Here is a 57,671-nt window from a genome sequence, read left to right as displayed (position 1 = left end):
TGAGCTGGCTAACTCCAAAACCATACTTCAGGTAGAACAGGAGCTGCACCTGTTGCAGCAGGAGCGGTGTAAAGTGGCGTTTTAAGCAAGCCCTCGCAGCGTCCGGAGGTCCTGCGAGTGTCTGGCTGCAGCACCGGGACCAACCACCGCTACCTTATCAAACCACCCCTGCCCCTCCTTGTCCAAGGAGGGGAATCTGTAGCTGCTAGTTCAGAAGTATAACTTCTATAGCTGCTATTGTCATCTGAAGGTGTAAACCCACCCCTTAGAGCTACGCTCGCTACCTTCGAACTCCCGTTCTCGGTAGTCCAGAGGAGGGGAATTTTCCGCAGGTGTAATCATCCCCCTGCCCCTTCCGGACTTCGAAGTTGGACGAAAGTATAGCTTACGCTATCAAAAACTGATCCCAGTATTTCCGTTGAGCGCCTTCTAGATTTCCGGTGCCGCCGTGGCGGCATTGCGACGCAGGAGCAAAGGAAATGTAGACAGCGCGATGCGGGAAGACGAGGCCTCCCGGCCTTGGAGGGAGCCGAGTATGAGATGAAATAATGGTCTATGTAAGACTGAGGATGAACGGCAGCTAGAAAGGATAGCTTGTGTCAAGCTAAAGAAACCGGAGGCTAAAGTATAAACAGGCGGACAAGGATGTCCGCAGCAGGAAAGTTTCGGAAAGGGATGTCCGAAACAGCGAGCGAGGATAGCTTGGCTCCAGTTGCAGGAAGCGGCGGCTAGTAAGTACAAAGGCACCCCGAAAGCCTTCGGGGCACCAGAAAAGGGGCTAAAGTATAACAGAAACTCCAATTCCCATTTCTCCCATATCCTTTGTAACTTGTAACACAGATCATTCACCTTAAACAAACACATGACGCATAAATCTACCCTTAAACCACTGCTGGCGCTTCTGCTGCTGGCAGGTGCCCCCTTCGTTAATCCTACCCAAAGTATAGCCCAGGAAACGGTACGTCAGGATGACGACATCAAGAAGATGATCAACCAGCTCTCGGCCCAGAACCTGGAGCAGCTGGTGCGTAAGATGGTGAGCTTCGGCACGCGCCATACCCTGAGCAGCACTACCAGCAAGAAAGAAGGCATCGGCGCAGCCCGCGAGTGGGTAAAATCCGAATTTGAGAAGTATGCCCAGGCCTCCGGCGGCCGCATGACCGTGGAGATGGACAAGTTTGTAGTGCCGGCCGACGGTCGCCGGGTGCCGCAGGACACAGAAATGGCCAACGTCATGGCCATCCTGAAAGGCACCGACCCGAACGATGATCGTGTGATTATCGTGGGCGGCCACCTCGACTCCCGCGCTACTGACGTGATGGATGCCAAAAGCAAGGCCCCCGGCGCTAACGACGATGCCTCCGGCGTGGCGATGGTGATGGAGATGGCCCGCGTGATGGCTTCGCAGAAATTCCCGGCTACGCTCATTTTTGTCGCGTTCCAGGGTGAGGAGCAAGGGCTGTACGGCTCTACCCACCTGGCCGAGCGGGCCAAGAAAGAAGGCTGGAACCTGATCGCCATGCAGAACAACGACATTGTGGGTAACTCCTACTCTGCCGAGACCGGCCTGCACGACAACACCAAAGTGCGCATCTTCAGCGAGGGCGTACCTGCCAACGAAACCGAGGAGCAGGCCCGCCTGCGCCGCACCTTAGGCGCCGAAAGCGACAGCCCGAGCCGCAACCTGGCCCGCTACATGGAGTTGGTCGGCGAAAAGTATGTAGACCAGCTGGACGTGGTGCTGGTGCACCGCGCGGACCGCTTCCTGCGTGGCGGCGACCACACGCCGTTTAACCTGCAGGGCTTTACAGCGGTGCGCATGAGCGAGATGAACGAGGACTTCAACCACCAGCACCAGGACGTGCGCAAGGAAGAAGGTACCCAGTACGGCGACCTACCTGAGTTCATGGATTTTGAGTACCTGCGCAAGAATACCGGCGTAAACCTGGCAAGTATGGCCAGCCTGGGTTGGGCCCCGGCCGCTCCGGAAAAGGTAGGCGTTATCACCTCTAATCTCACGAACAAAACCGACCTGAAGTGGGAGGCACCGAGCAAAGGAGCCAAACCGGCAGGTTATTACGTGCTGATGCGCGAAACCAAAAGCCCGAACTGGGAGAAGCGCTTCTATGTGACCGACACCAAGGCCACACTCCCCTACTCCAAGGATAACTACTTCTTTGCCGTGCAGTCGGTGGACAAGGAAGGGCACGCGAGTTTGCCGGTGCTGCCGGTGCCGGTGCGGTAATTTATACTTTAGTTGATAATGAGAAAGCTTCTGCTACCCCTGTTGCTGCTGTTCTTGCCGGCCTATACGTTGCTGGCACAGGAACAGCCGCTGCAGGTAACGAAAATCGCCCCCAAAGTATACGTTCATACTTCCTATAAGCAGCTCGGCAAGGTTACTTTTCCCTCGCATGGGTTGGTGGTTTCTACCAAAGAGGGCGCAGTGCTGGTTGATACCGGTTGGGGGAACGAGCCTACGGAGCAGCTGCTTGCCTGGGTAAAAACCAACCTGAAGCAGCCCGTGAAAGTATGCGTGCCCACGCATTGGCACGATGATAAAATGGGTGGCATTGATGCGGTTCAGGCGCAGGGGATTCCGGTGGTTACCTCTGAGCTTACGGCCATACTTGCCGCTGCAAATAAAGCGGGCACCCCGGACGTTACATTCGCCACGGACACAGCCTTTACGCTTGGCGGGCAGCGGTTTGAAGTATATTATCCCGGCGGCGGACACACGGCTGACAATGTGGTAGTATACCTGCCGCAGCAGAAGATCCTGTTTGGCGGATGCCTGGTAAAGGATGGGCAGTCAAATAACCTGGGTAACACCGCCGATGCAGATCTTCGCCATTGGCCAAACGCCATCCGAAACCTGCAGCAGCGCTACCCAAAGGCCAAGGTGGTGGTGCCAAGCCACGGCCCCTGGGGCAACCAGTCCCTGCTTAGCCATACTTTGGAGCTGTTGCAGGAGCAGAAGAAGTAATCTCATAATACTACTATCGACTGAATAATGCGTATGGATCAGTTCCACAGATTACCAACAGCCTAAAACCCACCCCTAGCCCCTCCGAGGAGGGGAATATGCCTTTAGAATTGTACAAGATACTGCGCAAGAAATAACTGAATAGTGGTATAACAGAGTATAAAAGAGAGGCCGGTGCAAAACAGCACCGGCCTCTCTTTTTATACTTATACTTTTTCAGCTCAGCTATACTTAGTCTCTGCTGACCAGCTTATTAAAGTTCCCGTTCGGGTCGTGCAACAGGGCCAGGTTGTTCTTGTCAAACTCTTTAAAGAACTCATCCCAACTGATTTCGTCAAAACTGCCGTTGTCGTCGCTTTTCTTCGGGAAGTGGATGCGCAGCACGCCTTCGCCGCTGCCGTCGTTCTCGGTTCCTTTTATCACGCTAGGCACACCACCGTGCTGCTCGGCCCATTTCTGTATTTCCTTATGGTCAGTCGTTTTCTTTGAGTCGCTCATAGTTTTATCGTTTTAAGTTCGTTTTCTGCAGTTAAGCTATACGGCTGACCATGGCTAAAGGATAAGCAGCAAAAAAAGCAGCCCTGCGTAAGGCTGCTTTTTGCTGTATAGGTAGTGTATTCTCGTTGTGCTTACAGGCGGCTGATGCGGGCCGCGGCAGACACGTCAGAGGTAATGCTGGGGCTGCCTTTGTAATACACCGCAGAGGCGCCGGAGGCGTTTATATCCAATGCCTCACTGGCAAACACCTTCACGTTGCTGGCCCCGCTGGCTTGTATGGCCACTTCGCGCGCCTCCAGCTCTGAGGCATCCACTTTAGAGGCACCCGACATCTCCATGTGCAGCACATCGGCCTTGCCTATCAGTTCTACTTTGCTGGCGCCGCTCATATCAGCCCGCAGCTCCTTGGTGCTTACGGTAAGTTTTACGTTAGAGCCACCGCTCATGTCCAGCTTCAGGTTATCAGATTTAAAGCTGGAGTTGCCGATTACTTTTACCCCGCCGCTAATGTCGATGCTCTCCAGGTCCTTCAGCGTAACATAGGCTTTCATGCCTTTGTTGGTGCTCACGCCGCGGTCGTTGTAAATGTGCAGGATGCCGTTGCGCACCTCTGTTTTAATGTTGTCGATCAGGTTCTCTTCGGCCTCCAGCTTCACGCCCTCATTGCTGCCCTGGGTTAGCTCCACTGTAAAGCCACCGCTTACGTCAATGCCTCTTATACCGGACACCTCGCGGTTTTGCGTGGCCATCTTCTTGTTTCCGCGCAGCGACTGCCCCATAGCGGCGGACACGTTGAGCAGCACCATGGCAAAGGCCAAAAGGCCAAAAGCAGCTGTTTGTAGTTTTATGATCCTCATAGTTTTAAGATTGGTTATTGATTTCCTTTTAATTCCTTCCCAAAAGAGATTATACATGAAAGATGCCATTTTTCCGGGAAGGTTGCTTGAGGGAGAAAAAATATTTTGCCGCTATGCTTTTGCAGCCGAATTGTTCATCCAGCGCTCAAACACCACGGCCCCGGCAGCATAGGCCAGCACATCCAGGGCATCGGCTGTGTATCGGTGGTGCAGCAGCGGCAGCAGCGCCTCAAACACCAGGCTAAACAACAGCAGCGCCAGCAAAGTATAGCGCCACGGCAGCACAAAGTATGGGTTCTGAAAGTATAGTCGTTCTGCGGTCAGCGCCAGCGCAAGTGTCAGGGGGAGCACCAGCAGATCGTCGAGGTGCGCGTGCAGCGGCCAGATAATGATGCCAAAGAGCTCCAGCAGCTGGTTGCCCAGGGCAAGCAGGGCCAATATGATAAAAAGCGGCTGCCGGAGATTTGCCATGCCTACAGCGCCACCAAACCAATGGCCAGCATGATGCTGCCCAGTATCAGCAGAAACACCTCCACAGGGCTTAGCCTTTTGATCCAGCTGGTTTGGGAGGGCGGCTGCCGCATCCCGCATGTGGGGCATGTATCGGCATAAGGAGGCAATGTGGCGCCGCAGCCAGGGCAGTTTTTAGAATTTGATGCAGCCATAAGCGCAAAGGTAAGCCCGCCAGCTCATAGCACCAAGGCTATTCCAGGGCAGGTTTCGCCAGTGCGCCCAAAGCAAGCCCTACTCCAAAGATCAGCGCCGGCAACAGCATCTGCTTCAGGCTAATGACAGAGGTGCCATGCCGCAGGCAATACATCATCATAGCCAGTGCAAACACTGCGCAAACCATCAGTATAGATTTGTATAGATTATTCATAGGCATGTATTATATAAAGCCTATACTCTATTATATATAAGTAAGTTACACAAGTTTTAAGCTCCAGCACAAGCGATGTTTGCACATTTTTAACGGCATATTTAAAAATACATACCTCCGCCTGGCCATATTTCTGCAATCCATCCTGCACACTGCTATAGTGCTATTCCTCACGTCACCTACTTCTGATTGGCAGTTATAACCTTCAGCTGCCGGAACGGGTAAAACAGTACACAACAACTAATACCATGACACAGACAAAAGTAGACACCGTGTACTATACCATTTCCCGTGGAGATAGCCCTTTGGTGGCCACTGCCATACATAACGGACACGAAGTGCGACATAATATATGCGCCCTCTATAATTTAACCGCTGAGGAGCGGCTGCGGGAGGAAGACCCCTTTACAGAAGAGTGGGTTAAGATTACCGATAACCAGATCGTGGGCCACTACTCCCGCTTTGAGCTGGACCTGAACCGCCCGCCCAAGAAGGCCATTTACCGTAAGCCCGAGGATGCCTGGGGCCTGCAGGTATGGAAGGAGGAACTGCCCGAGGAACTGGCGCAGGAATCGATGAAGCGCTACGATAAGTTTTACCAGGACGTGAAGCAGATGCTAACCCAGCTCCTGGACGAGCACGCTTGCCTCGTGATTTACGACCTCCATACTTACAACCACCGCCGTGAGGGCCCTGCCGGACCAGCCGCCAACCCTGAGGAGAACCCGGAGGTAAACATCGGCACAGGCAACATGAACCGCCAGAAATGGGCGCCGGTAGTAGAGGCTTTCATGCACAGCCTTGGCAACTATAACTACCAGGGCCGCAAGCTGGATGTGCGCGAGAACGTGAAGTTTGAGGGCGGCCACTTCATGCGCTGGATCCACGACACCTTCGGCGACAGGGTATGCGTGATGAGCATCGAGTTTAAAAAGTTCTTTATGGATGAGTGGACTGGCCAGCCCGACCAGGCGCAGGTGCAGGAAATACGACAGGCCCTGCAGCAGACTACCCGCCCGGTGCAGGAGGCGCTGGCGCAGGTATGCCAAGTATAAGTCTTTAGAACAAGAGATGCCGACCTTGTTTATGGATTTCATGTTCGGAAAATCGTGATGCGTGCTGCACAGCATCTACCGTGTAAATGCCGCCTCAGACAGCCTATTCACCTAAACAACAATGATTGAAAGTATAACCGACAGCTTTATCAGGAAAATCACCCGAAGCCTGAAGCGCGGCAAGCAGGCGCACCGCCGCCTGCCCAACGGCGGCCTGCTGTACATCGACAGGCCCCTGCCCTTTCTGGTGCTCTTCCGCCACCCTGCCGGCCACCCCGACCACGCCACCGCCGATTTTCTGAAAGCCAACGCCTCCTACATTATTTCGCACCAGGAGCGCAACGAGGAGCTGCGGCCGCTTGTGCAAAGTATAGCCAAGGCCATGGCCGATGAGTTTGGGGCTTTTATGATCATTGAGCTGATGGCTGCGCCCGCCGACACCTCCGAAGTGCCGCTGTTTAAGGTGCTAGGGCCGGAGGAACAGCTGCCTACCACCACCCAAACCATCGTGAAGGAGCTGCAAACTATAAAGTTGCCGGGCATTCATACTTCCGTAGAAACAGCCCCTAACGAGCCGCTGCTGCAGGAGCCGCTTTGCCTGATGCCGGAAGAGGAGCTGAAAAAGCACAGTATACTGATGCTGGGCCTGCAGCTGAAACCAGTGTATAAAAACAACGCCACTGGCAAAGTATACCCGCTGCTGCTGCGCACGCTCCGCGAGAAAGTGGCCAACGCCATCAAGAAAACCGTCTTTGACTTTGTGAGCGTGCAGACGACGCACCACCCGGTGCATTTTCAGGCGCTGGGGCGGCAGGTCGTGAACCGGGTAGCATGGCGCATCGACAAGCAGCTGACCAACATCAGCGACCAGTTCCGGTTTCTGTTGCTGGTAACGCCGGTAAACAACAACGAGGCCTGGGCGGAATTCCAAAAAGCAAAGTATAACAAGCCGCCCACGTTCCATTACCGCCTCATGCCCATCGATGCGGACCAGCTTAAGCGCAAGCTCTACAACATCTCCATCGAGAAGGTGGACGACCCCACGCTGGGCTACCTGTTCCGCGACAAGCGCCACGAGCTGGACAAGATGCTCACCATGCTCTCCGACCGCAACTCACCGGATTTCCTGTATAGCAGTATGCAGCTCTTCGGCATCGTGGACGACCAGCTGCTGAAAGTGGCCGAGGGTATACTGGCTGCCATTCCGGAACCCGACGCCGGGAAAGACACTGACATTATACCTGTGCCTGAGTTTGCGGCGCTGGCCGAGCAGGAGATTGCTTTTTTGCGGGAGCAGTACCCGGCCCTGGACTCCGGCGTGGATGTGCGGGAGGACGTGGTGGGGCTGATCGTATCGAAAGGCCGGCTGAATGTGGGCACCGACGCCCGCATACCACGCCACCGCGCTGCGGCCCTTATCCAGCACGAGGTGGGCACCCACATCCTGACGTACTACAACGGCAAAGCACAGCCGCTGCAGCAGCTCTACATCGGCAGCCCAGGCTACGAGGAGCTGCAGGAAGGACTGGCCGTGCTAAGCGAGTGGCTGGTGGGCGGCCTGGACCAGAACCGCATGCGCATCCTGGCGGCGCGCGTGGTAGCCGTGTACCACCTTACCAAAGGCTGCAGCTTTACCGATAACTTCTGGCGCCTGAAGGACGAGTACAAGTTTGATGACGAGACAGCCTGGGACGTGACCATGCGCGTGCACCGCGGCGGCGGCCTGACAAAGGACGCCGTGTACCTGCGCGGGCTGGTGCACCTGCTTAACTACCTGAAAGAGGGCAAAGAACTGGAGCCGCTGCTCATCGGCAAAATCAGGCAGGACTATATCCCAATTGTGCAGGAGCTTATTTACCGGAACGTGCTGCGCCCCATGCCCATCAGGCCGCGCTACCTCCTCGACGAGCGCATCAAACCAAAGCTGGAACAACTAAAAGCGGGCATTTCAGTATTTAACTTACTGTGATCTTCCACCACATCATCAACCTAAGTATAAACTCAAAACACCACATGACAATTGGATTTGTAGTAAACGATATAACTACTGAGAAACCCGGATACACCACTATTTTTCTGGCACAGCGCATGCACAACAAAGGGCACGTTGTGTACCTGATGGGTGTAGGCGACCTGGCTTACTACCCTGACGGCTACATGGGGGCCGACGCGATACAGGCCGACCCTAAGCATAAGTATAAGTCGCCGGCCACGTACCTGGAGGCCCTGCAGGGCGAGAAAGCCAACCGCGTGCGCGTTACCGCCCCGGACCTGGACGTGCTGATGCTTCGCAACGACCCTTCTGCCGAAGGCGAGGGACGGGCCTGGGCCCAGAACGCCGGCATTATCTTTGGCCAGCTGGCCCTGCGCCACGGCACTATCGTGCTCAACGACCCCACCAAGCTCTCTGACGCGGTAAACAAGATGTATTTCCAGCACTTTCCGGAGGCGGTGCGCCCGCGCACGCTCATCACCCGCGACAAGGAGGAGATAAAGCAGTTTTACAACGAGCAGAAGAACAACATCATCCTGAAGCCGCTGCAGGGCTCCGGCGGCTCCGGCGTGTTCATGGTAAAGAAGAACGATGCCACCAACCTGAACCAGATCGTGGAGGCCATCAGCCGCGACGGCTACGTGATAGCGCAGGAGTATCTGCCGCAGGCGAGCGAGGGCGACACGCGCTTGTTTGTGATGAACGGCGAGGCGCTGCAGCACAAGGGCAAGTACTGTGCCATCAGGCGCGTAAACAGCAAAGACGACATCCGGAGCAACATGCACGCTGGCGGCTCGGCGCAGGCAGCCAAAGTAGACCAGAAGATGCTGGACCTGGTGGAGCTCGTGAAGCCTAAGCTGATTCAGGACGGCATGTTCCTGGTTGGGCTGGACATCGTGGGCGATAAACTCATGGAGATAAACGTCTTCAGCCCGGGCGCACTGCCAGACGCCAGCGAGATGGAGGGGGTAGACTTTTCGGAGCCGGTTATAGAGGCCCTGGAGCGAAAAGTACACTACAAGAAAACCTACGGCGTGCAGATAAACAACAAAACCGTTGCCATGATCTAACCTAAAAATCAGATTGGGTATTTTTACAAAGCAGGGCGCTTGCCCTGCTTTTTCTTTTTTCGGGATTTTTTAACGGGTTTACACCCTTTAGCTGCCGCCTTTTCGGCCTTACCAACGCTTTTTTGCAAACTCGTAACCAGCCGAACAAATTGTATTTATCTGTTATAGAGGAACTTGCAAATGTATAAGTAGAGAAAGGGAGAAAAGTGAAAAATCTTTTCCGATTTTTCTTTTGGAATAGAAACCAAAGGAGTAATTTTGCACCCGAATTGAGAGAGGCACTATATCGCAATGCTAATATAGAAATTGGCTATGTATCGTGCAAGCATTGTTTGCATTTTTTTTTAATAAAAATTCAGTGGTGCAACCTTGGTTCAGGCATAAGAGGCTCCGGGTTTGGAGCCCGACAAAGACGAGAAGTTATTATTACTAAAGATAAGGTTAGATAAAGTTTAGATTAGTTTAGTTTGTTTTAAGGTGAGAGAAAGCCCCGTCATTCAATGGCGGGGCTTTTCTCATTTTAGCGCCTCATAGTTTGTTTTGCACCAGCAGCCAGCCCGCCAGCACCGCCATCGGCAGAAGCGTCAGCAGCACTTTCAGCACAGGCCCCGGGGCCGCTGTGCCCGAGCCCCAGGAACCACGGCTAAACACGTAGCGGCTGCTTACCACCAGCGTAAAAAACACCAGCGCAGCCATAACGGCATGTACCACCTGCAGCACCTGCGGCACGTCTGCAGCCGCATCCCATACCCGCAGCCCTGCCCGCACCAGCCACGGCACCATGGCCAGCGAGCAAAACAAAGCCAGCAGCGTGCCTATCTTTATCCGGAACAGCGTTACCCACGAGGCAGTACTGAACAGCACCATGCCGGCCAGCAGCGCCACATCCGAGTAAACATTGTGCGGCACCGATACATAGCCCCTGAAGAAAAGTATAACCGTTGCCGTGGCAACGCCCGTGAGAAAGTATAGCAGATAGCGTGTCATATACCGCTATCATACTCTCAAAAGGCGATTTCGGATGCCTGCAGCTCTAAAAGTAGTTAGTTCCTGACCTGCATTGCCTCTTCTTCCATATGCTTCTCTTGGTCAGGCGCTGGCGTGTATAGGCGCTCTACGAAAGTGCATTTCACGCGTGATGAGATCAGGAAGTACGGAATCCAAACACAGGCCGCCACCATGGACCTAAGCAGGCTTGTGCCCACGGTTCCGCCTGGGAGATTCACCGAAAAAGCATAAGCAATTAACAGCTCTAACAAGATGAAGGCTAAACTGCTTCCGTAGAAGATGATCATCAGCTTTGGTACGCTTGTACGGCGTTTGAAGTACAGGCGCAGTAAGAGCACGTTGTAAACCAGAAAGGCAACGTTCATGATACACTCCAGCAGCACCAGGCCAGCCAGCCCAGGCGAATAAGCCCCCGAGTTGGCATCCAGCAAGCCCTGCCACAGGTTGCTGTTAAACGCCCCACTCGAAAACAAGGATGCAAGTATGCCTAGCGGAGAGAGAAAGAGCCCGATCAGCGGAACGACAACCCAGCCTCCTATCCTTTCGGCGTCATACTCCGACACATCAGCCAATGGCTCCGGGTCCCAGAAGTATAGCCTATAGGCGGCAAAGCCAAACACGCCCAGCAACAGCAGCAAAGTAACTACCAAAGCCCAGCTAAGCTTAAAGTCGCTGACACTATCGATGAAAGCTTTGTTATAGGTCAGGCCATAGGTGATGTTGTCGAGCATGGCTTTTTGGTTGCGCAGGTAATCGGCGGTAGCCTCTGCCGCCACAAAGTCTTTCTTAGACTGGTAGGACACGTCGATGTTCAGTTCTGTACCGCTTGCGCTGTAGGTAACTTCCTTCGTGTACAGGAACGCATCGTCGTCTATCCGCTGCGTTGTGTTGTCCACCGGCCAGGCTCTTGGCAGCAGCACCTTTATACTTTGCTCTATGTTTACAGGATGGTTGAGCGCCATAGGCATGGAGCGCTTGCTGCTCTGCGGTTGGTCTATGTAGCTCGTAATGGCCAAGGACGAAAACCAACCCTCCAGCACCTGGTCGTTGTTATGCTGCGGCTGCCAAAAGCCGGGAATTTTATACTTCTCGATCACGATAAACTTATTGGCATACGCATAGTCCTCTACAACCGGGTCTGCTGCCACCTCAATCTCAGGATAAACGTTGGCATAAAAGTCCAGGTAGTTTTTCTTGATGTCCTGGATGCTGGTAGCGGCAAAATTGCTCCGTTGGCGGTCTGCGTCGCCCCCTGTATACTCTGTACGAACTTCCAGCACCACATCCTCCTCCACATCCTCGATGTAATAAATCTCCCGCACCTTTACGGTCGCTTCTTTGGCCACGGGCTGCTCTACCGGGGTCAGTTCTTTGGTGCCGGGCTCCAGAACAAGCGCTTGCCCGTAAGGCGGCAGGTAAGTGCTTCCAAAGTCGCCGCCCTGCTTGCTTATGGTGGCGTCGTACCAAAAGTGGGCTCCGCCTAAAAGCTCCACCCGCACAATGCAGTGGTCAAAGGCAAACGGAGAGGCCGGCAAATCCTGGATATGCCCCTGTAGCGTCGTGTTCACCAGCGCGGGGCTTGCCTTTATGTTCATCTGGCGCAGCATGTAAACCAGCAGCAGCGCTTTATCCTTGCAGTCGCCGAAGCGGTTCTGAAACACCTCGTTTGGGGAGTGGGGCTTGAAGCCTCCTATGCCTGCCTCAAAACCAAGGTAGCGCACCTCATCCTGCACAAACCGCAGCGCTGCTATCACCCGGCCCTCGTCGCTGCCCACCGCGGACGTTATACTGTCTATCTTTGCCTGCATTCTTTTGCTTGGCTTGTCCTCCACTTTATAAAGCGGCAGCGCCCATTTTGCTACCTCCTCCCAAGTCTCGTACTCAGACACATAAACGCCAGGGTAGGGATCGTACCAGGCGGGGGTGTTGGAATCTACATCGGTGGTAGGCAGGTGCTCCAGGTGCCAGGTATAACTTTTTACTTCTCCGGAGGTGGTTATTTTAGGTTTAGGAGCATTGAGGTGGTATTTAAAGTGTAGCTTTCGGCCCTGCGGAGCAATAATTTTTACCAGCATCTCATCTACCGGGTCGTACTGCTGCAGGTCAAAAGAAGTAAAGAACTTGCCTTTAAACACAGGGTTGCGGCCTTTTATAGTATAGGCGTAATTTACCACGTCCCCTACCCTGATATCGTCCAACACCAGGATCGCGGTCAGGCTCTCGTCATAGATGCCCGCATCCATGCCCGCCTCCCGCTGAATAACTTTCACTTTGCTCAGGTTCAGTTTATCGATCAGCTTCCCGTTGCGCCACACCTGTACCTTGTGCAGTTGCAGCTGCTCAAAATGCGGGTCAAAGCTCAGCCTTATTTCTGATGAGTTCTGTACGCCTTCCTCGGTCAGGAGCTTGTATGTATATTGGCGGTATACTTCTTCCCGCGCCACCTCATGCTGCAGGCTCAGGAGCAGGTAATGGAAGCCTCCGTTTACATCATTGGCGGTAATGGCGGTAGCGGTGCGCAGCGGTAGTTTTTGCACCCAGGCAGGCTCCGGCGTAACAGACACCCCGTTTGGGGCAGCTATAACAGTGCTTTGCCATAGGCTGCAAACAACCAGCAGCAACAGCTTTAGGGCTCTGTTAAGTTTGTTTTCTTTGTAGAAATGCATCATATAGTACTAAGCTTTAATAATTTAATGATTAAATATAGTGCAAATTATGTTATAGATGGAAACCCGTGTTGCAAAAAGATATCCTAAAGCTACGCCGCCCAAACAAAACCACCCTCTGCCTGTATAGCTATAAGGCCTGCGCCTAAAAGTATAATTTAAAGTATGAGCAAAGCGAGAAAAGGAACAAGAGACACAGCTGACCAAAAGGAAAAAAAGAGCCTGCGGGAGCAGGTGGGGGCACTGAAGAACCTGCCCAAGTTCTTCCGGCTGATCTGGGAGACAAGCCCGCGCCTGACGATTACCAACCTGCTGCTGCGCCTGGTAAAAGCCTCTCTGCCGCTGGCCATGCTCTATGTGGGCAAGCTGATCATAGACGAGGTGATCCGGCTGATAGACGTGACGGGCGAAAAAAGCCTAACCTACCTCTGGACCCTGGTGGCGCTGGAGCTGGGCCTGGCCATCCTTTCAGATTTGATAAACCGGGGCATCACGCTGGTAGACAGCCTGCTCGGGGACCTCTTCTCGAACCGTACCTCCGTGGCCCTAATAGAGCACGCCGCCAAGCTGGACCTGGCGCAGTTCGAGGATGCCACGTTTTACGACAAGCTGGAGCGGGCGCGGCGGCAAACGGTGACGCGGGTGGTGCTCATGTCGCAGGTGCTCTCGCAGCTGCAGGACATCGTGACGATTGCTTTCTTGGCCGTTGGTCTGGTCGCGTTTAACCCCTGGCTCATACTTATACTTTTGGTGGCCGTTATTCCTTCGTTCCTGGGCGAGACGCATTTTAACGAGCGCAGCTACTCCCTCTCCCGCTCCTGGACGCCCGAGCGCCGCGAGCTGGATTACCTCCGCTACATCGGGGCCTCCGACGAAACGGCCAAAGAAATCAAGACCTTCAACCTCTCCGGTTTCCTGGCAGGGCGCTTTAAGGAGCTATCAGATAGATATTACCTGCTTAACAAGAGCCTGACCGTACGGCGGGCTTTCTGGGGCAGTGCTCTCTCCGCCCTCGGCACGCTGGCCTACTACGGCGCCTACGTATTTATACTTTTCGCCACGGTGGCCGGCAATATTACGGTGGGTAGCCTTACTTTTTTGGCGGGATCGTTCAGCAACATGCGCAGCCTCTTGCAGGGCATCATGACGCGCTTTTCCCAGATCGCGGAGAGCGCTTTATACTTGCAGGACCTGTTCGACTTCCTGGAGCTGCAGCCGCAGATCACTCCTCCCGCTAACCCGCTGCCGCTGCCACGCCCTATCCGGCAGGGCTTTACCTTTGAGGATGTCGGCTTTAAATACCATAATTCGGATAAGTGGGCCGTGCGGCACCTGTCGTTCCATTTAAGGGCTGGTGAGAAACTGGCGTTGGTAGGTGAGAACGGCGCCGGCAAAACCACCCTGGTAAAGCTGCTGGCCCGGCTGTACGAGCCCACCGAAGGGCGTATCCTTTTAGATGGCGTGGACCTGCGCGAGTATGATCTGAACGACCTGCGCCACCAAGTCGGCATTATTTTCCAGGATTACGTGCGCTTCCAGATGACCGCCTCCGACAACATCGCCATCGGCCAGATCAGCAATATTACTGACAAAGAACGTATCCAAGGCTCGGCCCAAAAGAGTTTAGCTGATGTGGTCATCCAGCGGCTACCGGACAAGTATGAGCAGGTGCTGGGCAAGCGCTTTAACAAAGGCGTGGAGCTGTCGGGTGGCGAGTGGCAGAAAGTAGCCCTGGCGCGTGCCTACATGCGCGACGCGCAGCTGCTGATCCTGGATGAACCTACCTCCGCCCTGGATGCCCGTGCCGAGCATGAGGTGTTCCTGCGTTTCTCCGAACTGATCGAGGGCCGCACGGCCGTACTTATCTCCCACCGCTTCTCCACCGTGCGCATGGCCGACAGGATTCTGTTTCTGGAGCAGGGGCAGCTAAAAGAGCTCGGCTCGCATGAGGAGCTGCTGGCGCAGAACGGCAAGTATGCCGAGCTGTTTCAGCTGCAAGCAAGGGGGTATTTGTAGGTAGAAAGGTAGAGAAGTAGAAAACCTGCTGTTCCGGACTTCCTCGTCCGGAACTTTGCCTGCTGCGGACATCCTTGTCCGCGTGTCTGTAGCACCGGGTCCAACCACCCCTGCCCCTCCTTGTCTAAGGAGGGGAATTACGCAGGTGTAATCATCCCCCTGCCCCCTTCAAAGGGGGGCTTTGTTCCAGCTCCGTTAGCCATATGGCTATCGAACTTGATCCCAGTCCTTGGGTGGGGGTAGGGGCCTCCCGGCCTTGAGGGCACCAAAGTATGAGATGAAACGGTCGGCTTGTGGGAACTAGAGGATGAACGTGAACTAGTAAGTATAGCTTGTATCAGTTTACAGGAAGCGGCGCTTAAAGAAGTATAGCTAAAGAACATCAATCGCTATATCTACAGAGCATACATTTCACTCAATCACTCAATCAAAATTAAGGCTCTCCACGTGGAACATCCTGTGCTACAGCGGGAAGAAGTATGGAATGATGAGCGAGGCGAGCAGCCAGAGCAGCAGGTTGAGCGGGGTGCCCACTTTCAGAAAATCATAGAAGCGGTAGTTGCCCGGGCCGTAGATCATGGTGTTGGTTTGGTAGCCCATCGGGGTCATGAAGCTGAGGGAGGCAGCATAGGCCACTGCCATAATAAAAGGGCGCTCGTTTACGCCCATCTCCTGGGCCGTAACAATGGCAATGGGTGCCAGCAAAGCCGCCGTAGCATTGTTCGACATAAAGTTTGTCGTTATGAAGGTAGCGAAGAAGAACACGGAAAGGAGCGCGTGCGGGCCGTAAGCCCCTACCCCAAGTATAAGATAGTCAGCCAGCAGGCGGGCAGCGCCGGTTTTCTCCAGCGCCGCCCCCATCGACAGCACACCGCCCAGCATAAAAATCACTTTCCAGTCAATGGCCTCGTATGCTTCGTCCAGCCGGATGCAGCCGAACACCACCAACAGCACCACCCCTACCACCGCACTCAGCACAATAGGCACCAGGCCCGTAGCTGCTGACAACACGATGCCTACGCTTATCAGCAGCACCGGAATGATCTTGCCGTAGTTAAAGCTGCTGCGCGCGGTTTGGGAAATAAGGAGGATGTCGTCGTTCTGACGCAGCTTTTCGGCCTGCTCAGGGTTTGCGGAAATCAGCAGCACGTCGCCGGCCGAGAGCTTGACGTGGGCCAGCTTGTCGTGCACAATCTCGTCGCGGTGGCGAATGGCCAGCACCGAGGCGCCGTAGTTATAGGCCCGAAAGTTTAGCTCTTTCAGCGACTTGCCTTCCATGTAGGAGTTGGGCGTAACAATGGCTTCATACAGCATGCTGTTGTACAGGCTCATGTCCTCGTCCCGGAACTTGCGCTCCGACTTTAGCTTTACCCCCTGCTCCTCCTTTAGCTTTTTCAGCTTCTCTACGCCTATTAGTACCTTCAGCACATCGTTGGCCCTCAGCATGAGCGAGGGAAAGACCTGCAGTCTTTCTTTATCCCGTGTTACCTGCATCACTTCTATGTCCAGGTCGCGCACCAGGTTCGACTGCTGCAGGGGCACTCCCACCATCGGCGAGCCCGGCAGCAGCACGATCTCCGTGAGGTAATCACCAAGGCCAAACTCTTCAGAGAGGTTATCCGGCACTTTGCGGTCGGGCAGCATGTGGCGGCCCACCAAGAACATGTATGTTATGCCTGCCAACAGAAAAACAATCCCGGCAGGCAGAAACTCAAACATTTGCAAAGGCTCCACCCCTTGTGTCTGCGCAATGCCGCTTACCAGGATGTTGGTTGAGGTACCGATTAACGTGCAGACGCCGCCCAGCAAAGCCCCAAAGCTCAGCGGCATCAGCAGCTTGGAGGGGCTTACGCGTATATCCTTGCCTACCTGGATCACCACAGGCATCAGCAGGGCCACCACAGCCGTGTCGTTTATGAAAGCGGAAAGGCTACCGGAAATGAGCATCAGGGCCAACAGGCACAGAAGATAGCTCCTGCGGCCCACACGGGTAAGGCCTGTGCCGATGCTGTTTAAGGCCCCTGACTTAAATATAGCTGAGCTGATGATAAACATGGCCGCCACGGTAACGGTAGCCGGGTTGCTAAAACCAGCCAAGCCCTCGGCAGGGGTCAGCACGCCGGTAACCATAAACAGCACCATGGTAAGTATGGCAACCGTGTCAATAGAGAGCCGCTCGGTTACAAAGAGTATAACCGCCAAGAGGATAATTCCCAACGCAATGCCGATCTCCACGGTCATGGGCCAAAGTACTACAAGTGAGGCGCACCAGGCATGCCGCAAAGCACTCACATGCACAGGTTTGGGTACTATAAACTTATTTTAGGGGTGCGCGGTTACAGTAGCGTTAAGCTTCTTTTTGGCGGTGCGGGCCACACTACATGCTGAAGTAAGGGGGTTAGGCTTAAAGATTAAGCCAAGCTTCTGCTTCGGAGACTGAGGCAAAGCGCTCACACCGGAAGTGCCCGTGCCCCAGCATATCTTCTACCTGCAACGTGGCAATATGGTCAATCGGGAAGACGCAAGCGGCTTTTCCCAGGCTCGCCTCTTTCAGGAGTTTATGCGCCTCCGCCTGCATATCTGCCACCGCCGGAGGGTGCGTGATGAGTGTGCGCATGTCCAGAAGAAGTGTGAAACCAGGATTGACAAGTATAAGCGCCTTTTTCAGATCCGAAAGATAACCAGGCACATCGTTCCTGTTTTTCCAGAAACCGTAGATCCCGATGTATAGCCTGTTTTTACCGGAATCGAACCGTAGCTCGTAGTGCTGGTTTTTGGAGACCAAGGCTACGGCAGACTGTTTTTCGGTATCTTTATCTGGGTTGTGCATAGAGGCTTTCTTACTTACGCAGTATCAGCCTCTTCCGACTTATACTATAGGAGGTTAAAATTATGTTAAAAAGGAAGAATTGCAGCTTCGGAAAAGACTATGCTGCTTAACAGGGAGCGCTAGGGCGGCGAATTTACATTGCCAGCACTCCCCCCAACTCATGTATAACGCCATTTTTAGCCTCAATATCAGTCCGTTGGAGCGGGACGCCGTTTATCAGGGTTTGCCCGCCTTTACGGTAAACGGTAATTGGGCTGCCGCAAACGGCCTTTATGGTCTGGCCTTCTTTAAGGTCTTTTTTTAGGTACTCGCCACGCAAAACATGCACCGATAGTATGGAGCGCAGCTGTTCCGGCGACTCCTGTTTTAAAGCCTGAAGCGCACTCTCGGGGGGAGCTAGCAGTGTAACCGGCTGGTTTCCGGACAAAAGCGGAGCAAAACCAGCTTTCGTGACGAGCCCGGCCAGTGTGGGACGTTCCTTCACCAGATACTCCATAATGGTAGAGTTTTCCTGTGCCATCCCCTCCTGCGCCCATGCCGCAAGCAGTGCAAGCAAAAGCACAAATCTAATGCAGGTATACTTATGCAGAAATCTCATGTGTTATGGGTAATGTATGGCTTTTATATACGTAGCCACTCTCATAACAGCTAAAATATCGGCAAACTAATCAATCGGCAAAAGTACAATTTAAGGCTGGCTTATACTTTAGAACATGCGCCAGCTGGCAATCTGCTGGAAGAAGTTCGGCAGGGCGCTCGGCACCAGCACCAGGCTCAGCACAAATCCATACAAGGCCCCGTAAAAGTGCGCGTCGTGGTTGATGTTATCGCCCATGCGCTTGCCCGAGAAGTAGGAGTACATCATGTACAGGATGCCAAAGATAAAGCCTGGCAGGCACAAAAAGGCAAAAAGGCAGATATCCAGCGTCGGGAAGAACAGGATGCTGGAGAACACAATGCTGGCTACCCCGCCTGAGGCACCTAGCGCGCGGTAAGGCGGGTCGTTGCGGTGCTTAAAGTAAGTTGGGATGTCTGACACAATGATGCCGCCCAGGTACACCAGCAAGTATAAAAGTATGCCCGCGGTAGGCCCGTAAGTTGACTTAAAGACATACTCCACCACATCACCGAAGAAATACAGCGTGAACATGTTAAACAGCAGGTGCGCAAAGTCGGCATGCAGGAAGCCGGAGGTAAGAAAGCGGTACCAGGAGTTGTCGCGCTGCACGGCATAAGGCTGGAAGATCCATTTGTGCATGATGTCCTGGTTTTGCCAGGCGTACCACGAAAGGCCAACGGTAATAATAATCAGAATGACGGTAACGCTCATTTTTAGGAGTTAGAGAGTTAAGGAGTTTGAGAGTTTAGGAGTTAGAACGATAAAATACCGTTCTAACTCTCTGTTGTTTTATGTGCAGCTTTATACTGTGTGCCTGTTGATGATGCCGTTATGGAATGCCAGCGGGTACAGAACTCTGCCTTACACCTGCCGACTAACAATTTAACAATACATCAATTTAACAATTAAGAATCCCTTTCCATCAGTTGCATGGCCAGGCCGCGGATGGTGCTTTTGCGCTCCTCCGGCAATTGTATGGCATCCAGGTGATGCAGGGCTTTCTTAAAGTATAGATCGATCTGCTGCTCGGTCTGGTGGCGGATGTTAAGTTGGTCATATACCTCGGTCACGGCACGTACTTTTTCCTCGGCTATACTTTCGTCGGTTTTATCGCGCCAGCCGGTGATGGTTTGCCGCTGCTGCTCGTCTGCCTGCTCCAGCGCCGTCAGCATCAGAAAGGTCTTCTTGTCCGATAGAATATCGCCGCCCACCTGTTTGCCAAACTTGGCCTTGTCGCCGTACACGTCCAGTAAATCGTCGCGCAACTGAAACGCTATGCCGATGTTATCGCCGAAGGCTTTCAGGTGCTCGGCGTCGGTTTTTGGTGCGCCCTGCAAAATGGCACCCAGCTCCAGGCTAAAACCCAGCAGAATCGCCGTTTTCAGCGTAATCATGTGGATGTACTCGTGGATGCTGACCTGCTCGCGGCGCTCAAAATTCATGTCCAGCTGCTGGCCTTCGCATACTTCGGCGGCCGTGCGACTGAACAGGCGCAGCACCAGGGCCAGCTTATCCGGCTCCACACCCAGCAGCAGCTCGTAGGCACGCACCAGCATCACATCGCCGCTAAGTATGGCGGTGTTGGCATCCCACTTCTCGTGCACGGTTTGCTGCCCGCGACGCAGCGGGGCGCGGTCCATGATGTCGTCGTGCATGAGCGTGAAGTTGTGGAAAACCTCCACCGCCGCCGCCGGCAAAAGGGCATGGTCCACTTCCTCACCAAACATTTTGGCACTCAGCAGCACCAGCATCGGCCGTATTCTTTTGCCGCCGAGGGCCATAATATAGCGGATCGGCTCGTAAAGCTCCTTCGGGTTTTCACCATAGCGGAGCGTGGACAAAGTATGGTTTATCTTTTCAGACAGGGTGTTGATATCCACAGGGTATCTTAATGTTGTTTTAGTGTCTCTACCAGGTCCAGATCGATGGTACGGTCGGCCAAGTTGGCGCTTTTCACCTCTACCAGCACCTCATCGCCAAACGAGATGATACGCTTGGTCTGGCGGCCGATGATGCGGTAGTTGTCGGCATCCAGCTCGTAATAATCGTCGTTGATGTCGGCCAGGCGTACCATGCCTTCGCACTTGTTCTCCTCGATCTCCACAAATATACCCCATTCTGTGACACCGGAAACTATACCCTTGTACTGATTTCCAATAGTATCCTTCATAAACTCCACCTGCTTATACTTGATAGAGGCACGCTCGGCGTCGGCAGCGCGTTTCTCCATTTCGGAAGAGTGCTTGCAGCGCTCCTCAAACTCGTCTTTTTCGGCAGAGTTGCCGCCGTCCAGGTAATGCTGCAGCAGGCGGTGCGCCATCATATCCGGGTAGCGGCGAATAGGTGAGGTAAAGTGCGAGTAGTGGTCGAATGCCAGGCCGAAGTGCCCTTCCGGCTCAGTGCTATACTTGGCCTTGGCCATCGTGCGGATCGCCAGGTTCTGCAGCACGCTCTGCTCCGGCTTGCCCTCTATCTCGGAGGTCAGGTGGTTCAGCTCTTCCGAGATATCGGCATCCACATCCACCTTATAGCCAAACTTGCGGGCAAACAGCGAGAAAGTGCTCAGCTTATCGGGATCCGGTTGGCCGTGGGTACGGTATACCATGGTCGGGCGCTTTTTGCCTTTGCCCAGGTTGTACACGAACTCCGCCACGCGCTTGTTGGCCAGCAGCATGAACTCCTCGATCAGCTTATGGGCATCCTTGCGCTCTTTCACGTAGATATACAGCGGTCTGCCGTCCTCATCCAGCTTAAACTTCACCTCCACCGTCTCAAATGAGATGGCGCCGTTTTTAAAGCGTTTGGCCTGCAGCTTCTTGGCAATGCTGTTCAGGATGTTGATCTCCTCTGCAAAGTCGCCCTCACCGGTCTCGATGCGCTCCTGCGCCTCCTCGTAGCTAAAGCGACGGTCGGAGTAGATGATGGTGCGGCCGTACCAGGTGTCGTACAGTTTGCCGTTCTCGTCCAGCTCAAACACCACCGAAAAGGTCAGCTTCTCCTCGTTTGGTCTCAGCGAGCAAAGCCCGTTGGAAAGGCGCTCCGGCAGCATCGGGATGGTCCTGTCTACCAGGTACACGGATGTGGCGCGGTGATAGGCCTCTTTCTCCAGTATACTTCGCGGGTGCACGTAGTGCGTTACGTCGGCAATGTGCACGCCGATCTCCCAGTTGCCGTTCTCCAGTTTCTGGATGGACAGGGCATCGTCGAAGTCTTTGGCGTCGGCAGGGTCTATGGTGAAGGTGGTGACGTCGCGGAAGTCGCGGCGCTTGGCAATCTCACCGGCAGGTATTTTATCAGAGATAGACTCGGCCTCTTCCTCCACCGCCTCCGGGAACTCGAACGGCAGGCCAAATTCGGCCATGATGGAGTGAATCTCCGCCTCGTGCTCTCCGGCAGGTCCGAACACGCGGATCACTTCGCCCGTCGGGTTTTTGCCCGGCTTGTCCGGCCACTCGATAATGCGCACCAGCACCTTGTCACCCGACTCAGCCTCGCCCAGGTGGCGCTCGCCTACAAACACATCAAAATAGGTACGTTTAAAATCGGGCACCACAAAACCGAAGTTCTTGGATAGCTCCATCAAACCCACCAGCTCGGTACGGGTGCGCTCCAGCACCTCTACCACTACGCCCTCCTGGCGGCCGCCGCGCACAGATGGCAGCACCTCTACCTTCACCAGGTCGCCGTCCATGGCATACTGCAGGTGCTCGGTATACACGCGGATGTCCTCCTCGCGCTCCTCCGACACAATATAGGCATACTTGCTGTTGGCCAGATCCACGCGCCCCGTCACTATCTCCACCTTCAGGTTCATCATGTACTTGTCGTCGTCGACGGCCAGCAGTTTGTTCTCGCGCACCAGCGCCTTTACCAGGTTCTGCACCTGCTCGCGGCCATGCTTGTCGGTAACGCCTAAACGGCGGGTAACCTGGTGCATGGTAAACACGGTATCGGGGCTGTTAGAGAAAACTTCCAGAACGATGGCTTTGGCTGATTTTGGCGCGCCCTTGCGGTTAGAGGGCTCTTTGCGGGCATAAGCCTCGCGGGCTGTTTCTTTTTTATTAGATGAGTCGCCGCCTCTTCTGCGGGAGCGGCCCCTGTCGTTGCGGCTCTCTTTGTCTTTGCCGCCTTTGTTGTCTTTTTTACTTCTCATGTATCTTCATCAATATGGGGGCAGCCAATAGGGCCGCCACTGCCATTTACAATCTTTAGCCTAAATGGTTTAGACTTTCTATACGCCGCTTCCGGCTCTTTGGCTAAAGTGATCTGCTATTCGGGGTAAGTTATATAGAATTTTCTATATAAACGGCTTGGAGCGACATTTAGGCGCCGGAACCTGGCGGTGCTTATACTTCCAGTGAGGTCTCCCAGCCATCGTACTCGCCGTGGTGGCGCTGCGCCAGGCGCTGCAGGTACAGCACAGCCTTGTCTATGCTGAGCTGGTTTAGCTTATCGGTGCGGTTGATGTGCAGGCGGTACGGGTAATCCTGCGAGGAGGCCAGAAAATCGCTGGTGACCACGGCATAGTTTTCCTTGGATATGCTTTCCAGAAAAGCCTCTCTGTCTTCCTTGGTCTTAAAGTATAGCCAATGGTCTACCTGCCGCTCTTTGCTCAGGTCGTCGCCGTTGCTCTCCAACTCCTCCAGCACCTTGCGGTTTTTTATACTTTGCAACTGCTCCGGCTCCGGGTACAGGAAGTTAAAATAGCGGCTCCAGGAAGCATCTTTTACCACTTTGTGGGAGTACTCGTGGTTGCTGTAGTTTTGCATGACCTGCTGGATGTGCTCGGCGTAGCCGTTGGGCTCGCTCAGGTAAAAATATACTTTGCGGTAGCCGTTAGAGGTAAGGCGGCCAGCATAAGTAGCCTGGCAGGTGCTGCGCAGCATTTCTTCCAGGTCATCCTCCAGGCTCTGCAGCACAATGGTTTCCTGCAAAGACGAAAGGCCGTCTGGCCGGGGGTTAGACATTTTTACTGCCACCTGCAGCAGGTGCGGCTTTTCAGTTATAGGCGCTACGCTGGCAAGGCCCAGGTCTACCGCAATAGAGCCGGGCTTGTTATCTATGCTTCTGAAATGAAACTCCCAATCCGGTTCATGGTTTGTTTGGTCCATAGTTTACAAGCTTTAAGTGCTATCTACCAGGGTTTTCAGGATTGTGCTGTCAGCCGCCCGCGTAGCTTACCCGCTCCTGCAGGGCTTTCCTTTGCTGTTGCGCGGCAGCTATGTCTTCGGGCTCACCTCTCGGAATTGCACTGATTAAGGTACGCGTATACTCCTGCTGCGGTTGGCTAAAGAGCTGTTCGGGTGTGCCGCTTTCCACAATCCTGCCTCCTTGCATCACTAATATACGGTCCGACATATATTTTGCTACAGATAAGTCGTGGGTAATAAAGAGATAGCTGAGGCCAAACTCCTCTTTAAGCTTGTTCAGCAGGTTTAGCACCTGCGCCTGCACCGACACATCCAATGCCGACACCGCCTCATCGCAGATGAGGCACTGCGGCTGCACGGCCAGCGCCCTTGCCAGGCAAACCCGCTGCTGCTGCCCCCCCGAAAGCTCGTGTGGATAACGGTGCAGCATGGCCGTACTTAAGCCCACTTTATCAAGCAGTTCCAAAACTTTTGTACGGCGTTCTTTGCCGCCCGAGTGCAGGTTATGCACTTGCATCGGCTCCAAAATAGACTCGCCCACTGTGTGCATCGGGTTAAGCGAGGCGTGCGGGTCCTGGAAAACCATTTGCAGGTGCCGGCGGCTCCGGCGCAGTTCCTCAGCGTTTAGGTTCGTAAAGTCGTGGCCGTTGAAGAGCACCTGGCCCTGGCTAGGCTCCAGCAGCCGCAGTATGGCACGGCCCAACGTGGTTTTGCCGCAGCCAGACTCTCCTACTAAGCCGATGGTTTCGCCGGCCTTCAGCTCAAAGCTCACTCCGTCCACTGCCTTTACATAGCCCGCAGTTCTGGACCAGAAGCCTTTCCGCACCGGAAAGTATACTTTCAGGTTATTTACCTGCAGCAGCGGTGGCTGGTTTTGCTTTTCTGGCTGATGCTTTATACCTGCCATACCCGTTAAGGGTGTGTAGTGGATGTAATCTTCAACCTCAGAAACATTGCCTTGGGCATCCTCCTGCATAAAGTCGGCAACAACAGGCAGCCTAAGCTCCCGGCTTATAGATAAAGATGGCCGGCAAGCCAGCAGACCTTTGGTGTAAGGGTGCTGCGGGTTTGTGAAGATATCCATCACGCTGCCCTGTTCTACCAACTTCCCTTTGTACATCACCAGGATGCGGTCAGCTATTTCGGCTACTACGCTCAGGTCGTGGGTAATAAAAAGCACGGATGTTCTCTCCTTCACCCGCAGTTCATCTATCAGCTGCAGCACCCGTGCCTGCACCGTTACATCCAGGGCGGTGGTGGGCTCATCGGCAATAAGCAGGGCAGGCTTGCAGGCCATGGCCATGGCAATCATCACGCGCTGCTTCTGCCCTCCCGAAATCTCATGTGGATAAGCCTCAAAAACCTGGATGGGGTTTGGCAGCTTTGCCTGCTCAAAAAGCTGCAGAACGCGCTCTTTAGCCTCTTTTTTAGAAAGATGAGTATGCAGCAACAGCACCTCCGCCACCTGTTTTCCACAAGTATAAACCGGGTTCAGCGACGACATCGGGTCCTGGAAAACCATACTTAGCTCGCTGCCCCTGATCTGCTGCAACTGCTTCTCTGGCAGCTGCAGCAGATCAACCTCGCCACACTTCTCTGACTGGAAGATAGCTTCTCCTGCTGTTGCTGCATCCGCGTCCTCTATCAGCCGCATCAACGAGAGCGCCGTTACCGATTTACCCGAGCCCGACTCGCCTACAATCGCCACTGCCTCTCCCGGATATACCTCAAAGGAAATGCCGTCCACGGCTTTGGTGGTGCTGTGGCTAGTGGAGAATGTTGTCTCCAGATCTCTGACCTGAAGTATGGGCGTGGTAGTAGGCAAGGGTGAAAGTATGAATTAGGCTTTTGGTAAAAGTATGAATTTTGAGGAGAAGGTGGCGTTTTGTTCCCTTAGAGTGAAGAAATCATACCCCAATCCCTTTCAAAGAGGGACTTTTTGCTACTATTGCTTATCCAGCCACATCAGTGAAGCGCAAAAAACAACTAAAGTTAATATCATGAAATAGAAAGACAGTTTATAGCCTCTGGTATATTCTTCCGGATATAAATCTATAGTTGATAGCTCTTGGAAAGACAAAGTGAATTTGTGGATGATAAAGCCGCTCAAAGCCCATGCAATAGCGAATATTCCTAGAAAGTACATTGGATCATCTATATTCGGCACCGGCACACCAAGTATAAAGCTAGCCCATTCAAACTTTAACCACAACCAAAATAGGCCTAGTAAGCCAAAGAAATTTTTAGTCTGGAATGCACTGAACCAGTGATCATACCTCCGCCTGTAGTACAAGTATAAGGCGGCTATCATCAGGTCGAGTTTATTCAGGTCCTTTATCATCCTGCTAAAGATAACCAGCGCCAGGCAAAACAAAAAGGCTGCCCCACCTGGAGCAGCCTTCTGCATTATACTTTATCCTTTGAATTACAACCCCTGCTGCTCTGCAATTTTGTGCTTCGGCTCTTCGTGGTGGCCAAAAAAGCGCTTCTGGTTGAACAGGATGAGCAGCACACCGATGAAGATGGCGGAGTCCGCTACGTTGAAGATCGGCCACAGCGACATAGGCTTGCCTCCGAAGATCGGAATCCAGTTCGGCACGATGCCCTCCCAGATATCGACATAGAACATATCGATCACCTGCCCATGAAACCACGGCGTAGTCGCGCCATACGGGGCATTATCGAACCACACGCCATAGAAGGTGCTATCCACCAGGTTGCCGATGGCACCGCCCAGAATGAGTGCAATGCACCAGACCAGGCCTTTGGGCGCGTGGTGCTTTACCAGGTAGGACAGGTAGTAGCCAATGCCAAACATGGCTACCAGGCGGAACAGCGTCAGTATAAGTTTTCCATAATCAGAGCCCAGCTCCACACCGAAAGCCATCCCCGGGTTCAGGGTATAGTGCAGCTTCAGCCAGTCTCCTATCAAATGGATTTCACCGGGCAGGCCCATTTCCATGTTGTAATGCACGATCAGCTTCACAGCCTGATCAATGAGTATCACGGCAAGAGCAACCAGGTAGTATTTTCCGTATTTCATTTTTTAAGTTTTGGGCAGCTGCAAACGCAGGTTGATTGAGAGCTTACAGCTGCAATATACTTCTTGAAAGTATAAAAGCACCAGGATGAACATAAGTTTCCCGGTGCTTCATACTTTAAATCATCGCTCTTTCTTCCGTGTCGATCTGAATCAGCACTTTATAATCGTCTATGTCGAGGATTGTGGCGCTATCCAACGCGGGCACCACCTGCAGGCTCAGGGCCTGTGTTTCGGCGCAGATATAGTTGCTGTAGTTGGCCACCGCTGCGTTTACCTCTGGCACCGAATGCTGCATGGCAATGCGGATTTTGTCCTGCACCTCCAGGTTAGAGTCTTTGCGCAGGTTCTGGATGCGGTTCACCAGGTCGCGGGCGATGCCCTCCTGCTTCAGTTCCTCCGTCAGGGTAATATCCAGCGCCACGGTCAGTTTTCCTTCGCTGGCCACCAGCCAACCCGGGATGTCCTCTGAAGAAATCTCCACGTCGTCCGGCGTCAGCACGGCCGTCTCTTCCTCGTTCAGCATCACCTCAAAGCCGCCTTCTCTTTCAAGATGCGCGATATCGTTCTGGTCCATACGCTGCACGGCGGCGGCCACTAGCTTCATCTTCGGCCCGAATACCTGGCCTAGCTTCTTAAAGTTAGGCTTGATCTTCTTCACCAAGATGCCGGACGTGTCGTCGATGTATTCGATCGTCTTCACGTTCACCTCGCTCAGGATCAGGTCAGCCACGGCGTCGATCTGCGCGCGCATCTTTTGGTTCAGCACCGGGATCAGGATGCGCTGCAACGGCTGGCGCACCTTGATCATCTCCTTCTTGCGCAGCGAGTGCACCAGCGAGGAAATAGTCTGGGCCAGCTGCATACGCTCCTCCAGGTCTTTGTCGATGTCCTGGTGGTTCACCTCCGGATAGTAGGCCAGGTGCACCGACTCCTCCTTATGCTTACCACTCACGCCGTTCAGGTCGCGGTACAGCTGCTCGGTGTAGAACGGCGCAATCGGTGCGGCCAGCTTCGCGACCACTTCCAGGCAAGTATAAAGTGTCTGGTAAGCGGCGACCTTATCGGTATTGTACTCGCCTTTCCAGAAACGCTTGCGGTTGAGGCGCACGTACCAGTTGCTCAGGTCGTCCACCACAAAATCTTGGATGGCGCGGGCGGCGCGGGTTGGGTCATACTCCTCGTAATAGCTGTCCACGTCCTGGATCAGGGTATTCAGCTTAGAGATGATCCAGCGGTCCGATTCGGTGCGCTGCGCCATCGGCACATCCGCCTCCGAGTAGGTAAAGTTATCGAGGTTGGCGTAGAGGGCGAAGAACGAGTAGGTATTCTGCAATGTCCCAAAGAAACGGCGCTGCGTCTCCACTACCCCGTCCGGGTTAAATTTCAGGTTATCCCAAGGCGGCGCATTGGCGATCATGTACCAGCGCACGGCATCCGGGCCATAGGTACCGATCATCTCGAACGGGTCGATGGCGTTGCCGAGGCGCTTGCTCATCTTGTTGCCATTTTTGTCCAGCACCAGGCCGTTGGCGATCACGTTTTTATAGGCCACGCTGTCCTCCAGCATCACCGCCAGCGCATGCAGCGTAAAGAACCAGCCGCGTGTCTGGTCCACTCCCTCGGCGATGAAGTCGGCAGGGAAGTTTTTCTCAAACATTTCCTCGTTCTCCAGCGGGTAGTGCCACTGTGCATAAGGCATGGCGCCCGAGTCGAACCACACGTCGATAAGGTCTGGCTCTCTGTACATTGGCTTGCCGGAGTCGCTCAATAGCACCACGTTGTCCACATACGGGCGGTGCAGGTCTTTCACCTCCACAGAGGCATCCATCACACCGGCACTCACGGCTCTTTCGATCTCATCGTTTAGCTGCGCGATGGAGCCGATGCAGATCTCTTCCTCGCCGTCCTCTGTTCTCCAGATTGGCAGCGGCGTGCCCCAATAGCGCGAGCGCGAGAGGTTCCAGTCCACCAGGTTCTCCAGCCAGTTGCCGAAACGGCCTGTGCCCGTAGACTCCGGTTTCCAGTTGATGGTCTTGTTCAGCTCGATCAATCTATCTTTAACAGCAGTGGTTTTGATAAACCAGCTATCCAGCGGGTAATACAGCACCGGCATATCGGTACGCCAGCAGTGCGGATAGGTGTGCTCGTACTTCTCTACCTTAAAGGCCTTCCCTTCTTCCTTCAGCTTGATGGCGATCTTAACGTCGGTAGGCTTGTAGTCGGCGGCAGACTCGTCTTCTTTGGCGTAGTTCTTCACGTACATGCCTGCAAAGTCGGTGATCTCCTTCACGAAGCGGCCTTGTCTATCTACAATTGGGGAAGGCTTGCCGTTCTCGTCCATTACCAGCAGCGCCGGGATGTCGTTCTGCGCGGCTACGCGGGCGTCATCGGCACCAAAGGTCGGCGAGATGTGCACGATACCGGTACCGTCCTCCGTGGTCACGTAATCGCCGATGATCACGCGGAAGGCTGGCTTGTCTGGCTGCACGTAGGGCATCAGCTGGTGATATTCCACGCCATTCAGGTCAGCGCCCGTGAACTCCTCCACTACTTTGTAAGGGATCAGCTTATCGCCGGAGCTGTAGTCTGTCAGAGCCAAGTCTGCGGCCTTCGGGTTGAAGTAGCGGCTTACCAGGTCCTTGGCCAATATAACCGAGATCGGCTCGTACGTATAAGGATTGTACGTGCGTACTTTTACATACTTGATGTTCTTGCCCACAGCCAGGCCGGTGTTGGCAGGCAGCGTCCAAGGCGTGGTCGTCCAGGCCAGGAAATATACTTTCTCCTCCTCATGCTCAAACAGGAACATATTGCGGGTGATCTTCTTCACCTCGAACTGCGCCACGATAGTGGTATCCTTCACCATTTTGTAGCAACCAGGCTGGTTGAGCTCGTGCGAGCTAAGGCCGGTGCCGGCAGCCGGAGAAAATGGCTGGATGGTATAGCCTTTATATAAGTAGCCTTTGTCGTACAGCTTTTTCAGCAGCGCCCAGCAAGACTCGATGTACTCATCTTCGAACGTGATGTAGGGGTTATTCAGGTCTACCCAGTAGCCCATCTGCTCGGTCAGGGTATCCCACTGGTTCTTGAAGCGCATCACCGTTTCGCGGCAGCGCTGGTTATACTCCTCTACCGTTATCTTCTTGCCGATATCCTCTTTCGTGATGCCCAGCTCTTTCTCTACCTGCAGCTCCACCGGAAGGCCGTGGGTGTCCCAGCCGCCTTTGCGGTTTACCTGGAAGCCTTTCAGGGTCTTATAGCGGCAGAAAATATCCTTTACAGCGCGGGCCATGACGTGGTGAATGCCCGGCGTACCGTTGGCTGAAGGCGGACCTTCGTAAAACACGAACGGCGTGTTGCCCTCGCGGGTAGCCACCGATCTCTCAAAGATGTTGTTCTGCTTCCAAAACTCCAGTACATCCTCGCCTACCTTGGCGTAGTTCAGGTTTTTATACTCGTTGTACTTTACCATTTTCTGGTTTATTGTCTTCCTCAAGATTTACTTCTTCCTCTAATCTCAACTTTAGCTGGCTCAGGTCTAGTTCCTCGTCCTCGTGCTCCAGGTAGAACTCGTCGTAGTGCTCTATCAGGGCATACGGGTCGCGCTCATACTTGCCGCTATCGAAGCTCATCAGCAAAGTTGGCAATATAATCAGGTTTGTGAATAATGCAATCAGCAAACTCACCGACATCAGCACGCCCAGCGCCTTGGTGCCGCCAAACTCCGAGAAGGCGAAGATCACGAATCCGAAGAACAGGATCACCGAGGTATAGATCATACTGGTGCCTGCCTCTGTTAAACTCGTAGTGATGGCCCGCCCCACGTTAAAGCCGTTCGAGAGCAACTCACTTCTATACTTGGCTAGGAAGTGAATAGAGTCGTCGATGGCGATGCCGAGGGCAATGCTGAAGATAAGCGCCGTGCTTGGCTTTAACGGGATGTTGAAAAAGCCCATCAGGCCACCGGCTATCACCAGCGGTATCATGTTCGGGATCAGGGAGCTGATCACTACCCTTGCCGACTTAAACAACAGCGCGATCACAATAGTTACCAACACAAAGGCAAGTATGAGGCTGGAGCGCAGGTTGTTGATCAGGTATTCGTTGCCTTTGATGAACAGCAGCGTCGTGCCCGTCAGGCTCACCGTGGTCTGGGCGCCGGAGTCGTCGCGGGTGAAGGTCATGGTGTTGCCTTCCTCTGTCTCGGTTATACCCTCGCCGCCGTAGATCTCGCGCAGCTGTGGCTTGATTTTGTTGATGAGCAGGGTATCCAGTTCCCTGGAGCCGGCATCGGCTACTTTTAGGGAGATGCGGGCGCGCTGGCCGGTGCTGTCCACGAAGGCGCGGAGCAGCCTCTGGCTTGCCTCGTTTTTCTCCCGGGCCAGGTAACTAAAGATAAAGTTGCGCTCGGTGTTGTCGGGCAGGCGGTAGGAGCTCGGGTCGCCGCCGTAAAAGGCCTGCGTGGCCGTCTTCACCAAACCAACCACCGAGATCGGCGCGGAAAGTATGGGTTGCGTGCGCAGGAAGTCCTCCAGCTCGTTCAGCTTCTTCAGGTTCGGCAAGCGCATCACGCCCTGCTTTATGCCTGTGTCCACGATGATCTCCAGCGGCATTACCCCGTTAAAGTGGTTCTCGAAGAAAGCCAGGTCGGCATTCACGCTACTCTCCTCCGGCAGGTCATCCACCATGTAGGACACCGTCTTCACTTTATAGATACCCAGCAGCGACACGCCCACCGCCAAAATGGTGAAGAAGTATACCAGGTGGCGCTTGCGGTGCACGATGTAATCGAAAAACTCAAGCAGCTTGTTCAGCGGGCGCGCATCAAGGTGGCGCAGCTGGCGCGGACTTGGCGGCGGCAGGTACGAGAACACCACCGGTATCAGCACCATGCTGATAATAAACGTGACGAAGATGTTAATGCCGGCCACCACACCGAACTCATAAAGTATGGCCACGTGCGTAAACGTGAACACGATAAAGCCAATGGCCGTGGTGGTGTTCGTGACCAGGTTTACCACGCCTATTTTGCTGATGACGCGCGAAAGCGCCAGTATTTTGTTGCCGTGCTTGCGGTAGTCGTAGTGGTAGCGCGTGAGCAGGTAGGTAGAGTTCGGGATGCCGATGACGACAAGTATGGCCGGGATAAGCCCCGTTAGCAGCGAGATCTTAAAGCCCAGCAGCGCAATCGTTCCCATTACCCATACCACCACCATACTTATTACCAGCAGCGGGAAGATAACGGCGTAGAACGAGCGGAAGAAGATGAACAGCGTGACGCCGGTAACCAGCAGGGCCAACAGCAGGAACAGTTTCATCTCGGAAGCCACCTTGGTCGTCATAACGGCCCTCACGAAAGGCAGGCCAGCGTAGTGCAGCTTTATTCCTGTGGCTTTAGAGAAGGCGTCCGTTTGTGCCGTGATGTTATCCATCACCTCCACCCGACGGGCGGAGTTGAGATAGGCCGGATCTACGGTAATGGCCAGCAGCGTAGCCCCTGTTTTATGGTTGATGATCTGCCCGTCGTAGAAGCCCTGGTTGCGCACCACCTGCACCAGGCTGTCGAGCTGGGGCTGCGTTTGGGGCATGGGCGAGAAAATAGCCGCTGTGGTGAACTTGCGCTCGGCGGTGTCTTTTACCACCTGCACCAGGTTAGGCAACGAGATCACGGCTTTCACCCCCTCTACCTCTTTCAGCTGGCGCGACAGCTTATCCAGTTCCAGGAAGTTCTGGAGCTTGTATACTTTGTTATCCTGCATGCCCACCACCAGCACGTTGCCATCCTCGCCAAAGGTGCGTTTAAAGCGCTGGAAGTACTGCATGTCCACGTCGTCCTGCGATACGACGTTGGCAAAATCGTAAGACATTTCTGCGTCTTTGGCCTTGTAGGCCATAAAAGCAGTAAGCAAAGCTAAGACAATGATCAGCCTCAGCCTGTTCTTGATAATAAAAATGGCAATCTTATTCCACATGATCCGGCTACAATTCGGCAAAGGTATGGAATTTTGCGCACCCATGTGGGCTGAAAAGTATAAAGCTGCGGTAAAACAAGTATGGCTAAGTGTTTCAAGGGCAGCAGCCTTAGCCGTTTTTCCCTTCCTCCCACTGCCTCCTCAGCCTCGCCCTCTCGATAATTCCTGTGGATAAAAAGTCCTTTTTATGCCTTATTTATACTTACAGGCTCTTTTTATACTTTATTTTCAACAGCATGGACGCCTACATTTAGCCGCTTTCTATCGCTGCTTCTCCTTTGTTTTTAACCGCTTTCGCCAGCGGCAGGAACAGCTTTTATACTTTGCCTTCCACAACCTTTACTTCTGCTTTTATGGAAAAAAACATCAAGTATAGTTTAAAACTTATTTTACATAATTAATAAACTCAATGACAAATTAGCACTCTCTACGGATGCTGTTATCAAGACTGAAGCTATTTATGATAGTATGTTCTTCTACAACTTAGGCTGTATTAAAAACAAAATCCCCAACCACCTTGCGGTAATTGGGGACTGACAGGTATGCGTGATGCTACTTTTATAGGCGATCAATCCACTCTTTTATTTCATGTTTCGTTTTGCCTATTTTCTTCTGCATACGGCCTAGCCACTCATCCTGCTGACCTTCGTCGTAAGTCAGGTCATCGTCGGTTAAGTCGCCGTACTGCTGCTTCATCTTGCCCTTCAACTCGTTCCAGTTGCCGCGGGCTCTATATTCTGATTCTCTCATAGTTTTATCGCTTAATGTATACTTCGTTAAACGATTGGCAGCAGGCGGTGGTTGTGTGGCTTCTATAACCGGTTGAGAAAACAAAAAGCCGAAGGCGCTGCTGCACCCCCGGCTTTTCTATACTTTATACTTTATACTTAAGCCAGCTGCTCAAAAATGCTTTTGAAGCTAACGGCTTTGTTGATGTAGCTGTGCAGTTCGCTGATTGGCATACGCACCTGCTCGCGGGTGTCGCGGTCGCGCACGGTAACGGTGTTGTCCTCCAGCGTCTGGTGATCCACGGCGATACAGAACGGGGTACCGATCAGGTCCTGGCGGGTGTAACGCTTGCCGATGCTGTCGCGCTCCTCGTAGATCATGTTGAAGTCATACTTCAGCTCTTCGAAGATCTCGTTCGCTTTCTCCGGCAGGCCGTCTTTTTTGGTCAGCGGAAGTATAGCGGCTTTTACCGGGGCCAGCGCCGGGTGCAGCTTCAGGAAAGTACGGCTCTTCGTGCTGTCTCCCTCGGTGATCTCCTCCTCGGTATAGGCGCTGCAAAGCACCATCAGGAACAGGCGGTCTGCCCCTACGGACGTCTCGATCACGTATGGCACGTAATTGCCGTATGGCTTGCCTTCCTCGTTCAGGTCGTTGTCGAAGTACTGCAGTTTTTTGCGGCTCAGCTCCTGGTGCTGCGTCAGGTCGAAGTCGGTGCGGGAGTGGATACCCTCTACCTCTTTAAAGCCGAACGGGAACTCAAACTCTATGTCCAGGGCGGCGTTGGCGTAGTGAGCCAGTTTTTCGTGGTTGTGGAAACGCAGCTTGTCAGTCGGCACACCGATAGCCTCGTGCCACTTGCGGCGGGTGTCTCTCCACTGCTCGTACCACTCCATCTCGGTGCCAGGGCGCACGAAAAACTGCATCTCCATCTGCTCAAACTCGCGCATACGGAAGATGAACTGGCGCGCCACGATCTCATTCCGGAAGGCTTTACCGATCTGCGCGATACCGAAAGGCACCTTCATACGGCCGGTCTTCTGCACGTTCAGGAAGTTCACGAAGATACCCTGTGCCGTTTCCGGGCGCAGGTAAATGGTGGTGGCGTCCTCAGCCACGGAGCCTACCTGCGTCGAGAACATCAGGTTAAACTGACGCACCTCTGTCCAGTTGGCAGTGCCGGAGATCGGGCATTTGATGTCTTCACGGATGATGAGCTCGCGCACCCCGTCCAGGTCCTCGGCTCCGAGCAGCTTGCCCATCTCCACCAAAAGCTCGCTGGCTTTTTCGTAGTGGCCGTCTTTCTCATACTGCGCTGCTTTGTCTTCTATCAGCACATCGGCACGGTAGCGCTTCTTCGAGTCCTTGTTATCGATCATCGGGTCGTTGAAGCTGTCCACGTGGCCGGAGGCCTTCCAAACCAGCGGGTGCATGAAGATGGCAGCGTCCAGGCCCACCACGTTCTGGTTCAGCTGGGTCATGCTCTTCCACCACAGGTTCTTGATGTTGTTCTTCAGCTCCACGCCCATCTGGCCGTAGTCGTACACGGCTTGCAGGCCATCATAGATCTCGCTTGACGGGAATATAAAGCCATACTCCTTCGCGTGCGAGATGATATCTTTCAGTTGAGCGTTCTCTACAGGTGTTTTTTCTTGTGTCGCCATGCCGCAAATATACTTCTTTCGTGTTTGATTATGCTATGCTCTAAGGTACAGTTTTTCCGGACTTTCTGCCGCATTTTCGTTTTTAGGCGTGGCCGCCTGGTGTATGCGCCGGTACTGTGTTAACAATAACTTAACATTAGGCAGAAAAACTTAATCTATAATTAAAGTAACTTTGCCCCGATTTATCTTTATTCATAATCTTAACTAATGGCTAAAGTCAAAAAAGGAAAGAAACATGTAGTGGCCCCTGCCGCGCCTTATAAGTTCAGGAAACGCTACAGCACCCTTGACATTGTTATCCGTAAGGAGAAAAAATTCCTTTATTTTATTGCCTTCGCGCTCATTCTTGCCGGCTTAATCTACCCTTACGCTTCTATCGCCATGTGGGTAGGCTTTGCTTTTGCCGGCTACTCCGCCATCGCCAACGACAGCATCCAGACCATCGGCACGTTCATCGTTTCCAACGAAGATAAGAAATGGTACTGGCAGTGGCTGTTCATGGGCTCCATCTTCCTGGGCACCGTGTTCTATAGCTGGTATGTTTTCGATGGTGACGTAACCTACCAACGCCTGGCCTCCAAAGGCTTTGATCAAACCATCGACAACTTTGTGTACCTGCAGCTGGCGGCCCCTATCATCCTCTTGCTGCTAACCCGCATGCGCATACCGGTTTCTACTACGTTCATGCTGCTGAGCGTGTTCACGGTTAGCTCCGGCGCCATTATCAGCATGGTATCTAAAAGTTTGATGGGCTATGTGGCTGCCTTTGTGGCTGCGTTTATCATCTATATCGTGCTCAGCAAGGTTATCAAGAAGATGATCAAAGGCAAAGCGCACGATGCCTGGGTGATTGCACAATGGGTTATCAGCGGCTTTTTGTGGCACACCTGGCTGGCGCAGGACCTGGCCAACGTTGCAGTATATCTGCCGCGCCAACTGGGTATGTGGGAGTTTGCTGCCTTCGCCGGATTCATCTTCGTGGGCCTTGGCTTCCTGTTCTATAACAAAGGCGATAAGATTCAGGGGATCATCAACGAGAAATCTGAAGTGCGCGACGTCCGCAGCGCCACTATTATCGACCTAGTTTACTCCATTATACTTTACTACTTTAAAGAGGTAAATAACATCCCGATGAGTACGACCTGGGTATTCGTTGGTTTGCTTGCCGGCCGTGAGTTAGGTATGCGCCTACGCGCCCACGACTCTCCGGTTAAGTTCGCCAAGACTTTCAACCTGATCGGTAAGGACATTGCCTCTGTGACCGTCGGTCTGATCATCTCAGTTATCCTGGCCATCGCCATCAACCCGGTTATCCAGGAGGAGCTGATCAACTTCTTCTTCAATTAAGATTTCCATTTTCAAAAGTATAAGCCCGGCAGCAATGTCGGGCTTTTTTGTTGTGATGCGGCTGTGGATTACTGGCAGAAGTATAAAGTTTATTTTATGCCTTCAAAGCTGCTCCTGCGCCTTTTTGGCTATACTTATCCACGGGGTGGGTGCTGGTTTATACTTAGCGTGTGGCACAAAAAAGCCCCGGCTAACTTATAGCCGGGGCTCCTGTTATGCTTTTATACGTGTTATTTCTCTGGCCAAACTACTTCCAGGTCATCGTTAATGAATACCCCGAAGTTCACGGCAATCAGCTGGTCTTCGTCAAAGTATAAATCGATCATCTCCTTCTCGAAAGAAATGCGGGTTTCGCCTGTCTCGGCTTCCTCTTCCTCTGGGTTGGTGATGTTGTGGTCGGCGAAAAGCTGCAGGATCTGCTCGCGGCTCATCTCAAATACGCGCTCCCCAAAGATCTGTACCTCGCGGTTAGCGGTTTCGATGCAGCTCAGGCGGTAGTCGTCCTCTTTGTCGAAGTAGAGTGAGTAACCTTCCTCCCAGTAGTTCCAGGCCTGATGCTCAAACTCGTCCTCCTCATCAGACTCTTCTACTTCTTCTGGCTCCCCAATCAGTTCCTCTACCTCGTCCATTGTCAGGCCAAACTTGATCTTACCAAGCCCTTTGCCCAACCTGATGTCTTTATTGATCATGTTCAATAGTGATTTTTATATGTGCAAAGATACGTTTTTTACCTTTCGTTGGGTTTTACTTTTTATTTTGATGCGGCTCTTCGTGCAGATTTCTGAACTCCTCCATCAGCTGTTTATACTTTCCGTTCTCCTTCGCCTGCTCCCATTTGGCTTTAAATATCGCCGCTGATTCTGCTTTCACGGGATCTGGGTCCAGGGGCAGCTGCGGGCGGCCATGGGAGCCGCTCTGGCCTTTTTTATCGTCCGGCACGGGGCCTTTATACTTTTGGCCGGTGCGGTGGTTGGCGTAGCGCCTGCTGCGGGTATAGCCCATCTGCAGGAACTTTCGGGCCATGTCTGCGCCTACAAAATCGTTTTGCTGCAGGTACTCCAAAAACAAAGTATAAATCTTCTCGCTCGACTCCCGCGCCACCTCCGGATTCTTGAAGCGCCAGTGCGGCAGTATTTCTGATTTATACGGCTCCACGAGCAGTACCCCCTGCTCTCCTTTGCCTATCCTGTACAGCTCCGGCCGCTGCCTGAAATCTATCTTTTTAAAGTCGAGGTCATAGTTAAATGTCTTCTTCTTCGGATGCTGCGCCATAGATGTTTATACTTTTAACCGGCACCGTCTGGTGAAGCGGGTACTGCTCTGGGTACATCACAATAAAGCTGTTGTCTTTGTAATCCCGCGACAGCACGCGCGGCACATAGTCCAGGTTGCTGTTGTAAGAGATCGTGCCTTTCCTTGCCGAGATCACAATCACCAGGTCATCTTTCTTAAGCTCCGATTTCATGGTGGCAAACTCGCTGAGGTTAGAGTAGGGGCTATACTCCGCCTCTATGTTTGGCTTGGCTTCTTTTACGGCGCTTCTCACTTTGTTCAAGGTTCTTTTTCTGCCCCTGAACACCACCGGCGCCCCCAGTTGCTGCGACAACAGTTTCACGCTTCTTATCCAGCGCACGAAGCCTCTTTCCAGTTCTGCGTTGGTTGGGGCAATCACCACAATGCGGCTTGTTGTATTCAGCGGCTGAATGATCTTGCACACCAGGATCATCTCGTTTGTGTTGTCCAGGAGGCTGTCCAGTACGCCACCAAAGATCCTGTCGCGCGTCGTAATCTTGGCGTTCCAGCCCAGCACCACTTCGGTAATCATCAGCTCTTTAATGGCTCTTAGTATTCCGCTGGCCACATTCACGTCTATCTTCGAAACCAGCTGCACGTTATTGTCTGTAGAAGAGGCGTGGGTGATGGCCTCCTGCAGCATCTCGTTTTTCTTGTAGATCTCTTCCTCGGCGTGCTCGTTGTCTATCACCACGGCCAAAGGATATATCGGCTCGTGCTGCTCCGGGTTCTTGAGCATGATGGCCAAGTCGATCAGCCGCTCTATCGTTTTCGGGTTGCCTATCGGTACCAGTATTCTATCCGGCTTGCGGCTAATGTCTGGCTTTCGGCGGCTCTCCATTATGGCCAGCGCTCTTCCTGCTTTTTCTGTAGAGAACGAGCTTACCATACTGGATACCAGGATCAGCACCACAGCTCCGTTCAGCGCGCTCTCTCCTATCAAGCCTATCTCAAAGCCTGCCAAAACTACTGCCAGCGTAGCCGCTGCGTGGGCGCTGCTCAACCCGAATATAAGGTTGCGCTGCAGCACGCTGAACTTAAAGATCTTTTGGGTGAGGTACGCCGCCGCGTACTTTGCCATTGGCGCCAGCACCACTATGGTGCCTGCTATCAGCATGGCATTTGTATCAGTAAACAGCACTTTCAGGTCTACCAGCATGCCTGTACTGATCAGGAAGAACGGGATAAAGATATTGTTTCCGACAAACTCAATCCTGTTCATCAGCGCCGACGTATGCGGTATGAGCGGGTTCAGCGCCAGCCCTGCCAAGAATGCCCCGATAATGGCCTCCATGCCTGCCACCTCCGATAGGAACGCGGCCGCGAAGACTACCGTCAGCACATAAATATACTGTGCGCCTTTCTCTCCCTCCAGCTGCTTAAACATGTAAGACGACAGCTTGGGAAACAGCCAAAGCACCAGCACCACAAACAGCAGCATCTTCGTCACCATAAAGATCCAGAAGGTGGCTCCGGTCTCGCCATGCGTGGAGTTGATGATGATGGCCAGCACAAACAGTACGGCCGTGTCCGTTATCAGCGTGCCGCCAATGGTAAGCGTTACTGCCGCGTTTTTGCTCAGGCCCAGCCTGCTGATGATCGGGTATGCCAGCAGGGTGTGGGGAGCAAACATACTTGCCAAAAGTATGGCTGGCTTTATGTCATAATCGTGCAGGTAGTAAAACACCGCCGTGCCCACTAGCATAGGCAGCAGGAATGTAAGCGTTCCAAACACAACGCTCCTCATCTTATACTTTTTGAAATCGATCATATCGATTTCGAGTCCCGCCTGGAACATGATGTACAGCAGGCCTACTGTTCCGAACAGTACGATGCTCGCATCCCTATCCAGAATGTGCAGCCCGTTCGGCCCTAATATCACGCCCGCCACAATCATACCCACTATGCCGGGTATCCTGAACTTCCCAAGTATAAGAGGTATTACCAGTATTACCAGCAGCACCAGTGTAAAGATCAGTACGGGCTCCTCGAAGGGCGGAGTCAAGTTTACGTTTAGGAGCATAGATTATTTTTTGGTGTCGCTTCTGTTTTTCTTCGTTTAAATATACGCTTTTTCTTCTTGTGTACCTGACCTGTGTAAGCTCCTCATCCCATTTCACAGGCCTGTTTCCCGACCTTTCCACACTTTACAAACCCTAATAATTTTTATAAGATGATTTTTTAAAAAGAATCTTCTTTTGTTTTTATGGCTGTTTATAAGTGGACAACTTTACCCAGCTTTGTGTACTGCCTATAACTTGTGTACATCCATTTCGCTTTTCACCACTTCCACAGCCACCTTGTTAATTTCTTCTGCTTTTGACTCAGAGGCTTAGCTGTGTTTTCCACTTTTTGCCATTTTTTGTGTATTTCTTTTTGAACAGGTAACACAGCAGTGGAAAATAGCTTTGTGTAAGGAAAATTATACACTGCTATCCACTTTTTACCCTCTGTGTAATCTGTTTTTGGGTGTGTAAGATATGTGCGTGTAAGTTATCCCGAGTGTTACCCACCCTTTTCCACATGGTTAGGAACAACTTTGTGGATTACGAAAAAAAATTTCACAGGCTTCGTTTTCACCGATTATTTCTCGTCTGCTTCAGCTTTGTTCTCATCATTTTCTAGATGATCCGGAGCCATCGGTTTAGTGTTAATACTAGGTTCGCTTCTCCTCTCCTTCCTGGTTTGCCTCCTCGCCGCAGTAAGTTTGGCAGCTGTATCCACCTACTTTTTTATATGAGCTTCTTCTATGGCGATTACTTTTTCAGGTGCCATTTCGATATGCTATCTCCTGCCTTTTTATGCTGCAACAGCTTTAGGTCTTCTCAAGCTGGCTCGGCTTTTATATTTTGATGAAGTATGATTCAGGGAGTGGCGCAGCGCTTGCAGTTGGCGTTGGTTGTTTAGGAGGGGCTTCGTTGTTGCAGGTGCGCCGGCAGCTTTGAGAAGGTATGGGCCAGCATCGGTTAATACTTGACTCGGTATTTATAGTCAAGGCACAAAAAAAGGAGAGACCGCAGCCTCTCCTTTTGTATTCAATTTGTTCTTGCTTTAGAATGTTAGATCCAGGTCTTCTACATCCCAGTTGGCTCTTACCTCCACCGTGTTTGGAAGCAGGTATACGGGCTCTGGCGCTTTCTTAAATTCCGGGTCTGCTTTATCCCATTTGCCGTTGTTGTTTTCATCAATCAGCACACGCAGGTAATATGTGCCTGGTGCCACATTTTTGAACCGGTAGGAATTTCCTGGGCCGCTCTCCTTTACTACTTTATACTTGTCGTTTAGTAGCTGGATGGTGTAGGATTTATACTCCGTCTTTATGTCCCCTTTCAGATTACCTGTTCCGCCTCCTTCTGCTATCCCGAGCTGCAGTTGCGGCATCGAGAGCGGCTCTCCCTGCAGGGGCTGTATGGCGGTGCTGTCCAGCACCACGGTTACTTGCTGTTGCTGCCGACCCAGGTTAGGCAGGTTAAAGCGCAGTTCTGTTTTTGTCTCATCCAGCTTTACCTCCTCCGGATACTTCAGTTGCTGCAGTACCACGGTGTCTCCCATCAATGTTATAGGCGAGTTCTTCGTAATCTTTACTGGGGTTTCCAGTTCCAGCGTAACCTCCTGGCCAACGCTGTAGCTGGTCTGTTGGCTGTTCAAAACTTTAAGCGCCGCCCCTTTTATAGTTGCTGGTCGCTTGCCCTCAAACGCTATCTCCAGTGTGTCAGTGCTGATATTGCCCGAGGAGTCCACAGCCGCAAGTATAGTTTTTCCACCGGCAAATTTCTCGGTTTTAAACAGCTGCCTGTCTTTCCCGTCGGCTGATACTTTGCTCATGAGCGTATCTTTGCCTGCCTCTGACACGGCATAAAAATCCTGAATGCCTTCGTTGTAACCGGCAATAAACCTGTCGCTATACTTTTCGCGTTTCAGCAGTATCGGCTTCTTCGTGTCGATCCGTACGGTCTGCAGTTTTACTGTATCGGTGCTGAAGGTAATTATTATCGGCTCTGCCAGGTAGCCTATTTTCTCTTCCTCGTTGTCATAGTAGCTGTTGTTGTTTTTGTCTACCAGCGCATACATGCGGTAGCTTCCTTCGCGCACGTTCTGCAGGCTATAATTCCCTTGTGCATCGGCATTCGTCAGGTAGTACGGGCGGTTTTTCCTGATGCTTAACGTGTCGTCTGTCCTGTACAGCACCACGAGTGCTTCTTTCTCCGGTGTCTGCGTCATCAGGTCCACCACAGTTCCGCTCACCCGGCTTGAGTCGATGTATGAGCCTGTGCTAAAGGACAGCTGTAGGTTCTGCGCCTTGTTCTTTTCAGTGATGTCTGTTATACCTTGCCTGAAGTTGAACGTGAACGTCGTGCTATCCTGCAGCGGCTCTTCGAACTCCAGCGTTAAGGTTCTCTTATCAGGGATCACCTTGTAGGGGTTGTTGATATTTGGGGTGATGAGCAGCTCTTTATTTAAGGTATTCTGCTGAACCTCTTCATCAAACTCCAATACAACCGTCTTCGTTTTCACATTCAGCTGCTGGTCCGCCGGTGTGCTTTTCAACAGCTTTGGAGGTTCCTCATCCCGCGGTCCTCCTTCCGGCGGATTTTGTGTGGCGCAACTGGCCATTGCTGTCAGTGCGGCTGCCGATATCAGTATCTGGATTAGCTTCATGGGTTTTATCTTTAAATTAAAATAGGCAAACTCTCGCTTGCCTATCTTTCTCTTCTCGCAAATTTGCGCCTATTATTTTCTTTTTGCTACAAAAATCAAACTGGAGTAATCGTTTCCGTTCTTTTCTGCAAAGCTGTTCGACCTATACCCGCTTACCACGCTGCTCAGCATCTTGGTTTTACCCTGCTTGTGCTTCTCGCTTAGCATGCTCACGTAATAGGCGTCAAACTTCATCGGCAGTACCTCCTCCAGCCGCATCTTGTGCTTCTTCAGGAAGCGCTTCATGGTTTGCTGCGTAAAATGGTACAGGTGCCGGGGCACGTCGTATGCTGCCCAATTGTCCTTATACTCCTGCGCATCATGCGAGTCGGCATTGGGTACTGCTATAATCATCGTGCCGTCTTCCTGCAGGCTTTCCAGTAGTTGGGCCATGGTTTCATTCAAAGTATGAACATGCTCCAGCACATGCCATAGCGTGATCATCTCATACTTCTCGCCTTCTATGTCCTCCAGTTTTTCAGCTATTATCTCACCCGTGTTTTCAGCTGCCTTTGCTCGGGCCTTTGCGTTTGGCTCAACACCTCTTATCTCCCAACCATCTTTTTTGCAGGCCGTCAGAAAAGTGCCGGTGCCACAGCCGTAGTCCAGTATACTTCCCTTCACGGGCGAATACCTGTTGATAATCTCTACCTTTTGCTTGGTGGTGATAGAGCGTACCACATGGTAGGCGGTGTTGATAATTCCGCTTGTTGTGTTCGAGTGCGAGATGTAATCATCTGACTCGTAATACTTGCCGATGCTTTGTGCGTCGGGCCGTGGGTTGGTGAACTTAAACGAGCAGTTCGTGCACTCCACAATCACAAAGCTCTCTTTCGATACAGCGTTGTCAGTTACTACTAAAAAGTTCTTGAAGTCTTCTTTGCCGCAGATGGGGCATTGTTCCAGTCTTTCGTAGCTCATTTATTTTCCCAAGTATACCATTAACACGGATATGTCTGCCGGCGATACGCCACTTATTCTAGAAGCTTGCCCAATCGTTTCCGGCTCTATTTTAAGCAGCTTTTCTTTGGCCTCTTTTGATAACGCAGGAATGTCGCGGTAGTTGATTTTGCCTTTGATGCTGTAATTCTCCAACTCGCTCATCTTGGCTGCCATGGCATACTCCTTCTCAATGTAAGTTTCATACTTTACCTGTATACCTGCCTGCTCTACGCTGTCTTTCCCGAACTTGCTCAGGTAATCTGCCACGGCGGGTACTGCTCTGGCTATGTCTTCTATCTCCACATTCGGGCGCTTGATCAGCTGCCCCGCTCGCTGCTTTTCTGCTATCGGCGCAGAGCCGAGCTCTTCTAGCATACTGTTGATATCTCCTGGCTCAATCGGCTTGTTGTTTAAGTAGGCGATGATTTCCGCTGTTTCCGTAATCTTCTTATCCACAGCTTTCAGGCGGTTCTCATCGGCAAGCCCCAGCTCGTAGCCGCGCTTTGTCAGGCGAATATCTGCATTGTCCTGGCGCAGCAGGATGCGGTGCTCCGCGCGAGATGTGAACATGCGGTAAGGTTCATCTGTGCCTTTATTTACCAGGTCATCAATCAACACACCAATGTACGCTTCGGACCTTTTAAGTATAAACGGTTCTTTTTCGTTTATCTTGTTATGCGCGTTAATGGCTGCCATTAATCCCTGGCAAGCTGCTTCCTCGTAGCCGGTGGTGCCGTTTATCTGGCCGGCAAAGTATAGGTTCTCCACCAGCTTTGTCTCCAGTGTCAGGTTTAGCTGCGTAGGCGGGAAAAAGTCGTACTCGATGGCGTAGCCTGGGCGGAACATCTTGGCGTTCTCAAATCCTTCGATCTTGCGCAAGGCTTCATACTGCACATGCTCCGGCAAGGAGCTGGAGAAACCGTTCACATATACTTCCACTGTGTTCCAACCTTCCGGTTCCACAAATATCTGGTGGCGGTTACGGTCCGCAAAGCGGTTGATCTTGTCTTCTATACTTGGGCAGTAGCGTGGGCCGAGGCCTTGAATTCTTCCCTGGAACATCGGCGATTTTTCGAAACCTGTTTTCAGTATTTCGTGCACCTCCGGGTTGGTGTAGGTAATATAGCAGCTGCGTTGTTGTGCCAGTGGCTTGGTATCGGTGTAAGAGAATTTGCTTGGGTTCTCGTCGCCGAACTGCTCTTCCATTTTGCTGTAGTCTAACGAGCGTCCGTCTACGCGCGGCGGCGTTCCGGTCTTCATGCGGCCGGCCTCAAAGCCTAGCTCAATCAGTTGCTCGGTTATTCCTTTTGCAGATCGCTCGGCAGATCGGCCCCCGCCCATCTGCTTCTCGCCGATGTGGATAATGCCATTCAAAAAGGTGCCATTCGTTAAGATAACGGCCTTTCCGCGTATAGTTATCCCCAGGCTGGTACGTACGCCAACGGCCTTCCCTCCTTCTACTTCTATGCCTGTAACCATCTCCTGCCAGAAGTCCACGTTCTCGGTTTGCTCCAGGCTCAGGCGCCATGCCTCTGCAAACCGCATGCGGTCGCTTTGGGCGCGGGGGCTCCACATGGCCGGGCCTTTTGATTTGTTCAGCATCCGGAACTGGATCATGGTTTGGTCAGTGATGATGCCGCTCATACCTCCAAGCGCATCTATCTCTCGAACGATTTGCCCTTTGGCCACGCCGCCCATAGCTGGGTTGCAAGACATTTGGGCAATGGTGTTCATGTTCATGGTTGCCAACAGCACCTTCGACCCCATTTTAGCTGCGGCCGCAGCGGCTTCACAGCCTGCGTGCCCAGCTCCAACAACAATTACATCGTATTCTGGAAACATGTATTCTGGTTTTAGAGATGTTTCACGTGAAACATCAATAGAGGATTGGTAATTCCGTTAAAGCTTAAAATCTACGCAAAGATAAGGAAGAATCTTCTTCTTTGTGCATAAGTGTCTCTTCCTCTTCTGTTTTGTCATTGAAGCCCAGCAGGTGCAGCACGCCGTGAATGATGACCCGGTGCAGCTCATCCTCAAAGTCGGTGCCGTGGTCTTGGGCATTGTCGCGCACACGGTCTACGCTAATAAAAATATCACCTTCAATGATGCCATCGAAATCGGCATTATTGAAGGTGATGATGTCAGTTAGTGTATCGTGATCGAGGTAATCGACGTTGATCTGGTGGAGGTAATCGTCGGAGCAGAAGATGTAGGTCAGGCCGCTTAGTTCCTGTCCGTGTCGTTCAATAACTTCTGCAATCCATTCTGAAACTTGCGCTGGGTTGTTTAGCTCGAAATCTATATCCTCGCTAAAGAACTCAATTGGTTGATCCATTCTCTGGGATAGGGATGTTGAAGATTAACTGTACTTTTTTTCCTTCGTCAAGAAAGTTGACCTCATCGCAAAGGTTGCGCATCAGGAAGATGCCACGTCCGCCGGGGTTTTCCAAGTTTTCCGGTGCAGTAGGGTCTGGCAGGTGCTCATAGTCAAAGCCGGGGCCTTCGTCGGCAACTTCAAAAAGAAGCTTGTTCTCCTCTACTTGCAGCGTTAGATAAACGTTCTTGTCCTTGTCAAACTTGTTGCCATGGCGGATGGCATTGTTTACAGATTCCGTAACGGCTACCATAATGTTGCCATAGATGTCATCTTCAAACTCGAATTCATCTTTAGAATTATCGATAAAACTTTCTATCACTCTGATGTTTTCGATTAGGGAAGGAATCTGAATTTTAACCTGATTCATATTAATCGTTAAGTGTAAATTAGGTGCTGTTTATTTACTAATATTTTGAAAATACTCGTTTACCTTCTGCTTATAATAAGGTGTAAGTGCAGGCGGTATGGTTTTGAGCAATTCTGTTTGTTTCTCTTTAGCCTTCAAGTACTTTTCGAAAGATGGCGGCACTTTGCGGGCAATCTCCTGAGCGGACTTAGCTTCGCGCTTGTTGTCCAATTCTCGTTCTTTGGCAGCCTTCTCCGCTTCCAGTAAGCGGGTCAGTATCTCTCGTTGCCGGCGTATGGTTTGCTCGGTCAAACGTTTATTAACGAGATCAGTTTCGCTTTGTTCCATCATCTTGCTAATATTTCCCAGATCGCCGTTTCGCCCATTTTCGCCAGGTTTTGTTCCCTGTTTATCAAGTTCTTTCAAAGCGTTCCGCAGAGCCTCCTGCTCCGCAGCTAATTTAGCTAATTCTTCAGATAGTGCCTTACCTGATTTGCCACCTTTTTTCAGATCTTCGATTTTTTTGTTCAATTGCTGCTGTAATTCTCCCATGTTACCGGGCATTGGCTTGTTGGCCTTCTGTTTTCCGGCCATGCTGCCTTGCATTTGCTGCATCGCCTGCTGCATCTGCTTCAGGGCGTCGTTCAGCATCAGGGCCAGGTTGTTCATACTTGTCATCGCGAGCTGCTGCTGCCCGGTGGCTTTGCCCAAGTTGCGCTCGCGGAGCTCCTGCATGCTGTTGTCCATACTTTGGTTCATGGCGGCTACCTCACGCGTCACGAACGATTCTATCTGAAATACCTTTTTTGCCAGGGCAAACAAACTGTCTTCAATTACCTGGGCATTATCGCGGAGGTTGAGCTGCTGCTCCGACAGTTCCACAAAACGCGGGTCGCTCTGGTTCACGCTGCGGAACTGCTTCATCAGGTCTTCCTGGTCGAAAGAGAGCGTGATGAGGTTTTCGAGGATGTCGCGCAGGTTGTCGAGGTTCTGCTGCATGCCGGCCATGCTCATGCTGCTCTTCATTTCCTCCATCTGCTGGGCCATCTTTTGCATCTGTTGCCCCGCCTTCTGCTGCGACTCGCTGGCTTTCTTGTTTTGGTTCTTCTGCAGCTGCTCCTGGCTTTGCTGCATCTGCTGCTCTATACTTTGCTGTTCCTGCTGCTGTTGCTCCTCATCCAAAGGATTGGGGTTGTCCAGCTTCTCGTTTAGCTCCTTCAGGTCTTCTACCTGCTCCTTTACCTCCTCAAACTCCTGCTGCAGCTCCTGTTGCTGCTCCTGCAGTTGCTGGTTGTCCTCCTGCTTCTGCTCGGTTTTCTGAGCCAGCTGCTGCTCCTTCTCCCCCATCTCCTCCAATTTGTTGGCGATGTTGTCGAGCTTTTGCTCAAACTGCAGCTGCTTGAACAACTCCAGCGCCCGCTCCAGCTCCCGCTCCAGGTTCTTCTCGCGGTTGTTTAGCTTGCTCATAAGCTGCTGCAGTTCCTGATCATTGGGCTGCTGCTGTTCGAGTAGTTTCTCCAGCTCCTCGTACAGCTTCTTTGTCTCCGGGTCCAGCAGGTCGTTCATGAGCTTCTGCAGTTCCTGCGCTTTCTCGGCAAGCTGCTTGTTTGGCTCGTTAAGCATGTTCTGCTTCTTGTTCAGCTCCTCAAACAGCTCTTTCATTGACGTAATGTCCTGCTCCAGCTGCTTTTTCTTTGCCGCCAGGTCTTCCAACTGCTTTTTGTCCTGCCAGTTCAGGTCGCGCTTGGTCTTTAGCTTATCTTCTGATTTAGACAATTCCTGCTCCAACTGGTTGGCCCGCTCCAGCGTTTTGCTCATCTGGCTGGCCACCGACTGCGAATTATTATCCAGCTCCTTCTGCAGCTCGCGCTTGTCCGGAATTTTTAACTCGTAGCTGCGGGTGCGCGCGCTCTTTGGTCCATGGAGGCCATCGTTGTCCCATACTTGTACAAAGTATTCCAGTTTATCGCCGGGCTGCAGGTTTAAAGCGGCGGTGTTCCACTGATAATAATAGGTTTGGCTGCGCTGCTGCTTGTTCAGCGGCAATGGCTGGCTTTTATACTTTGCCTGCGGGTTTTTATCATTGGTGATGCGGTACAAAAGCGCTAGGCGTGTTAAACCGTAATCGTCCGAAACCTCGCCGCCAAGGATGGTGTAGGCATGCAAAGCCGTATCCTGGTACTGCTCCAGGCTAATTTGTGGGCTCCGGTCCGGAATGGAGGTGATTTGGTAGTTGATCTGCTCTTTGTTTGTGCTGTGCCCGTTGCGCAGGCTGATGCTGTAGTTCTGGCTCTGGCTAATATCCTTGCTCGCGACAAAGGTGTTCCCTTCTTTGGAGGTGAGAAGGCGTTGGGCAGGTTCCTCAAAGATCAGGTTTATACTATCTGTTTCGGAGGCGGAGAAGTTCCAGGTGATCGTGCTGCCCTCGGGCACGGTGGCGTTGCCGGTATTCTGTATCTCATCAGGCTTTCGGTTAAGATACTTTGGGTATTGCACCAGCATCCGAAAGTCCTTCAGGTTTGGCCGCAGGAGCAGGTCTAATGTATAAGCGTCGGAAAAGAAGCCGGAGCCCTCCAACTGAAACTGCACTGGGCGCTGCAGCTGCTTAAACGTATAAGCATAGCTGCCGTCAGAATTCTGGGTAAGCTTTTGGCGGCGGCCGTTGTAGTTGATGTATACTTCGCTGGGCACAGTCTTGCCCTCCACCGCCACATCAAGTATAAAATCCTCGCCGCGGTAAGTCTGCAGTTCCTCGTTCTGCACCACAAAATTGAAAGGAGCCTGTGGCGTGTAGTGCGTTTTGTAATGGATGATGCGCTCGGTGCCCTGTACAAAAATAGTGGGGTACACCAGCATGATCAGGAAAGCAACCAGGGCAGGCAGGGCAATATACTTCAGTAGCGGCCTGTTTTCGCGGTACGAAACAGCCTCCTTAAACTTAAAAGAAAGCATCTGCTGGCTGCGTTGGGCTATACTTGCCCGAATAAGCTCGTTGCTCCGGTCCTGCTCCTGCAGCTGGATGGCGTTCAGCAGCTTGTCTCGGATTTCGGGAAAGTATGCCCCCACCTGCTGCGCCGCCTGCTCATCAGAGAGAACCCGCCGCAGTCGCACCAAGGCGGCAGCCGGCAGGGCTATCCAACGCACAAACACATAAACAACCACCGCCACAAACGAGAACAGCAGGAACGCGCGCACATATTCAGGAAAGTAGAACATGTACTCCAGCAAACTGTACACGATGTAAACAGAAAGCAGGAGCCCAACCGCGAAAATCCCGCCCCGCAACAGCATGTTGAGGTAGAATTTGTGCTTGAACTCCTGCAATTGATGCAGCAACTGATCGAGTGCATCGGTATGTTTCATGTCTTGCTGTTACAAGGTTATGGCATGGCGGCTATAGTTGTAAGTTAAGCAAATACATCTAACGTGCTATACTACAGGTAATAAAAAGTATAAAATCCTGACGTATAACTGTATCGATAACCTTTAGTACTTCCCTACTCCAACTCCAGCAGCACCGGGCAGTGGTCCGAGTGGCGGGCTTCGGTAAGTATGGCAGATCGCTTCAAGCGCTCACGCAGATTTTCAGTAGCCATGTTATAATCAATACGCCAGCCCAGATTTTTGTTGCGTGCGCCGGCGCGGTAACTCCACCAGGTATAGTTGTGCGGCTCCTGGTTAAAATGGCGGAACGTGTCTATGAAGCCGCTATCCACTAGTTTACCCATCCATTCGCGCTCCTCCGGTAAGAAGCCCGAGCTTTTGGCGTTCGATTTCGGGTTGTGGATGTCGATGGGTTTGTGGCAGATGTTGTAGTCGCCGCTCACCACCAGCCCCGGCAGCGTCTGCTTCAGGTCGCCCACGTAGCCGTGGAAATCGTCCATCCACTGAAACTTGAATTTCTGGCGCTCCTCGCCGCTGGAGCCCGAAGGCATGTATACGCTCATCACCGACACATCGCCGTAATCGGCACGTAAAACGCGGCCCTCAAAATCGTAGCACTCTATGCCGCATCCCACCTCTACGTGCTGTGGCTTGTCTTTAGAAAGTATGGCCACACCGCTGTAGCCTTTCTTCACGGCCGGATGCAGGTACACATGGTAGCCCATATCCTCAAACAGCGCTTTGTCGAATTTGGATTCATCGGCCTTGATTTCCTGCAGGCAAAGCACATCGGGGTTGGCAGCCTTCAACCAGGTATCAAAGCCTTTGGTAAGGGCGGCACGGATGCCGTTCACGTTATAGGTAATAATTTTCATGGGGTGAATTTAGGGCGCTTAGCACAGGATTACTTCTGACCCGTGTCACGGGGAAGGAGCAAAAGCGACGACACAAGTATGAATTTCAAAATTTTATACTTCTTCATAAGTACAAGGACGTCAAAAACTGTGCTACGCGTACTGTGTTAAGGTTTTCTGATTTCGTCGGCACGGTTGAAGTACTCGATCACGTGCCACTTCAGCATTTTCTCCTGCTCTTTCAGGTTGGCAAACGGGATGGATTTTACCGCCTTAAAGTGTGGCCAGCCCTCCTCGTCGCGGCCCGTGAACTCGTAATAGCCCGATTCGGCGAAGACGCGGCAGGTGGCGATGTGCATCAAATCCTGCTTCTCCTCCTTGGTAAACTCCCGGATACCCATGCCCAACTCCTGTATCCCGATCAGGAACAGGATGGCATTCATATCGGGCTTCTTGCCGAAGCGCTTCATCAGGTCGGCCCGCAGCTGCGTCCAGTTATGCTCCAGGTTATCGCTATCGTACATTAAGTTGATTGTTAAATTGTTGGATTGCTAAATTGTTGATCCGCATGAAGTATAAACTCTCAATATCAGAACCAACAATTTAACCATGTAGCCATTTAACAGTTTATTCAGCAGATCCCCGCTCCTTCAACTCCTCCCAGTACTCCAGGGCGCGGCGGAAGTGCGGGATCACGATAGAGCCGCCCACCAGGTTGGCGATGGAGGATACTTCCATAAACTGCTCGTCGGTTACGCCCTCTTCGTAGCACTTGCCCAAGTGGTATTTAATGCAGTCGTCGCAGCGCAGTACCATAGAGGCCACCAGGCCCAGCATTTCCTTCGTTTTTACGTCCAGGGCACCCTCCATGTAGGTGTTGGTGTCGAGGTTAAAGAAACGCTTGATTACTTTATTGTCGTATGACATGATGCGCTCGTTCATGCGCGTGCGGTAGTCGTTGAATTCTTCTACTAAGCTCATTGTTAGGTTATTCTTAATAAGGATGACTGTGTATTTAGTCCAAGTATAAAGTTACGGCAAAATCATCAGAATACCTTAAAACCATACTTGCCTGCAAATGTTCGAAGACCTGCTGAGCCTGTTGTTCCCGGAAAGCTGCTACGCCTGCAGCGGCTCCCTGGCGCGCGGCGAGAAGTATATCTGCACCGGCTGCAGCGTAAAGCTGCCCTACACCGACTTCCACGAGCACGGGGCCACGGAGCTGAACCCGCTGCAGCGCAGGTTCTGGGGCAAGGTGCCGGTGCGCTTCGCCTTCTCCTATTTATACTTTATGCCGAAGGGGCGGGTGCAGCGGCTGTTGCATCAGTTAAAGTATAAAGGTGCCAAAGAACTGGGCGAGCACCTGGGGCAGCGCTACGGCTCCCTTCTCTCCGACCACCAGTATAACCAGCAGTTCGACCTGATCGTGCCAGTGCCGCTGCACAAGAATAAACTCCGCCGCCGGGGCTATAACCAGGCTGAACACTTTGCCATTGGCCTCTCGCAAAGTATGGAGGTGCCTTACAACGGCAAGGCTATACTTCGGAACACCCACACCAGCACCCAAACACGCAAAAGCCGCCTCGACCGCTGGCAGAACGTGGAGCAGGTGTTTGAGGTGGCCAGGCCGGAGTTGGTGCTGGGCAAGCATGTGCTGCTGGTGGATGACGTGCTGACGACCGGCGCCACCCTGGAGGCCTGCGCCCGCGCCTTGCTGGCGGCTGGCGCCTCTGAGGTAAGCATTGCCACCATTGCCGCAGCGTAAGTTTTTTGCACAGTTTATCGCCCAAGGAGTTAAAAGATGTTTACCCGTCACGACTTTTTTTCGTAGTCAAGTTAAATGCTTTGCTTTGGTTGCCCCAGCGGCAGCACAAAACAGCATGAGGAAAACTGACTATGATGAACGATAATAAAGCGAACAACGAGCCTGATGTGGTGCTGATCGGCGCAGGCATTATGAGCGCCACCTTAGGAATGATGCTAAACGAGTTGCAGCCCAGCCTGAAGATACAGGTGTTTGAGCGGTTGGATATGGCCGCCGCCGAGAGTTCTGATGCCTGGAACAACGCCGGTACCGGCCACTCAGCCTTTTGCGAACTCAACTACACCCCCGAAAAGCCGGATGGCACTGTCGATATATCCAAGGCTGTGCGTATAGCCGAGTCTTTCGAAATTTCGAAGCAGTTCTGGTCTTACCTGATCAAGAATAACATCATCGAGCTACCCACCTCCTTTATTAAGAACATACCACACTTGAGCTTTGTGTGGGGCAAAGACAACGTAGACTTTCTGCGCAAGCGCTATGGAGCTATGGTAGAATGCCACCTGTTTGATGACATGCTGTATTCCGAGAACCGCGATGAGATAGAACGCTGGATACCGCTTGTGATGCACGGCCGAGACAGCGGAGAGCCTGTGGCGGCCACCCGCATGGATTTGGGTACAGACGTGAACTTCGGCGCCCTGACGCGCAGCATGTTTAACTATATGCAAGACAAGAGCGACGTGAGAATGCACTTTAGCCACGAGGTACGGAAGCTGCGGCAGCGGGAGGACGGGCGGTGGAAAATCAAGGTGAAGGACCTGCAGACGGGCGAAAAGCGCAATGTGTACGCACGGTACGTGTTTATTGGAGCTGGCGGCGGCGCGCTGCCACTGCTAGAGAAATCTGATATTCCGGAAGGAAAAGGCTACGGCGGTTTTCCGGTGAGCGGCCAGTGGCTGCGCTGCACCAACCGCGAGGTAATAGAGCAGCACCGGGCAAAAGTATACGGAAAAGCGGCTGTAGGCTCGCCGCCCATGTCGGTGCCACATCTGGATACGCGCTACATCAACGGCAAGCGGGAGCTGCTGTTCGGGCCTTATGCCGGTTTTTCGACTAAATTTCTTAAGAAAGGCTCTTTCCTTGACCTACCAAAGTCCATCAAAGCTACTAACCTTCGGCCTATGCTTTCGGCGGGTATCAAGAACCTGGCGCTCACCAAGTATCTTATCGATCAGGTGCGGCAGTCGCCGGAGGAGCGTGTGGAGGCGCTGAAAGACTATTTTCCGAATGCCAGGGCGGAGGACTGGGAACTGGAGGTGGCCGGGCAGCGCGTGCAGATCATCAAGCGCGACCCGGACAAAGGAGGCGTGCTGGAGTTTGGTACGGAGGTAGTGAGCGGCGCTAACTGTACCTTGGCCGCTCTGCTGGGCGCTTCGCCGGGTGCCTCCACGGCAGTTTCTATTATGCTGGGCTTGCTGGAGCGCTGCTTTATGCACCGCATGAATACAGAGGAGTGGCAGAAGAAACTGAAGGAGATGATCCCATCTTACGGCCAGTCACTGGCCGATGATCCGGAGCTATTGGAACGTGTGCGGTCTTACAGCAGTGAGGTGCTGGGCCTGGTGCCTGCGGTGGAGAAGAAGTAGTAAATAAAGTATAAGTTTGAAGTATACCAGGGGCAGGAAGCGCTAAAGTATAGCTTTCTGCCCTTGGTTTATACTATTAAATCCGTACCTGCTATACTTTTAAGCGCTAGTCTGCTCGCGGTGCACATCCGACAGCGACGGCTCCGCATATTCGATCTCTTCTTTTGCCTCCAACTCATCAAGCAGCTGCTTTACCACGGCATAGTTTACCCCTAGCGGCACCTCCATCACAAAGAAATCCTCATTCACCTCTACCGACACGCACCCTAGCTGTGCAAACTTCTTCCGGATGTCCAGCAGCGGGATGTCTTCGTCTTGCCGGATAACCTGTATGGTGGAGTTGCCCGAAGGCGTTACTGTTTCCTTGTACACCAAACCTTCCTCCATGGCGTCAAACTCGGCGCGTACCACATCATCTGTGGCAATAAGGGGTACAAAAGAAGGAATGCTGTCGATCTTATATAAGCCTTGGGCGGCATCCACTTCCTGAGCCCAAAGCGTCTCCACTAGTTCGCGGTTAAACACTTCGCTCTGGAAGCGGAAGATAATCTTGTGCCCTTGCGGTTTATCACTCATAAAGGATGTATAAAAGTAAAAAGCCCGAACGTTAGCCCGGGCTTTTTATATGACATTGATTTGTTTTTACTTGTTAGAGCCAGCGTTGATCATGGCGCAACGGAAGCCGATAGTAGCTGTTGATGAGTCCTGCGCCATGTAGCGGCGTGTGCCCGGAGACAGCCAGTAGGCTACGTCTTTCCAAGAACCGCCTTTGTAAACGCGCACCTCGTCGCTCACCAGCGAGTGGTATCCTTCGCTGGAGTCGTAGTTGGTAGCTTCGTCCAGTGTGCCATCGCGGCGGAACGGGTTCAAGTCCTCAACATCCTGGTAAGAAAGCGGACGGTATACGTCCTGCACCCACTCGTTTACGTTGCCAGCCATGTTGTACAGGCCGAAATCGTTTGGAGGGTAAGCATAGATATAGTCTGTGATCATGGCGCCGTCGTTCAGAGAGCCTGCGATACCGGCATAGTCGCCACGTCCGCGCTTAAAGTTGGCCATAAACTTACCCATTTCCTTGCCATACGGGTTACGCACCTGGTGGCCGTCCCATGGGTACAGGCGACGGTTGTTCTGGTTTTCGTCTTCGGTATACTGTGTGCCGATCATCGCCTGCGCAGCATACTCCCACTCTGCCTCTGTTGGGAGACGGTAGTTCGGCAGCACGTAGCCAGACTCGATGGATGGCTTCTCGCCTTCTACAGCCTCTTCATCGCCGCCACGGCCAAACAGGCCTCTTCTGCCACCGCCGCCACCGGCTTGCTGGGCAAGTATCTCGTTTACCTTATTGGTACGCCAGATACAGAAGTCGTTTGCCTGTAGCCAGCTAACGCCTACTACCGGGAAGAAGCGGAAACCTGGGTAACGCAGGTAATACGTTACGTAAGGGTCGTTGAAAGACAGCTGCTGAGACCAAACAGTGGTGTCAGGCAAAGCAGCCTGGTATACTTCCGGCAGAGAGTCGCGCTTCAGGTCGTGCAGGTACTCCAGCCAGTGAATGTTGGCAACCTCTGTTTCATCCATATAAAAGGAAGCCACGGTTACAGTACGCTCGATATTGTCACGCGTCATGGCGATGTCTTCTTCCATGGAGCCAAGCACCGTACGGCCACCTTCGATAAAGATCAGGCCCGGGCCTTGCGGGAACTCTGCGTAGTCGGCTACATCAAAAGCCTCTTCATCCTCGCCATACTCAGCGCCCGTGGCAGAGCTATAGGCACCCGGATTGGTGCTGGTTGGCTGGCCGCCCTTAGAGCAGGCCGTCAACAGGAAACCTCCCACAACCGCAGCCGATAAATACTTGATTAACTTCATAAAATAGTACCTAATTAAGATAAGGTTCTTGTAACGTAGATTAATGTGCAATTATAAATAATATTAGAATGCCGGACAAACAATGCCTCTGTTAATTTTGTTCTTGGGGCGGCTATTAAATATATTATTTATTGCCGCACTTTCAAAAACAACAGAAATCTCGTTTGTGCCGCCGGCCTCTCTGCTTAGTCCTTTTAGTCCTGCATCGTGGCTGAAACCAACCTGCAACTGCCTGAGCTGCAGCCCCGCTATAACGGACAAGGATTGGTCCTGGTTAGTTCCACCAACTACGGGTACTCCTTTATATATTATTCCCAACGTCAGGGGCGTGTATTTAGTATAAAGGCCCAGGTCCAATCTTTTAGAACTTTGCTGATGTATAAATGTGGCGGTAGGGGTAAAGCTAAGCTCAAACAGCTGGCCCTGCTCCTCGTAGGAACGGGCATAAAATTTATATCCGGCCATGGCCGTAAAGCGCATGGGTAACTCGGTTTCCTCTGCCAGCTGGTAAGTAGGTTTGTTTAGGTGAGCCACCGTAAGGCCCGCCCAGAATTGTTTAGAGTAGGCCAGGCCGCCCACGGTAAAATCAACATAAGTGTTTGGACTAAACTGGTTTGCCTCTGCCGATGTAACGGAGACCATGCCGTTGTCCGACAGCTGATCGCCGAAAACAAGGTTGTCGTAATCGAGGTTAAGGTAAGCCATACTTGCCTGCAGCCCTGCCGAGATGGCCCAATTGTCGGTGATGTTGGTATGATAGGCATAGCCCATACTTGCCTGCAGTTTTTTTAGGCCTCCTACGCCGGCGCGGTCTTGCTGCAGTAATAGGCTAATTGCACTTTTCGAATCAAGCAGGCGCAAGTCGGCGGCCAGGGCGTTGGTAACAAAAGAGCCGTTGAGCGCCGGCCATTGTTTGCGGTGCGAAAGTCCCACGCTCCAGCTGTGATCCAGGCCGGCAAAAGCGGGGTTCAGGTACAGGCGGTTGGCAAACTGCTGTGTGTACTGCACATCCTGGGCCAAGGCAAAAGAGGTCCACAGCAAGCCTGTGTACACCAGAAATATCTTTTTAAAACCTGCGCCCATGGTGTGCAATTTTATCTGTTTGCTGCTGTTTAGATGTATTGCTAACGAGTACGTACTTAAACTGAAGTATAAAGTAGCACGATTTTAGCTATAAATTACATAGCTTAGCTCTTATATCCCTTTGAACACCAAAAACTACTACGACTCATGAAAAAAGTAGCCATCGGCTTTTTTATCTTTCTGGCCCTGCTGCTGGCTGCGGCGGTGTTAGTGCCTGTTATCTTTAAAGATAAAATAAAGCTTGCACTGGACCAGCAGATAGAAAACAATATAAACGCGCAGGTGCTATACGAGACGGACAATGTAAGCCTGTCGCTGCTGCGCGATTTTCCTAACCTTTCGCTGGGCGTGGAGAGCCTTACGGTGGTAGGCGTTGACTCCTTCGCCACCGATACCCTGGCCCAAATCCCTTCCTTTAAGATGGGGCTGAACCTGCTGAGCGTGTTCGGCGACGAGCTGAAGGTGAACTCCATCACCCTGGACGATCCCGTGATACGCCTGCTGGTGCTCAAGAGCGGCAAAGCCAATTGGGACATCATGAAGGAGGACACGACCGCCACCGCAGAAACGGACACTGCCGCCTCCGACTTTAACATGGCCATAAAAGGCTGGCAGGTGAACAACGGCACCATCTACTACGACGACCTGAGCATTCCGTTTGGCTTTGCGGCCTACAATGTGCAGCACAGCGGCAGCGGCGACTTTGAGAAGGATGTGTTCGACATGAAATCAAAGACCACGGCAGACCACTTTGTGATGACCTACGACGGCACCAACTACTTAGAAAATGCCCGTCTGGACGCTGACGTGACCATGGCCATGGACCTGAACCAGTACCTTTATACTTTTAAAGACAACAACATCCGCATCAACGAGTTTCCATTCAAGTTCGACGGCACCATTCTGATGCCGGACGAGGCCATTGACTTCGACCTGACCTTCAGCGCTACCGAGACAGACTTCCGCAATGTGCTGTCGGTGGTGCCGGGCATGTATACAAAGGAGTTCGAGAACATAAAGACCGAGGGCAA

General features: G+C 52.5%; 47 protein-coding genes (2 of these 47 running past the window's edge). 11 read left to right on the top strand and 36 right to left on the bottom strand.

What is annotated here, in order from left to right:
• The 3 genes from FJM65_RS06040 to bla all read left to right on the top strand — a co-directional run.
• Window positions 1–85: the end of an acyl-CoA thioesterase gene (locus FJM65_RS06040; RefSeq protein ID WP_140620455.1), read on the top strand. Its footprint begins 473 nt before the window's first position; the window shows 85 of its 558 coding nt (coding positions 474–558); its start codon lies beyond the left edge, outside the window; its stop codon occupies window positions 83–85.
• A gap of 777 nt (window positions 86–862) precedes the next feature.
• Entirely contained in the window at window positions 863–2,245 is a 1,383-nt protein-coding gene (locus tag FJM65_RS06035) for a M28 family metallopeptidase (RefSeq protein ID WP_140620453.1), read from the top strand.
• 18 nt (window positions 2,246–2,263) lie between these two features.
• Window positions 2,264–2,986 carry a subclass B1 metallo-beta-lactamase gene (bla, locus tag FJM65_RS06030; protein WP_140620451.1) on the top strand — a complete coding sequence of 241 codons (723 nt, stop codon included), beginning with the start codon at window positions 2,264–2,266 and terminating at the stop codon, window positions 2,984–2,986.
• 231 nt (window positions 2,987–3,217) lie between these two features.
• On the opposite strand, the gene FJM65_RS06025 is transcribed toward bla, so the two are convergent.
• The 5 genes from FJM65_RS06025 to FJM65_RS21175 form a co-directional block, all read right to left on the bottom strand.
• Entirely contained in the window at window positions 3,218–3,484 is a 267-nt protein-coding gene (locus FJM65_RS06025; RefSeq protein WP_140620449.1) for a hypothetical protein, read from the bottom strand.
• A 131-nt stretch (window positions 3,485–3,615) separates the two neighbouring features.
• Window positions 3,616–4,341, bottom strand: a complete 726-nt coding sequence (locus FJM65_RS06020; RefSeq protein ID WP_140620448.1) for a head GIN domain-containing protein — start codon at window positions 4,339–4,341, stop codon at window positions 3,616–3,618.
• Window positions 4,342–4,452: 111 nt separating this feature from the next.
• Window positions 4,453–4,812, bottom strand: a complete 360-nt coding sequence (locus FJM65_RS06015) for a magnesium citrate secondary transporter (RefSeq protein ID WP_140620446.1) — start codon at window positions 4,810–4,812, stop codon at window positions 4,453–4,455.
• Between the two features lie 2 nt (window positions 4,813–4,814).
• Complete coding sequence (locus FJM65_RS06010) at window positions 4,815–5,006, bottom strand: hypothetical protein (RefSeq protein ID WP_140620444.1); 192 nt, start codon at window positions 5,004–5,006, stop codon at window positions 4,815–4,817.
• 38 nt (window positions 5,007–5,044) lie between these two features.
• Window positions 5,045–5,221 carry a hypothetical protein gene (locus tag FJM65_RS21175; RefSeq protein ID WP_181163653.1) on the bottom strand — a complete coding sequence of 59 codons (177 nt, stop codon included), beginning with the start codon at window positions 5,219–5,221 and terminating at the stop codon, window positions 5,045–5,047.
• Window positions 5,222–5,469: 248 nt separating this feature from the next.
• On the opposite strand from FJM65_RS21175, the gene FJM65_RS06005 reads away from it, so the two are divergent.
• From FJM65_RS06005 to FJM65_RS05995, 3 genes are all read left to right on the top strand, one after another.
• The gene (locus FJM65_RS06005; protein WP_140620441.1) at window positions 5,470–6,276 is read left to right on the top strand and encodes an N-formylglutamate amidohydrolase; all 807 of its coding nucleotides are present in this window, start codon (window positions 5,470–5,472) and stop codon (window positions 6,274–6,276) included.
• A gap of 121 nt (window positions 6,277–6,397) precedes the next feature.
• Complete coding sequence (locus FJM65_RS06000) at window positions 6,398–8,245, top strand: flavohemoglobin expression-modulating QEGLA motif protein (protein WP_140620439.1); 1,848 nt, start codon at window positions 6,398–6,400, stop codon at window positions 8,243–8,245.
• Window positions 8,246–8,289: 44 nt separating this feature from the next.
• Window positions 8,290–9,339: a glutathione synthetase gene (locus FJM65_RS05995; RefSeq protein ID WP_140620437.1), complete on the top strand. Its 1,050-nt coding sequence runs from the start codon at window positions 8,290–8,292 to the stop codon at window positions 9,337–9,339.
• 528 nt (window positions 9,340–9,867) lie between these two features.
• Here the strand turns inward: FJM65_RS05995 and FJM65_RS05990 are convergent.
• Both FJM65_RS05990 and FJM65_RS05985 read right to left on the bottom strand, forming a co-directional pair.
• Window positions 9,868–10,326: a hypothetical protein gene (locus tag FJM65_RS05990; RefSeq protein ID WP_140620435.1), complete on the bottom strand. Its 459-nt coding sequence runs from the start codon at window positions 10,324–10,326 to the stop codon at window positions 9,868–9,870.
• Window positions 10,327–10,382: 56 nt separating this feature from the next.
• Window positions 10,383–13,016, bottom strand: coding sequence for a DUF3857 domain-containing protein (locus FJM65_RS05985; RefSeq protein WP_140620433.1), 2,634 nt, complete (start codon window positions 13,014–13,016; stop codon window positions 10,383–10,385).
• Window positions 13,017–13,178: 162 nt separating this feature from the next.
• On the opposite strand from FJM65_RS05985, the gene FJM65_RS05980 reads away from it, so the two are divergent.
• Window positions 13,179–15,029 (top strand): ABC transporter ATP-binding protein, encoded by a 1,851-nt coding sequence (locus FJM65_RS05980; RefSeq protein ID WP_140620431.1) that lies wholly within the window; start codon window positions 13,179–13,181, stop codon window positions 15,027–15,029.
• 462 nt (window positions 15,030–15,491) lie between these two features.
• Here FJM65_RS05980 and FJM65_RS05975 read toward each other — a convergent pair whose 3' ends face one another.
• The 14 genes from FJM65_RS05975 to FJM65_RS05910 form a co-directional block, all read right to left on the bottom strand.
• Window positions 15,492–17,270 carry an SLC13 family permease gene (locus FJM65_RS05975; protein ID WP_140620429.1) on the bottom strand — a complete coding sequence of 593 codons (1,779 nt, stop codon included), beginning with the start codon at window positions 17,268–17,270 and terminating at the stop codon, window positions 15,492–15,494.
• Between the two features lie 163 nt (window positions 17,271–17,433).
• Window positions 17,434–17,859, bottom strand: a complete 426-nt coding sequence (locus tag FJM65_RS05970) for a hypothetical protein (RefSeq protein WP_140620427.1) — start codon at window positions 17,857–17,859, stop codon at window positions 17,434–17,436.
• A 133-nt stretch (window positions 17,860–17,992) separates the two neighbouring features.
• The gene (locus FJM65_RS05965; protein WP_140620425.1) at window positions 17,993–18,457 is read right to left on the bottom strand and encodes a fasciclin domain-containing protein; all 465 of its coding nucleotides are present in this window, start codon (window positions 18,455–18,457) and stop codon (window positions 17,993–17,995) included.
• A 108-nt stretch (window positions 18,458–18,565) separates the two neighbouring features.
• Window positions 18,566–19,189 carry a rhomboid family intramembrane serine protease gene (locus tag FJM65_RS05960; RefSeq protein WP_140620423.1) on the bottom strand — a complete coding sequence of 208 codons (624 nt, stop codon included), beginning with the start codon at window positions 19,187–19,189 and terminating at the stop codon, window positions 18,566–18,568.
• 194 nt (window positions 19,190–19,383) lie between these two features.
• Entirely contained in the window at window positions 19,384–20,358 is a 975-nt protein-coding gene (locus FJM65_RS05955; protein WP_140620421.1) for a polyprenyl synthetase family protein, read from the bottom strand.
• Between the two features lie 8 nt (window positions 20,359–20,366).
• The gene (gene rnr, locus FJM65_RS05950; protein ID WP_140620419.1) at window positions 20,367–22,631 is read right to left on the bottom strand and encodes a ribonuclease R; all 2,265 of its coding nucleotides are present in this window, start codon (window positions 22,629–22,631) and stop codon (window positions 20,367–20,369) included.
• A gap of 193 nt (window positions 22,632–22,824) precedes the next feature.
• Window positions 22,825–23,589, bottom strand: coding sequence for a DUF695 domain-containing protein (locus tag FJM65_RS05945; RefSeq protein ID WP_140620417.1), 765 nt, complete (start codon window positions 23,587–23,589; stop codon window positions 22,825–22,827).
• Window positions 23,590–23,638: 49 nt separating this feature from the next.
• Window positions 23,639–25,453 carry an ABC transporter ATP-binding protein gene (locus FJM65_RS05940; RefSeq protein WP_140620415.1) on the bottom strand — a complete coding sequence of 605 codons (1,815 nt, stop codon included), beginning with the start codon at window positions 25,451–25,453 and terminating at the stop codon, window positions 23,639–23,641.
• Window positions 25,454–25,573: 120 nt separating this feature from the next.
• Entirely contained in the window at window positions 25,574–26,035 is a 462-nt protein-coding gene (locus tag FJM65_RS05935; protein WP_140620413.1) for a hypothetical protein, read from the bottom strand.
• 18 nt (window positions 26,036–26,053) lie between these two features.
• Window positions 26,054–26,671, bottom strand: a complete 618-nt coding sequence (locus FJM65_RS05930; RefSeq protein ID WP_140620411.1) for a lipoprotein signal peptidase — start codon at window positions 26,669–26,671, stop codon at window positions 26,054–26,056.
• A 115-nt stretch (window positions 26,672–26,786) separates the two neighbouring features.
• Window positions 26,787–30,143, bottom strand: a complete 3,357-nt coding sequence (gene ileS, locus FJM65_RS05925) for an isoleucine--tRNA ligase (protein ID WP_140620571.1) — start codon at window positions 30,141–30,143, stop codon at window positions 26,787–26,789.
• Window positions 30,121–32,643, bottom strand: a complete 2,523-nt coding sequence (locus FJM65_RS05920) for an efflux RND transporter permease subunit (protein WP_140620409.1) — start codon at window positions 32,641–32,643, stop codon at window positions 30,121–30,123. The genes ileS and FJM65_RS05920 overlap by 23 nt, the downstream gene beginning before the upstream one ends.
• A gap of 558 nt (window positions 32,644–33,201) precedes the next feature.
• Window positions 33,202–33,393, bottom strand: coding sequence for a CsbD family protein (locus tag FJM65_RS05915; RefSeq protein ID WP_140620407.1), 192 nt, complete (start codon window positions 33,391–33,393; stop codon window positions 33,202–33,204).
• Window positions 33,394–33,530: 137 nt separating this feature from the next.
• Complete coding sequence (locus FJM65_RS05910) at window positions 33,531–35,033, bottom strand: glycine--tRNA ligase (RefSeq protein WP_140620404.1); 1,503 nt, start codon at window positions 35,031–35,033, stop codon at window positions 33,531–33,533.
• A 207-nt stretch (window positions 35,034–35,240) separates the two neighbouring features.
• On the opposite strand from FJM65_RS05910, the gene FJM65_RS05905 reads away from it, so the two are divergent.
• Complete coding sequence (locus tag FJM65_RS05905; RefSeq protein ID WP_140620402.1) at window positions 35,241–36,380, top strand: hypothetical protein; 1,140 nt, start codon at window positions 35,241–35,243, stop codon at window positions 36,378–36,380.
• A 230-nt stretch (window positions 36,381–36,610) separates the two neighbouring features.
• Here FJM65_RS05905 and FJM65_RS05900 read toward each other — a convergent pair whose 3' ends face one another.
• The 12 genes from FJM65_RS05900 to FJM65_RS05845 form a co-directional block, all read right to left on the bottom strand.
• Window positions 36,611–37,069, bottom strand: coding sequence for a hypothetical protein (locus tag FJM65_RS05900; protein WP_140620400.1), 459 nt, complete (start codon window positions 37,067–37,069; stop codon window positions 36,611–36,613).
• A gap of 55 nt (window positions 37,070–37,124) precedes the next feature.
• The gene (locus tag FJM65_RS05895; RefSeq protein WP_140620398.1) at window positions 37,125–37,652 is read right to left on the bottom strand and encodes a DUF4385 domain-containing protein; all 528 of its coding nucleotides are present in this window, start codon (window positions 37,650–37,652) and stop codon (window positions 37,125–37,127) included.
• Window positions 37,621–39,696 (bottom strand): cation:proton antiporter, encoded by a 2,076-nt coding sequence (locus tag FJM65_RS05890; protein ID WP_140620396.1) that lies wholly within the window; start codon window positions 39,694–39,696, stop codon window positions 37,621–37,623. The genes FJM65_RS05895 and FJM65_RS05890 overlap by 32 nt, the downstream gene beginning before the upstream one ends.
• Window positions 39,697–40,724: 1,028 nt before the next feature.
• The gene (locus tag FJM65_RS05885; RefSeq protein WP_140620394.1) at window positions 40,725–42,332 is read right to left on the bottom strand and encodes an Ig-like domain-containing protein; all 1,608 of its coding nucleotides are present in this window, start codon (window positions 42,330–42,332) and stop codon (window positions 40,725–40,727) included.
• 72 nt (window positions 42,333–42,404) lie between these two features.
• On the bottom strand, window positions 42,405–43,292 hold the full coding sequence (locus FJM65_RS05880) for a class I SAM-dependent methyltransferase (RefSeq protein ID WP_140620391.1): 888 nt from the start codon (window positions 43,290–43,292) through the stop codon (window positions 42,405–42,407).
• On the bottom strand, window positions 43,293–45,155 hold the full coding sequence (mnmG, locus tag FJM65_RS05875) for a tRNA uridine-5-carboxymethylaminomethyl(34) synthesis enzyme MnmG (RefSeq protein WP_140620389.1): 1,863 nt from the start codon (window positions 45,153–45,155) through the stop codon (window positions 43,293–43,295).
• Window positions 45,156–45,219: 64 nt separating this feature from the next.
• A complete protein-coding gene (gene ybeY, locus FJM65_RS05870; protein WP_140620387.1) occupies window positions 45,220–45,648 on the bottom strand; it encodes an rRNA maturation RNase YbeY in 429 nt (142 codons plus the stop codon).
• Window positions 45,632–46,057, bottom strand: a complete 426-nt coding sequence (locus FJM65_RS05865; protein WP_140620384.1) for an ATP-binding protein — start codon at window positions 46,055–46,057, stop codon at window positions 45,632–45,634. Before FJM65_RS05865 ends, ybeY begins: the two co-directional genes overlap by 17 nt.
• A 30-nt stretch (window positions 46,058–46,087) precedes the next feature.
• Window positions 46,088–49,399 carry a DUF4175 family protein gene (locus FJM65_RS05860; RefSeq protein WP_140620382.1) on the bottom strand — a complete coding sequence of 1,104 codons (3,312 nt, stop codon included), beginning with the start codon at window positions 49,397–49,399 and terminating at the stop codon, window positions 46,088–46,090.
• Between the two features lie 134 nt (window positions 49,400–49,533).
• Window positions 49,534–50,295, bottom strand: a complete 762-nt coding sequence (locus FJM65_RS05855; protein WP_140620380.1) for an exodeoxyribonuclease III — start codon at window positions 50,293–50,295, stop codon at window positions 49,534–49,536.
• A 146-nt stretch (window positions 50,296–50,441) separates the two neighbouring features.
• Window positions 50,442–50,798, bottom strand: a complete 357-nt coding sequence (locus FJM65_RS05850) for a hypothetical protein (protein ID WP_140620378.1) — start codon at window positions 50,796–50,798, stop codon at window positions 50,442–50,444.
• Between the two features lie 103 nt (window positions 50,799–50,901).
• Window positions 50,902–51,255, bottom strand: coding sequence for a carboxymuconolactone decarboxylase family protein (locus tag FJM65_RS05845; protein ID WP_140620376.1), 354 nt, complete (start codon window positions 51,253–51,255; stop codon window positions 50,902–50,904).
• A gap of 97 nt (window positions 51,256–51,352) precedes the next feature.
• Between FJM65_RS05845 and FJM65_RS05840 the strand changes: the two genes are divergently transcribed.
• The gene (locus FJM65_RS05840) at window positions 51,353–52,039 is read left to right on the top strand and encodes a ComF family protein (RefSeq protein WP_239022848.1); all 687 of its coding nucleotides are present in this window, start codon (window positions 51,353–51,355) and stop codon (window positions 52,037–52,039) included.
• Between the two features lie 134 nt (window positions 52,040–52,173).
• Complete coding sequence (locus FJM65_RS05835; protein WP_394348132.1) at window positions 52,174–53,685, top strand: malate:quinone oxidoreductase; 1,512 nt, start codon at window positions 52,174–52,176, stop codon at window positions 53,683–53,685.
• A gap of 99 nt (window positions 53,686–53,784) precedes the next feature.
• Here FJM65_RS05835 and FJM65_RS05830 read toward each other — a convergent pair whose 3' ends face one another.
• The 3 genes from FJM65_RS05830 to FJM65_RS05820 form a co-directional block, all read right to left on the bottom strand.
• Window positions 53,785–54,261 (bottom strand): DUF4265 domain-containing protein, encoded by a 477-nt coding sequence (locus FJM65_RS05830; RefSeq protein ID WP_140620372.1) that lies wholly within the window; start codon window positions 54,259–54,261, stop codon window positions 53,785–53,787.
• A 66-nt stretch (window positions 54,262–54,327) separates the two neighbouring features.
• Window positions 54,328–55,557 (bottom strand): gliding motility lipoprotein GldJ, encoded by a 1,230-nt coding sequence (gene gldJ, locus FJM65_RS05825; protein ID WP_140620370.1) that lies wholly within the window; start codon window positions 55,555–55,557, stop codon window positions 54,328–54,330.
• Between the two features lie 63 nt (window positions 55,558–55,620).
• Window positions 55,621–56,640: a PorP/SprF family type IX secretion system membrane protein gene (locus FJM65_RS05820; protein ID WP_140620367.1), complete on the bottom strand. Its 1,020-nt coding sequence runs from the start codon at window positions 56,638–56,640 to the stop codon at window positions 55,621–55,623.
• 147 nt (window positions 56,641–56,787) lie between these two features.
• Here FJM65_RS05820 and FJM65_RS05815 point away from each other — a divergent pair, with 147 nt between their 5' ends.
• Window positions 56,788–57,671, top strand: the beginning of a protein-coding gene (locus tag FJM65_RS05815; protein WP_140620365.1) for an AsmA family protein. The gene runs 2,125 nt beyond the window's last position; only the first 884 of its 3,009 coding nucleotides appear in the window; the start codon lies at window positions 56,788–56,790; its stop codon lies off the right edge, out of view.

This window comes from Pontibacter mangrovi, from assembly GCF_006385705.1.
Lineage (GTDB): Bacteria > Bacteroidota > Bacteroidia > Cytophagales > Hymenobacteraceae > Pontibacter > Pontibacter mangrovi.
This window is presented reverse-complemented; position numbering and strand designations above follow the sequence as displayed.

Excerpts from the sequence above, each read along its gene's own strand:
- FJM65_RS05945 (WP_140620417.1), bottom strand. The coding sequence starts at position 23,589 with ATGGACCAAACAAACCATGAACCGGATTGGGAGTTTCATTTCAGAAGC.
- FJM65_RS05990 (WP_140620435.1), bottom strand. The coding sequence starts at position 10,326 with ATGACACGCTATCTGCTATACTTTCTCACGGGCGTTGCCACGGCAACG.
- FJM65_RS05930 (WP_140620411.1), bottom strand. The coding sequence starts at position 26,671 with ATGAAATACGGAAAATACTACCTGGTTGCTCTTGCCGTGATACTCATT.
- FJM65_RS05835 (WP_394348132.1), top strand. The coding sequence starts at position 52,174 with ATGAACGATAATAAAGCGAACAACGAGCCTGATGTGGTGCTGATCGGC.
- bla (WP_140620451.1), top strand. The coding sequence starts at position 2,264 with ATGAGAAAGCTTCTGCTACCCCTGTTGCTGCTGTTCTTGCCGGCCTAT.
- FJM65_RS05935 (WP_140620413.1), bottom strand. The coding sequence starts at position 26,035 with ATGCAGAAGGCTGCTCCAGGTGGGGCAGCCTTTTTGTTTTGCCTGGCG.
- FJM65_RS21175 (WP_181163653.1), bottom strand. The coding sequence starts at position 5,221 with ATGAATAATCTATACAAATCTATACTGATGGTTTGCGCAGTGTTTGCA.
- FJM65_RS05975 (WP_140620429.1), bottom strand. The coding sequence starts at position 17,270 with ATGACCGTGGAGATCGGCATTGCGTTGGGAATTATCCTCTTGGCGGTT.
- FJM65_RS05920 (WP_140620409.1), bottom strand. The coding sequence starts at position 32,643 with ATGTGGAATAAGATTGCCATTTTTATTATCAAGAACAGGCTGAGGCTG.
- FJM65_RS05895 (WP_140620398.1), bottom strand. The coding sequence starts at position 37,652 with ATGGCGCAGCATCCGAAGAAGAAGACATTTAACTATGACCTCGACTTT.
- FJM65_RS05890 (WP_140620396.1), bottom strand. The coding sequence starts at position 39,696 with ATGCTCCTAAACGTAAACTTGACTCCGCCCTTCGAGGAGCCCGTACTG.
- FJM65_RS06010 (WP_140620444.1), bottom strand. The coding sequence starts at position 5,006 with ATGGCTGCATCAAATTCTAAAAACTGCCCTGGCTGCGGCGCCACATTG.
- FJM65_RS06000 (WP_140620439.1), top strand. The coding sequence starts at position 6,398 with ATGATTGAAAGTATAACCGACAGCTTTATCAGGAAAATCACCCGAAGC.
- FJM65_RS05905 (WP_140620402.1), top strand. The coding sequence starts at position 35,241 with ATGGCTAAAGTCAAAAAAGGAAAGAAACATGTAGTGGCCCCTGCCGCG.
- FJM65_RS05960 (WP_140620423.1), bottom strand. The coding sequence starts at position 19,189 with ATGAGCGTTACCGTCATTCTGATTATTATTACCGTTGGCCTTTCGTGG.
- FJM65_RS05885 (WP_140620394.1), bottom strand. The coding sequence starts at position 42,332 with ATGAAGCTAATCCAGATACTGATATCGGCAGCCGCACTGACAGCAATG.
- FJM65_RS06005 (WP_140620441.1), top strand. The coding sequence starts at position 5,470 with ATGACACAGACAAAAGTAGACACCGTGTACTATACCATTTCCCGTGGA.
- rnr (WP_140620419.1), bottom strand. The coding sequence starts at position 22,631 with ATGAGAAGTAAAAAAGACAACAAAGGCGGCAAAGACAAAGAGAGCCGC.
- FJM65_RS05965 (WP_140620425.1), bottom strand. The coding sequence starts at position 18,457 with ATGAGATTTCTGCATAAGTATACCTGCATTAGATTTGTGCTTTTGCTT.
- FJM65_RS05995 (WP_140620437.1), top strand. The coding sequence starts at position 8,290 with ATGACAATTGGATTTGTAGTAAACGATATAACTACTGAGAAACCCGGA.
- FJM65_RS05855 (WP_140620380.1), bottom strand. The coding sequence starts at position 50,295 with ATGAAAATTATTACCTATAACGTGAACGGCATCCGTGCCGCCCTTACC.
- FJM65_RS05900 (WP_140620400.1), bottom strand. The coding sequence starts at position 37,069 with ATGATCAATAAAGACATCAGGTTGGGCAAAGGGCTTGGTAAGATCAAG.
- FJM65_RS05980 (WP_140620431.1), top strand. The coding sequence starts at position 13,179 with ATGAGCAAAGCGAGAAAAGGAACAAGAGACACAGCTGACCAAAAGGAA.
- FJM65_RS05880 (WP_140620391.1), bottom strand. The coding sequence starts at position 43,292 with ATGAGCTACGAAAGACTGGAACAATGCCCCATCTGCGGCAAAGAAGAC.
- mnmG (WP_140620389.1), bottom strand. The coding sequence starts at position 45,155 with ATGTTTCCAGAATACGATGTAATTGTTGTTGGAGCTGGGCACGCAGGC.
- FJM65_RS05830 (WP_140620372.1), bottom strand. The coding sequence starts at position 54,261 with ATGAGTGATAAACCGCAAGGGCACAAGATTATCTTCCGCTTCCAGAGC.
- FJM65_RS06035 (WP_140620453.1), top strand. The coding sequence starts at position 863 with ATGACGCATAAATCTACCCTTAAACCACTGCTGGCGCTTCTGCTGCTG.
- FJM65_RS05845 (WP_140620376.1), bottom strand. The coding sequence starts at position 51,255 with ATGAGCTTAGTAGAAGAATTCAACGACTACCGCACGCGCATGAACGAG.
- FJM65_RS06015 (WP_140620446.1), bottom strand. The coding sequence starts at position 4,812 with ATGGCAAATCTCCGGCAGCCGCTTTTTATCATATTGGCCCTGCTTGCC.
- ybeY (WP_140620387.1), bottom strand. The coding sequence starts at position 45,648 with ATGGATCAACCAATTGAGTTCTTTAGCGAGGATATAGATTTCGAGCTA.
- FJM65_RS05915 (WP_140620407.1), bottom strand. The coding sequence starts at position 33,393 with ATGAGAGAATCAGAATATAGAGCCCGCGGCAACTGGAACGAGTTGAAG.
- FJM65_RS05860 (WP_140620382.1), bottom strand. The coding sequence starts at position 49,399 with ATGAAACATACCGATGCACTCGATCAGTTGCTGCATCAATTGCAGGAG.
- ileS (WP_140620571.1), bottom strand. The coding sequence starts at position 30,143 with ATGGTAAAGTACAACGAGTATAAAAACCTGAACTACGCCAAGGTAGGC.
- FJM65_RS06025 (WP_140620449.1), bottom strand. The coding sequence starts at position 3,484 with ATGAGCGACTCAAAGAAAACGACTGACCATAAGGAAATACAGAAATGG.
- FJM65_RS05820 (WP_140620367.1), bottom strand. The coding sequence starts at position 56,640 with ATGGGCGCAGGTTTTAAAAAGATATTTCTGGTGTACACAGGCTTGCTG.
- gldJ (WP_140620370.1), bottom strand. The coding sequence starts at position 55,557 with ATGAAGTTAATCAAGTATTTATCGGCTGCGGTTGTGGGAGGTTTCCTG.
- FJM65_RS06020 (WP_140620448.1), bottom strand. The coding sequence starts at position 4,341 with ATGAGGATCATAAAACTACAAACAGCTGCTTTTGGCCTTTTGGCCTTT.
- FJM65_RS05910 (WP_140620404.1), bottom strand. The coding sequence starts at position 35,033 with ATGGCGACACAAGAAAAAACACCTGTAGAGAACGCTCAACTGAAAGAT.
- FJM65_RS05985 (WP_140620433.1), bottom strand. The coding sequence starts at position 13,016 with ATGATGCATTTCTACAAAGAAAACAAACTTAACAGAGCCCTAAAGCTG.
- FJM65_RS05840 (WP_239022848.1), top strand. The coding sequence starts at position 51,353 with ATGTTCGAAGACCTGCTGAGCCTGTTGTTCCCGGAAAGCTGCTACGCC.
- FJM65_RS05850 (WP_140620378.1), bottom strand. The coding sequence starts at position 50,798 with ATGTACGATAGCGATAACCTGGAGCATAACTGGACGCAGCTGCGGGCC.
- FJM65_RS05865 (WP_140620384.1), bottom strand. The coding sequence starts at position 46,057 with ATGAATCAGGTTAAAATTCAGATTCCTTCCCTAATCGAAAACATCAGA.
- FJM65_RS05970 (WP_140620427.1), bottom strand. The coding sequence starts at position 17,859 with ATGCACAACCCAGATAAAGATACCGAAAAACAGTCTGCCGTAGCCTTG.